Here is a 44736-nt window from a genome sequence, read left to right on the forward strand (position 1 = left end):
GGCGGGACGCGCCAAAGCGGTCTGACTTTTGCTCCAGAAGCCGGAACCCAGCGAATGCGGGATATTATTAATAAAGGGCTGACTAACGAAGAACTGCTGCGCGGCGTTAAGACGGCGTTTGAGCAGGGTTGGGATAAGGTTAAGCTCTACTTTATGATCGGCTTGCCGGGTGAAACCGACGCCGATGTGCTGGGCATTGCGGAAACTGTCCGCTGGTTGCAGCAGCAATGTAGGGGAAAAGGCAGAAAGCTGCTGAACTTTAACATTACAATTTCCAACTTTACGCCCAAACCCCACACGCCCTTCCAGTGGCATTCGGTAGCTAGCGCAGAGTTTGATCGCAAGCAGGAATTGCTGCGCCGGGAATTCCGCCGCATCAAAGGCGCGAAAGCTAATTTCACCGATGTGCGGATATCGGCGATGGAAGATTTTGTGGGACGGGGCGACCGACGGTTAGCGCCTGTGCTGCGTCGCGCTTGGGAACTGGGTGCCGGGATGGACTCTTGGTTTGAAAGTTTAGATAAAGCTTTTGCAGCTTGGACTGATGCGATCGCTGAATCTGGTTTAACCTGGAAATATCGCCTGGTAGAAAACGGCGAATGGGTCATGGAGCATGGTGCAGGGTCAAACCTATCATCAGCCCTCGACAAACAATTGCCTTGGGATCACCTGGATACGGGTATCGATAAAAACTGGTTAAAAGCCGACCTGCAACGTGCGTTGGATGCGGCTACGGTTCCAGATTGCTCGTTTGATGGTTGTTCCCACTGCGGCGTCTGCGGCACCGATTTTGGTCATAATATTGTCATCGAACCACCGCCCATGCCTCAATTTGAGGGGCACTTTGCACCGAATCAACACCGGGCAATGCGCCTGCGAGTTTGGTTTGGCAAGCGGGGCGATATGGCGCTTGTAAGCCATCTGGATATGGTTCGGTTGTTTGACCGCGTGGTGCGACGGGCGTCCATACCCGTTTCCTATACGGGTGGGTTCCATCCTTCTCCTCGCATTTCGATCGCGAATGCGCTGCCCCTGGGAGCCACTAGCGTTGGAGAAATTGTAGACTTTGAGTTGACGCAGCTGATGGATGTGGCAGCGTTCCAAGAAAGCTTAGTCGCCCAACTGCCGGAAAATATTCCCGTCTACCGGGTGGAGGAAATTGACCTCAAGGCTATGGCTGCAACTCGGTTGTTAGAGCAGGCAGAATATTTGATTACGGTGGCATCTGCTACCGCTGCTACCACCCAGGCGTGGAAAAATTGGATAGAGGCGATTAAAGCTAGAGATGCGATTTGGACTGAGCAAACTACCAAGTCCGGACAAGTTCAGCAGGTGAATCTGCGCGATCGCTTGTTTGAGTTAGATCTGGTAGAAGAAAACCTCAGCTCCGATGAGTCGGTGATGCTCCGCTATGTCGGTAACTGCCGTAACGATGGCTCTCAGCTGCGCCCGGACCACGTTATATTCATGCTCCAACAAGTTGCGGAGCAAGAGTTTCAGTTACTCCATATCCACCGCCGTCAGCTTCTGCTTGAGGCAGTATGAATGGTAAACCTGGGTTTTGTATGATAAGATCCGATTCAGAGTAAGGCAGTAATGAGTAACCCTCTGGCTTTACAGCCAGAATACTCGCGAGTGGGTAACTCGAAAAACAACTTTTGGCAATGTTAAAACACCGCGAACACAAGGAATTAAGCGCTTGAGGCGAAGTTTTTCCCGGATCGCTTTTTCCCGCATGGGGATTATCTCAGAAGATCGGTAATTGTTCGTCTGACCGGAGCGGGGAACTTCAAGGGCGCGCGTTGGGTTCGTAGAACCAACAATTCTATGCCTGAAAAGGTGTGGAGTGATAAAATACTTCTCAATGGCAGCGGTTGCGGCTGGTTGAAGTTTTCAGGGTTGTTCTACGGAAAGGACGCAGAGCCAATTGTGTTACCCAATGTTTTGAATGCGATGTCTGTGTAAACAGATTATCGGTTGCGTTGGCGCCAACTTGCGCGCAGTGCATCAACGAAGGGTCAAAACAATTTTCTGCCCTTGAAACAGGAATGCCTGGGTTCGTTGCTCGACCGCATAAGGGTTCGCAAGTGCCAGACAGAGAAGCTGGAATAAGTAGCCAAATTTATGGCTATAATTATGCAAAATTGTCCAACAAAATGAGCAATAACCAAGCTGAATCTGATGGACAAGTTTGAGTAAGTTTTGAGTAGGATGGGTTCAGTCCGAATTAACGCCTGTGGACAAGAAGACTCCGAAGTCCTTGGTAGAAGCAGGAAGTAAGCACCGAGTAGCGATGAGCAACTTGGGATAAGTCTTATAGAACAAGCGCGAAACTTGCTATTAGTCAAAACCGAAAATTCAGTGCCTAACCTCCATCAAAGGGCGCTAAACAGCTTATCCATAACATTTACCTCCTGAATCCCGTACAAGCGGGTTGTTCAGAATTGTTTGTACTATTACAGGCATGTTTGGTAAATCCGCCCTGACAACGACTGACTGCTGACTCAGTTGTTATTTGACCCAATAGAGTCAGAACTGGATTAGTAAATAGTTGATTCTCAATTGAGAAAATTAGGCCATTTCAGCCACAGTAAAAGGCACATCAAATTAAAAAGTTTCAGAGTTAAAATTGAAGAATTTGCTCGCTCAATTGGAAATCTGAAATCTTAAATTTGAAATCGTTTCACGTTGTTTGTGCCGCTTCAATCGCAGCGAAATTTAGAGGAATTTGAATGCCAAAGCAAATTATTATCGCCGAACAACATCGCATTGCTGCTGTATTTTCCGAAGATCAAATACAAGAACTCGTTGTCGCCACGGGGACTCACCAAGTGGGTGACATTTATCTGGGAATGGTGGAGAACGTACTTCCTGGTATCGATGCCGCCTTTGTCAATATTGGAGATGCGGAACGGAACGGATTTATACACGTATCCGACTTGGGGCCGCTGCGACTGAAACGCACGGCGGGGGCAATTACGGAACTGCTGACACCCCAGCAAAAAGTATTAGTGCAGGTGATGAAAGAGCCGACGGGTAGCAAGGGACCGAGGCTCACGGGCAACATTACTTTACCGGGAAGATATTTGGTGCTGATGCCGTTTGGACGGGGGGTAAATCTATCCAGACGCATCAAGAATGAAAACGAGCGCAACCGATTGCGCGCTTTAGCAATTTTAATCAAACCAGCGGGGATGGGTTTGCTGGTTCGTACTGAGGCGGAAGGTCGGGATGAAGAAGCAATTATCGAAGATTTGGAGACGCTGCAAAAACAGTGGGAGGCGATTCAGCTAGAGGCGCAGTCGGTACGGGCACCGGCACTGCTTAACCGCGACGATGATTTTATTCAGCGCGTTTTGCGGGATATGTACAGCGGTGATGTGAATCGGATTGTGGTCGATTCCCACACAGGTGTGAAGCGAGTCAAGCAACAATTACTCAGCTGGAGTGGGGGAAGGACACCCCAAGGGGTTTTGATTGACCATCACCGCGATCGCATCCCCGTTTTAGAATACTTCCGCGTCAACGCCGCAATTCGCGAAGCCCTTAAACCGCGAGTCGATCTACCTTCTGGTGGGTATATCATTATCGAGCCGACAGAAGCGCTGACCGTCGTCGATGTAAACTCCGGTTCCTTTACCCGTTCGGCGACGGCGCGAGAAACCGTCCTGTGGACAAACTGCGAAGCCGCTACTGAAATTGCCCGTCAGCTGCGCCTGCGGAATCTCGCTGGCGTGATTATTGTCGATTTTATCGATATGGATTCCCGCCGCGACCAGCTACAGGTGCTAGAACACTTTAATAAAGCCCTCAAATCAGATAAAGCCAGACCTCAAATTGCCCAACTATCCGAACTGGGACTGGTCGAACTCACGCGCAAGCGTCAAGGCCAAAATATTTACGAATTATTCGGTCGCCCTTGTCCCACTTGTGGCGGATTGGGTCATTTAGTAGAGTTGCCGGGTGAAGGCGAACAAAAGTTGAACACTTACTCTCCTTCTCTAACTAGTTTCAGAGAAACAACGAAGGAACGCGATCCAGCAGCGCCATCCAAAGGAAATGGTGAAACTTGGCGCCCTACAGAAGGGCGCAGCGGCGAAATTGCCGACCGTTCTCCATCCCCACGGGAGTATCGTCCGATCGAGCAGCGTTCAATGCCCGTAACTGCCCCTTACAGCAAAACCGAAACGTTTGGGCAAGAAACGACTTCGGATCTCGACTTCGCTCCTGGTGCCGACCTGGATGACCTGGACCTGAGCTATCATCCCAACTATCAGGAACGCGGCAATTCTCGCCGTCGCCGTCGTCGCCGGATTGGATTTGGCGAAATGGAGGAAGAATCGACCGGACGCGGCGGGATGTTTTCTAACCAACCAGCGGCTGATACGGGGGTTGATTCTGAATGGGAGAGCGATACGGAACTCCCCTCCCCCGCACCGTCGTTTTCACCCCCGCCGCTAAAGGTAGGTCGTCCCGAAATATCAGAAAGGCAGCGCCCTGTCAAGCCAGAAACAGCACCTCCGGAGGTGATTACGGTAGAAATGACTCCGGAAGAACAGGAAGTTTATGCGCTAATGGGGATTTCGCCGCTGGTGCGCTTGAATCGTCAGGTGAAAAATCCCAAATCTGCTATTGTTAACGTCAGGTTGCCGGGACAAGGTAACGATGCTCAAAATGATGTAGCCCCAAGGTTGAGGAATGAAGAAGACACTTCAGAAATTTCCAGGGCTTCTTCCTATGGCTTTGAACCTTCCGATTTTGATGGGGAGCCAGATTTTCAGAGCGAACCCTTGACAAATGCACCATTATCTGATTCAGCTCAAGAGACTGGGTCGCGGGTTGATACTGACGCCGCCCCATCCGAATCTGATAGTGGGGATAGTTTAATCCGACGCCGTCGCCGCCGTCGCTCTTCGGCAGTGGACGTTGATGGCGAGCGGTAAAATGCTCTGCGGGGGAATGAGGAAATAAAAATGAGCGATCGCACGCTTGAAACTCACCCCATCACCCTCTCATCCCCCCACCCCCTCACCTCCTCTTCGAGCTTAATTGCAGGGGTCGATGAAGTGGGGCGGGGGTGTTTATTTGGCCCGGTAGTAGCAGCAGCAGTGATTTTACCCGATAGGGCAGTTACGGAACTCGTCGTCGCCGGTCTTAAAGATAGTAAAAAACTAACTTCTGTGGGGCGGAAACGTTTTGCAGAGCAGATTCAAGCTGTGGCGATTGACTATAAAATTGGCTTTGCAAGGGTTGAAGAAATCGACCGGCTGAATATCTTTCATGGGTCATTGTTGGCGATGAAACGCGCTGTGATGAAGCTGAAGGTGCAGCCAGATTTGTGTTTGGTGGATGGGAAATGGCCTATTCCTAATTTGCCAATTGAGCAACAAACGCTGATCAAAGGAGATGAGATTTCGCCTGCGATCGCTGCTGCTAGCATTATCGCCAAAGTGTGGCGCGACGACCTAATAATGCGCTTTGCTCTTAAATATCCAGAGTATGATTTAGCTGCTAATAAAGGTTACGGTACAGCCAGACATTTACAAGCACTGCAAAAACACGGCCCTTCGCGCCTGCATCGGCGGTCTTTCAGTCCTTGCCGTGTCTGAAGATTGTCAGGATAATTCTAATGCGAGAGGTTTTCTCATGCTGACGCTTTATCACGCACCGATATCTCCTAACTCTTGCCGCGTCTGGATTACACTGCTGGAAAAAGGGCTTGAGTTTGAACTGGTAGAGATCAAGTTGGATGGGGAACAGCTTAAACCAGATTTTTTGGCGATTAGCCCTTTTCACCACATACCAGTTTTGGTAGATGATGGCTTTAATATTGTCGAATCTTTGGCAATTTTAGACTATTTAGAGGCCAAGTACCCCACGCCTAGTATGTTGCCGAAAGAGGCAAAGGATCTAGCGGTGGTGCGGATGGTGCAACTGGTATCTGTGAATGAGTTGTTGCCTGCTATGACTCCTCTTTTGCCCCTGTTTTTAGGCTTACCAGCAGGAGATTCAGAAAAAATAGAGCCAGCAAAACAGAAAATTGCTACTGTGCTGAAGTTGTTTGAGAATTTATTAGACGATCGCCCTTACTTTGGTAGTGAAAACATAACTCTAGCCGAGGCTGTTGCTGGCAGTATCATACCCTGGTTGCCTCAAGCGGGCGTGTCCTTGGGTGAATATCCAAAACTGAGTGCTTGGTGCGATCGCTTAATATCGCGTCCGGCGTGGCAAGCTACCTTACCTACACCAGAGGCAATCGAAGCGTTCAAGCCTATCTTCGCTGCTCGAATGGGGCAGCAAAAGGCTGTTTGAAGGATGCAGTTAAATTCCGCAGCGAGCGCCAAATTTACCATGATAGACATTAGAGAACTGACTGCTTTGGATGTAAAACAATAGTTAATTAGTTACAAGCGATCGCACGATGAGTGCGATCGCTTTTTTTATAGAGACTCTGGCAAATCAGCTACCAAATCCTCAAGAGCCTTGCGAACCAAAATCGCCTTGTCTTTCCCCAAAGCTTTGAGCTTTTTATTAAGGCTTGGGGGAACTCTAATAGAGAAAAGCTCGGTAGCTGGCTCAGCATAAAGAGATTTGAATTGAAATTTCTTCAATCCGGGATTACCGCCAGGACGTGGCATACTCAGTGTTTTGTACTCTTCCCCCCTAGTATAGCGCGTCATCGCACTATAAAATTGTAAAAATATATCAATAAAATGCCTATCAGCGCGTTGACGCGCTAAAATAAAAGAGCAGTGGCGAAAGCCACCGCCCACAACAAAAAACCTATTTCTATTATGGCACTCGCATCACTCACTAAAAAATTAGCCGCACTGACCAAAAAATTTGCGGTATTCATCAAGCTCAATTGCCGCAACCTGATCCGCAAGATTGCGCTCGAAATTACTCGCCTTGAAGGAAAGATTGAGCAAGCGATCGCAGCCACCAAGACAGAGCAAGCCGGACCCACCAAAGAGAAGTACAAGTGGGAAGAAAAAGCAGGATACGCAATTTGCTTCAACCTCGAAAACGGCAATAAATACACAGTGTCTTGGGATGCTTGCTCATGCCCCGATTGGCAAATGCGGCGACGCCATACAGGCAAAAACTGCAAGCACCAAGCAATGTATGCCGACCTGTGCGCCAACATTCAAAAGAAAGAAGTTCTCATTGATGAAAACGACTGCCCAACGGGAACATGGTTACGACGAACTGATGATTGGATGAGCCTAGAATACGAAGTTTGGTGCTATACAGAAAAGTATAACCACCGCACCGGATTTGAAATCAATCAAAAGTTCCTGGGACGAATTGTCCAAGGCAAAAACGAAATCTTCAGCGCAACCCTGCAATCAATGAAAGGCGGATTTACTTCATCAGAAAACGCCATCAACTATTTGATTCGATACAACGGATTGGACAGCAAAAAGATTGCTGAAACCTACTACAAACAACACCCGCAACAGGCTTATAGCGAGCCTGAACCTGAAGCCGATCAACCAACAAAAAAGAAACTTACTACGTAGCTGGCGAATATATCGCCATCCCAAAAAAGCAATTGCCCTTCATTATTTTTTTTGCAAAGTATGTAGTTATGCGTACGGTATTTTTGAAGTCCAAAGAGGATTATAGCGCATCAACTTGCAATATGATTGACGTAACAAAATTTAAAACAAAGACAACTGCACAGGGGGCGGGGCAGACACCCACCATAAGTTTAAAAAACATTCCTTCTCCGCGTCAGAGCGTCCCCGTGTCTCCCTTTCGCTCCCCTGCTCCCCTGCTCCCCTGCCCGTGGACTACGATGATGTTATTTCGCTTTGGGAAAGTACCGAAGGCGTGCGGTTGGGCGATGCTGACAAAAAGGAAAATATGGAGCAGTATCTGCTTCGCAATCCAGGTCTAAGTTTCGCTGCCAGAAAGAATGGACACATCGTAGGTGCAGTTTTGTGCGGGCATGACGGGCGTCGCGGTTATCTGCATCACTTGGCTGTTGCAAAAGCGTATCGCAGACAGGGCATTGCAACTGCACTTGTATCGCGATGTCTCGCGCAGTTAAGGTTAATTGGAATTGAAAAGTGCCACCTTTTTGTACTGGAAAAGAATTCAGAAGCACAGAAGTTTTGGCAAAAATTGGGTTGGTCTGAACGGACAGACATTAAGATGATGTCTCTAAATATGTCCAACTCTTTTAATATTTAAAATTGCCAAAGATGCTGCAAATTGGCAGCCTATCCGAAAACGATAGAGCAGATTTTTCGGATAGGTTCGTACCTTCGTCAAATAATAGGATGATCGGCAGATAACCCCGGCGGCTGGATAGAAGGTGCGTTCTCCCGATCAACGGTCGCCCACCGCCGATAATCCGACAGCAACTGATACATCAATCGTTGTTTAATTGTCAGCAGCACGCTCTTGAGCAGTCCGTTACCCGTGGCTTCCAAAATGGGGGCGGGTGTCAGCCAAAGAGGGGGCGGCAACTCGACTTGCACTTCTAAATCCGCTCTTCCTTTAAGATGGGTGATATTGTCGATTTGTATCGGATATAGCTGACCTACCAGGTGCAGCGCAAAGCGTTGGTTGATGTACTCAATACCCCGGATCTCGCAGCCGGTTGACTTTAAACGCACCGTTCCGCCTGGTTCAGACCAGACTCTCATATCTACCGTCGGTTGAATCGTCAATGTTAAGAAGCTTAACGGACGCATTTTCAAGCGAAACATCTCCTCGCCGAGTTGCTCGATCCGACTCGAGTCTACCAGAGCGCCTACGAGTCGTTGCGGCTGGCGCAAATAGTGCTGAATCGGTATGGGTTGCTCCGGTACGGCAAGTTGAACGGATTGGCTGGCAATAAATCGAGTATGCATTGGTTAATAAATTTTCAGGATAATTACGTAGCTTTGTTATATTAATTTTACTTTACAATTTATTAAAAATTTAAACGTAGTTTTTTATAACCTATAGAAATGTAAAGATTTTGGGCTAAATTTTGCCAACATTGGCTTGTTTGAGCCAAATTTTCAGCGCTTGCACGCCTGTCCCATCATAAAAATTCATATACCAGGGGGGCCTCTGTCTCAGGCAATCAGAAAAAGGCAATATAGTTAGGCTTAACATAACTCGACAAGCCTATGCCCTGGGGCAGAGCAAGAGTTAAGGAAACCTAAGATACAACTGAAGGCTGGACTTTATGGGCACGATCGTTGCACACTTGGGGCCGAAAGGCACTAATGCAGAAGCAGCTGCACTAGCTTATACCAAATGGCTGCACCAGAAAACCGGACAAGAATGTTGTTTGCGTCCGTATCCCAGTATTGCCCAATCAATCCGCGCAGCAGCAGAGGGACAAGCGCACCTGGCAGTTGTGCCGGTGGAAAATTCCCTTGAAGGCAGCGTCACGATGACGCTGGATACGCTGTGGCAGTTGGACGGACTGCAAATTCGACACGCCTTGGTGTTGCCAATAGTACACGCGCTGCTGTCATGCGCCGAAAAATTGACAGATATTCGCACGGTATATTCTCATCCACAAGCATTGGCGCAGTGTCAGGGGTGGCTTTCTCAGTTTCTTCCTTGGGTGCAAGTGGTTCCTACCAATTCGACGACAGACGCAATAGAGAATCTCGAACAAGAAAAAACAGCAGGTGCGATTTCATCTCAACGCGCTGCCCAACTTTACAACGTGCCGATTCTGGCTAGTGCAATTAACGATAATCCGGACAATTGTACGCGGTTTTGGGTACTGAGCTTAAAATCTGTTTCAGAAGCTTTCAATTTTGGCGAAAATCAGGCAAGTCATAGTCATACTTCCCTAGCTTTTAGCGTGCCTGCTAATATGCCAGGAGCGCTTGCCAAACCGCTTTTAGTATTTGCCAATCGAAATATTAACTTAAGCCGCATTGAATCTCGCCCGACCAAGCGATCGCTCGGCGAGTATCTTTTCTTTATCGATATCGAAGCGGATGCTAACGAGCCATTTATTCAAGCTGCGATCGCCGAACTGGCAGCTTACACCGAAACGCTGAAAATCTTTGGCAGTTACAGCATTTTGCCAATTTAGGTTTCTTCTTAATAATTCTTCACCAAAACTTTCAAACTAACCAAAGTTGGGTTATTTTGAAAGTTAACCTAAAAATAAAGAGGCAGCCTATATGGGCGCAGAAGAAGTGCTGGAGCAATATGCTGCTGGAAGACGCGATTTTCACGAACAAACCCTGAGAGAAGCAAAACTAGAAGGGCTGGACTTAAGTGATATAAACCTCTTTTGTGCAGACTTAAAAGAAGCAAACCTAAAAAACGCAACCTTGATCCGATCTAAACTGGGATACGCATCGCTGAAAGAGGTAAACCTAGCTCTTGCAAACCTGAGAGAGTCAAATCTAATTGGCGCAAATTTGCGGCTTGCATGTCTAGTTTTGGCAGACCTATCGTTGGTAAACCTGAGCAAGGCCAACCTAAGTGAGGCCAAGTTAACTGGAGTAAACTTAAATAGAGCCAACTTACAACAAGCAAATTTGGCGAATACAACATCGATTGGTGCAAACTTTTACGCAGCAGACCTCAGTCAGGCTAACTTATGGGAAGCCAATCTGACTGACGCTAACTTGGAAAAGGCTGACTTAAGAGGAGCCAATCTAACTGAAGCAAAACTCTTTGGGGTAAATCTTAAAGCGGCTAACTTAAGCGGGGCAATTTTACGCAGGGCTAACCTAGAGAGAGCTAATCTAACCGAGGTGAACCTGGATAAAGCTGACCTGACTGAGGCCATATTGTGTGAAGCTAAATTGGCAGGAGCAAATCTAGAGACAGCCATTCTAAATCGGGCGGTACAGTCGTGGGTCAGGTATCCCTGACTAACATCAATTTGAAGAATTTAAAAATTTGCAAACTGCTAATAGCTAATCGCTAATGGCTGCTCTGGAGGCAATTGAAAATTAGCAATTAGCAATTAGCCATCCATACACCACCTATACTACCGGACACGATCTGACACCAAAACGCTCAAAATATTCACCAGCGATCGCAGTTTTTAATTAATACGGAGGCAAAAATCTGCGAAATCCATGAACTATAACTACAATCAAAAATAACAGATTTCGTAACAAAATTACCGGCATCGGCAGCGATAAAGCACGCTGAGCAGCACCCTGTTTACAAACATTAGCCAATCTTTTCCCAAGCAATTCTATCCACACTTTAGTTCTAGGCCATTCCCACAAACCCTGAAGCCACGCAGTTGGAATACCTTCTTTACCCACAGATGCCCCAATAATACCGCCCAAAATTGCTGCTGTAGTATCTGTATCGCCCCCACAACGAATGATTTCTCGAATGGCTGTAGGGTAATCTTGTTGATGCCTTAACCAAGTTTGAATAACAACAGGAACCGTATGATAAACATAGCCGCTGACGCGATTATTCATCCCCAACTGACTGGCAAAATATGCGGTGCTTTCCCCTGCATCTGCGCTATAGCAAGCTTTTTCGATTAGTTCTAAAAATTCAGCAGCTTCTGCGCCCAGTATATTTGCGAGTTGGCAATAGTAATTTTGAGGATAAACCTGTGATTTGCGACTCGATAAGTAAGACGCAAACGCTACAGCAAAAGCCCCATATTCTGCTTTTGGATCGGTGTGGGTTAGTCGCGTAGATGCTCTGACTAATTGGCGTAACTTTCGCAGGTCATCACCATAACAAACACCGATGATAGCACTTCGCATCGCTGCACCATTTCCAGCAGAGAAGACACCAGAGCGATATCCCAACCACAACTTCAAAATCGATTTTAACGTCCCATATCCAATTCCAGCCGGTAAACCGAGTAACCAAAAGCGCAATCGAATCGCCAAATCTTGCTTAAATATATCGACATTTCCTGCCGAAACAATCAGCGATTGCTCAACCATACAAGTGTGTTCCGTATCATCATAAATCATCCCTCTAACAAACAAAAATTCATATTGATTCAAATGCGGATAAAGACGAACTTGCCGACGCTTACTTAACCCTTCATAAGGCAATCCAAAAGCATCACCCACAGCCGTTCCAAGCAAACAGCCAATAATTGACTCACAAGTTGGAGATATCATTTAAACCTCAAAAATTTTCTCTCTATTCTTCCTCTGCGTCCCAGAACTTCATGAACTAATCTCCCATGCAATGACTTACGATGCGCGCGTCACTTTCTTTCCAAATTAGCCTTGGCGCTTCTGGTTGATATCATGTCCGGTTAAACACCGATAGTTAGGAATGACTCTGAGGGGGTGACACGGTGACGGGTCGAGATTAATTAAAAATTTTAAAACAATTGTTCGAGTTGAAAGAGAACGACAGCTCTAAAATAAAACCACGCATGAAGTAGTTTTTTATATTAACTCAAGTTGCTTTAGATGGGTTGAACCTGGAGAATTACCAGCAATTTTTTGGGTTATTATCAATGGCGTTTGCGAAACTGGAAATCTCCCAAGATTTCGTTCGCGTTGGCGGGAATAGCTCTGGGGTCAAATCGACGATGCGCGGTTTGGGCAAGAATGGGAAAGAGAGAGTTGCCGAAGGTATTAGTGTATTTGAATTGAACGAAGCGGGCAAAATTGAAAAAGTTTCATCGTCAGGACTTACGCAAAAAAACAAAGGGCGCTCCGAAAAATCGTCGGTGTAGAGTCGCGAGATTGACGCATCACCTTTGTTTTTGGCCCCGCGTGCTAGAGTCTTGATCGTATTGGGAGATAAAGCGATGATGGCTCAAATTCGAGACTAAATGTCTTTCTATATGATGGTGACACAACGATCGCAAGCCTCGTAAGATGGGTTGTTTCACTTAACGCATCCTCCGAGGCTGATTACTGATTACTTATTACTTCTAAATTACCCGCTCGTTTCCACCATCAACTGGAACTTGTGCTGCGGTCGTATTGGCAAATAAATCGCCGCACATTTCTGCCGCCAATTCCGCTACAGAATGACTCGTCACTTCCACTTTCAAGACATTATTGGTTTTGTATTCTTCCACGGTTAACCCGTAATGTTTGGCGCGGGCTTGTAAGACTTCTTCCGTCCACAGTCCGGTATCGAATACCGCGTTGGGATGGAGGCTATTAATCCGGATGCGATCGCTGCCCCATTCCAACGCCGCGACTCGCGCCAATTGGTTCAACGCCGCTTTAGATGCAGAATAGGCCGCTGCGCCGGGGCCGGGTGCGGGGACATTTTTGGAACCGATAATGACGACGCGACCGCCTTTGGGGGCAAGTTTGAGGAAGGGGTGGCATTCCCGCATCAACACGAGGTTGGCATCGAGGTTGATCGACATGACTTTGCGCCATTCGTCGCTACCGAGTTGGGCAATGGAACGACCTGGGGGAAAGATTCCCGCGTTGAGGATGAGCAAATCCAAACCGCCAAATTTCTCAATCCCCCGTTCTAGGGCGGCTAAAATGGCGGATTCGTCGGTGACGTTGCAGGTGATGCCACAAAAATCGGCACGGGAATACAAGTCTTCGATTTGGGGATTGATATCTAAACCGATGACGGCTGCGCCGCGTTTGAGGAGGGAATCGACGCAGGCTTTGCCGATACCCGATGCCGCCCCGGTAACGAGGGCAATTTCGCCAGTAAAGGCTGGGGGTTTGCCGCCTTGGCGCAGTTTGGCTTGTTCCAAATCCCAGTATTCGACGGCGAAGATGTCTTTGGGGGATAAAGCTTGGTAGCCGCCGAGTAGGGTGGCAGATTCGATCGCATCGATGGTTCGATCGTAAATATCCGCCACAATCTGCGCCTGTTTTGCTGTTTGACCGACGGTACACATGCCAAAATCCGGGTCGAGAATCACCCGAGGTACGGGGTCTAGCATGGTTAAATTAGCGGCGGCATGGGCTTGGAAATAGTCTTTGTAAGCGGCGGTATACGCCTCCACATCTCGCCCCAACATGGGAATGCGTTTGGTGCGGATGACATGATCCGGTGTCAGGGGACCTTGTTGGGAAATCGTGCCGATGTCGTCGCGGCGGGCGTAGGCGAGGGTTTTGGGGCTGCGGTAAGTTGCCAGAATCACGGGAAACCGGGCGGCTTGGGAAAGCTGGTGGCGCAGTGAGGCGAGGCTGTGGCGCCTGGGTTTATCCTCGGGTGGAGTCGTGACTTGGGCGGAGGGGGGACTGCTAGCGCCATGTTTGCGGAGGTAGTCTTCGGCAAGGGAGACGAGTTCGATCGTTAGTTCGTAGGATTCGCGGGCAGTTGCGCCAAAGGAGAACAACCCGTGATTCATCAACACCATGCCGACGGTTTTGTCTGTGGCATCGGCGGCAAACTTTTGGGCGCACAACCGGGCGAGGTCAAATCCCGGCATGACATAGGGGATAATGACTAATCGATCGCCGTAAATCTCCCGAATCCGATCGAATCCATTCGGCGTATTGGTGATGGTAATAACCGCATCGGCGTGGGTGTGGTCTACATATTTGTAAGGCAGCGTGGCGTGGAGGATAGTTTCCACCGACGGCGATGGGGCGCTGGCGCGGGTCATCTGGGTTTTCAGTTCGTTGACCATCTGGGGGTCGGAGAGGGATTCTAGTTGTGCCAGTTTCAGCAAGTGAGGCATACGAACCGGGGCAAATCCAGCCGCTTCGATCGTCGCCAAATCCCAACCACTTCCTTTAACGTAGAGGATATCTTCCTCTTCGCCGACAATATTTTTCTCGCGGATTTTGACCGAGGTGTTGCCGCCGCCATGCAACACTAGAGCGGGTTCTCGTCCCAACAGGCGGGAGGTGTACACCCGCAAGGCTAGGTCGGAGGAGTATTGCTGTGCTTCTCGATCGTTCCACAAGCTTTTCATAGGTTTTTCTGTCCGTTTTCCGATAGTTGCGAGCGTCTTTCAAATGTTACCAAGTTCGAGGCGCGACGGGAAATATTGTTTAGGGAATGTTACTATTTTCGTTCTAAATGGGTTGGGCCGAATGCTATATAACGTAAGTTGCTAGTTACATCCAACGACGCTGGTAATGGGTAATGGGTAATTGGTAATTGTCACGATTCCACCACCAATGAATCCCATTACCAATTACCGAGCGTCATCAACCCGGTTTCCGAGTTAATTTCTCGCTGTCAAACCCACGATTTTTCCGATAAACCGGGTTGATTTGCCGCCAAAGCTTATAACTAGCAACTTGAGTTATATATTGATTTTATGCTCAGTTTCAAATCATCTATTTTAGGAAAAATCGTCAATTCAAAATAGCTCAATATCGACAAGTCGAAAGATTAGGGAAGAAAACGGTAATAAGGCATTCGCTCTGTCCACAGTCCAATCACTTTCGGAAGATAAACCTCGAAAAAAAGCTCTTTGAGCTATCTCAAAAATGCAATCAGCATCTCATCACCCTGAGTTGAATACATAAATCCCGTTCCAGCCTCAAGCATGAGAGCGAAAATCATTTAAAATCTTGAAACGAAGTTCTTTTGAAGGCTGGCTTGAAGTTTCTCTTCGTTTCCCTGAGCTTCTTATTTGACAATCGAGAATGCTTGTTTCATATTTTGGGTGAATTTTTTTCACAAATACTATCTTGTTTTATGGCTGTTTGCCTGGTTGGTATTATACTTGATGTTTGTCTTAATTTATGGGATATTTGCTATTATTTTATATCCGGTTAAAATCCCATATTTAAGAATCGATATCGAAGGCGGTAATTCTTCGTATATCCACAATTTTCTAGGGATGGAATATGTTAATTCACGGGAAATTCCAGACTGGTTTGTTATTAAGCAGGCTCGAATTGTCCGCAAGGCATCTGGATATTTCGTGATGCTGACCTTGGAATGCGATGTTTATTTCCCCGATGTCATGCCTCACGGTCATCCGATTGGCATTGACTTGGGACTAGATAAGTTTGTCGCAACATCTGATGGCGACGTGGTAGATAGACCGAGATTCTTCAAGGTGCTGCATAGGAAGCTGCAATTGCTCCAACGCAGATTGAAGCACAAAAAGAAAGGGTCTTTCAATCGCCACAAACTCAATCAGAAAATTGCACGATTGCATCAGCACATCAGCGACACCCGGAAAGACTGGCACTTTAAATTAGCTCACAAACTGTGTGACGGTGCTGGAATGATGTTTGTTGAGGACATCGACTTCCGGGCGTGGGCAAAAGGGACGCTGGGAAAACATACCTTAGATGCTGGTTTTGGGCAGTTCCTCAACATCTTGCAATGGGTGTGTTGGAAGCGTGGCGTGTATTTTGCCAAAGTCAACAAGGATTACACGTTGCAAGGCAAGCTCACAATGTGATGCCCATACGGGTAAGAAAAACCTTAAAGACAGGGTTCATTCTTGCCCTGAGTGTGGTTACACAGTTCATCGTGATGTACCTGCGGTACAAATTGTCCGCAATCGTGGACCCTCTGGGGTGGGACGCATCCTGGAAAACAAAGAAAATGCCTGTGGAGATGGTCTGGCAGGAACCCGAAACCGTCTAGTTAAGAATCCGAGAAACAGGAAGAAAGGTGACTCGGCGTGTCTATTGACCGCCTCGTAACATCCTTTTAAGAATCCCCCTGATTCATCTGGGGGAGAACGTCAAGGTAATTCTCTGGTACGTCGCCGCGTCTTTTCGGCTCTTGTGTCAGTAACTCCAGACCACAGAGCTTCTAAGAGACGGTACGGCTGTGTTAATATGAGAGACTGCTGTATCGTATAGATTGAAAATTTCCATCCATGCCTTTGTCGCATCAGCGCAAACAAGAACTGATCTCGGAATACCAAGTCCACGAAACCGACACCGGATCGACTGACGTGCAAGTCGCGATGCTAACCGATCGCATCAACCGACTCAGCGAGCATCTCAAACTTAACGATAAAGACCATTCCTCGCGCCGAGGCTTGTTGAAGCTCATCGGTCAGCGCAAACGTCTTCTGTCCTACTTGCAACAAGAAAGCAAAGAGCGCTATCAAGCTTTAATTGGTCGTCTTGGCATTCGTGGTTAGGGAGGCATCCGGTTCATGTCTACGGAACAAGAACCAGCGAGGGAGGCTTCCCAAAGGGATCGCCTCCCCTTTGAACCTGCTAAGAAACGTCAAAAACCCCCTAAAAAAACTCCAGCACCAGTAGAAACGGCTGACAAGAACCGCCAAAAAACTCCAGTTTCAAAAGCAGAAATGGCAATTCCAGCCGCCGTCAGCCAGCGCATGGCACGGCGGATGGCTTTCTTCTGCGGTATTCCTACGGCTTTGGGCATGTTAACGTTTGTGGTGAGCTATTTTGTCCTGACCAATGCTTGGTTTAATCTGCCCAATAGTGCCGTTGTCCTAGTGAGTATGGGCTTTTTTGGTTTAGGCGTCTTGGGGTTGACCTATGGCGTTCTTTCCGCTTCTTGGGATGAAGAAGTACCGGGGAGCCTGTGGGGTTTCCCAGAGTTTACTACCAATTTCGGACGCATGACCGCAGCATGGCGCGCTTCCAGGCAAAAAAACTAGACGGGTCAATTGTCAGTTGTTGTTGCCACTGACGACTGACGACTGACGACTGACCAATGACAAAAGTTGCCATTATGGCTGAATTCAACCGGGCGTTGCTATTACGCTATGAATGGCTGATAAATTCCTAACAAATTAGCTTAAGGCGTTTTGTACACAAGCAACTTAGCAGGTTCTTAAACATGATTGTAGTAATGAAAGTCGGCTCGCCAGAAGCCGAAATTAACCGAGTCAGCGACGAACTTACAACTTGGGGTTTGTCGCCAGAAAAAATTGTTGGGAAACACAAAGTAGTAATTGGTTTAGTCGGCGATACCGTTGATTTAGACCCTTTGCAAATTCAGGAAGTTAGCCCCTGGATCGAGCAAGTGCTGCGGGTAGAGCAGCCGTTTAAGCGCGCCAGCATCGAGTACCGTCACGGCGAACCCAGCGAAGTAGCGGTTCCCACGCCGAACGGAACTGTTTATATTGGGCAGAATCACCCCTTGGTCGTCGTGGCTGGGCCTTGCTCGGTAGAAAACGAAGAGATGATAATCGAAACTGCGCGCCGTGTCAAGGCAGCAGGGGCACAATTTTTGCGCGGTGGTGCTTATAAACCGAGAACTTCGCCTTATGCTTTCCAAGGACATGGGGAAAGCGCCTTGGAATTATTGGCAGCAGCGCGGGAAGCGACTGGACTCGGTATCATTACAGAATTGATGGATGCCGCTGAATTGCAAATAGTGGCAGAAGTGGCGGATGTGATCCAAATTGGTGCCCGCAACATGCACAATTTCTCGCTGTTGAAGAAAGTCGGGGCGCAAGATAAGCCGATTTTGCTCAAGCGAGGAATGGCGGCGACGATTGAAGATTGGCTGATGGCAGCTGAGTATATCTTGGCTGCGGGCAACCCGAACGTGATTTTATGCGAACGGGGTATCCGCACGTTTGACCGGCAGTATGCGCGCAATACATTAGATTTAGCAGTATTGCCCGTATTGCGAAGTCTGACTCACCTACCGATTATGATCGACCCCAGTCACGGTACCGGACGCGCCGAGTACGTGCCTGCAATGGCACTGGCGGCGATCGCAGGTGGTGCAGACTCGCTGATGATCGAAGTCCACCCCAACCCCGCCAAAGCGCTTTCTGATGGCCCTCAATCCTTGACTCCAGAACGGTTTGACCGTTTAATGCAAGAAATGGCAGTCATTGGCAAAGCAGTCAACCGCTGGCCTCAACCTGTGGCGGCGGCGATCGCTTAATCCTACAAGCCAAAAATCCCCCATTTTCTCCAAATTTCTAGGGGCAGTTCTCTAACTTGCCCCTAAATTATTATCTGTATACTTAACACGCGCGCAAACTGACAGGAAAGGTTGCTAAGACAGGACTTACGCAAACTTTCTATATGTAGGGTGCGTTAGCGATAGCGTAAAGCACCATAATAGGCTACCAATCTAAGACGGGACAAAATGCCCTCTCTCGAAGGGGAAAGGGGAAAAGGGGAAAGCTTGTTCATCCTTCCCCCTTTTACCTTTTCCCTTTTCCCCTTTCTAACTGTGTTGTCCCGCTTTAGCCTGGTAGCCCATGATACAGCGAGAATCGCTGTTATGAGGTAAACCATCACTGATATTGAGAAAGATGAGGAAGATCGGGAAGATAGGGAAGTAATTACTTCTACTTCGTTACCTCCCTCATCTCCATCACCTCCATCATGTACCTCATATGAGCGCAACCCGCTGTATTATATTTAGTGCGATCGCGTAAGTCCTGTAAGAGAAGACTGACAACCTCTCAAACTCTCCATAACCAATTACCCATTACCTATTCTACTACTTGAATCAAGGCTGAAAGTGCCGCTAATTGAGTCGTATCTACGGCTTGCACTCCTTTAGAAATAATATCAATACCGGCGCGAGTCATTGCATCCAAATCTCCGAGTAAATTATCCACCACCGCCACAGGTTCATCATCAGATAATCCCAAAGGCGAACCTCTACCAAGATTTCGACTTCTGGCAATATTTTGCAACCCTTTTAAGGCATTGCGAAGGGGTTTAACGCTTGCCAGTACCAGCACTTCTAAAGTACCAGATGGCCCCCGCAAGCGGAATTGAAAACTATCGCCTGGTTGCGGAATCGCAATCAAATTTCCTGCAGCAACTAAAGCCGCATCTTCAGGCGCATCCCAATCGCGAGGAAATAAAACAATCAAGTTGCCGCTGGAATCAATTAGTACAGCACTAATATAAAGATTGCGCGCTTCGTTATTTTGAATTTGAATTTGAATATCCGTTCCCGGTTTAAATTGAATACCTTGGGTAAGATTAACTGGCGATGCGGTTTGAGATTCTCGATCGCCGCGACTAGGAACGATGCTGGATGCACCTCTGCCATCGATAGATTTGATTGTAGTGGTAACTTTTAAAGCCGAAGATTCTCCGGTTATCAGAGTTCTTAAAATCCGCCCTGCCAGCAACGATTTTAGTTGAGGTCGCAACCGCTGTTGAATTGCTTCTGCGATTGATTCTCCCACACGACCAAAGGAACCGATTACGGGTTCTCGTCCTGCGGTAAATAACCCAACTGCACCTACAGGTGGAGGATTGGGAATCGATTGCTGTTGAAATTGGCGCAAATCTTCCTCGGTAACGCGGCCTAAAATATAATGCAATTCTCCTCTTTGTGCAACGGGAACAACTTCCATCCGATTGACTGTTTTAATGGTTGTTTGTGCTTTTTCCTTTTCTCCACCTAACGAATCATCTAAACCCAGTTTTAGCGTTAAATTAGCGGGGATTCCTCGCACTCGTTCGCGCAACAAAACTCCTTCGGCGATCGCACCATTTGATACACTTTGAATAACTTTCCCATATCCCACTAATCCAACGCGAGATTGTTGTTCAATTTGTCCGATTTCCTGTCCTTTATTGTCAATTAAGCTAAAAATCGCACCCGCTTGAAATGCTTCTAAACTTTGGGATGCCACCCCACCTAACCAAAATTCTATTTGATTGCCCGATTTGCGGATAACTCCTTCAGCGCCAGGGGTGATTTTTTCGCTAAAATAGAGTAGTTTTTGCTGATTGTTGCTTCCCGGTTTTACTTCTAATTCTGGTTCTTGGATAATCGATGATGACTCTGCCAGATCGCGGGTACGCATTGCCAGATTCACAAAGATATTACCGACGGCATCGTTGCGAGTTTGCTGCCAAAGATAGCGAGTTAGTAAATAACTAAAAGCACCGGCGCTAAATCCTGCAAACGGTGCATCTGTAGCATATTGATTGTCTTTGGCGGCGGTAAGTGCAACCCCTTTGGCAATTCCTTGTTCTCGTCGTTGTTGAAACTCTTGGGGAGAAAGATTGAGCTGTTTTAGCCACTTTTGCTGATACTCAAATTCTTCGCGACTTGCTTGTTTATCTTCACCCCGGTCTAAACGAGCAGAACGGATAACTAAATTACCCCGATCTCCTCCTCCAGAATAACAGCTATCCAAAACAATTGTTAGATTTTCAGTTGGGACGGCAGACATTAATAGAAATAGCGTCTGTCCCATTATGTCTCGAACTATATTAGGAGATTCTGTAACCGTATCAATCGGGACTAACGTGCTGTTGAGTTTCTTGTTACCAATTGGGTTAGGATCGATGACTCGCGAACCGTGTCCGGAGAAGTGAAAGACGACGATATCATCGGGTTTAGCTTGTTTAATTAAATGTTCTTCAAAAGCGGCGATAATGCCGCTGCGGGTTGCTTGTGTATCTTTGATTTCTAGAATATCTTTGGGATTAAAACCAAAGCGGTGGATGAGCAATTCTCGCTGCATTTCTACATCGGTGAGGCATCCTCGCAAGCTTCGCACGCCATCGGTATAGTTATTAATCCCAACTAATAATGCCAGTTGGCGCGGGGTGCTTTGCGCCAGTACCTTTCCGTAGCGATTTGCCCCGTGGAGAAAGTCGAGTTGACTGATGCCTAAAGAGGCGAGGACAGAACTGCTAAATTGCAGGAAGTGACGGCGCTTCATATTAGGGATGATCGGGTAGATTGCCGAAGCGAATTTGATACTGTTCTAACAAGTTTCTTAATTCGGTTGCTTGTTCTTCTGGAGACTGATACCGATTACCAGCTTCATCATACCAGTACAACCATTCCCGTTCCAACCCGCAGTAAATACCCATCCCCCGTCCAATTCCTAAACCAATTTCTGGCATCCAGACGGGTTCGCCAGCTTGGAGCTGATAAACTCCATCCACTAAACGATAAACTTCAAAAGGAGCGTGTTTATCTCTTTGCCAAAATTCTGGATTGTAGATGACATAATATAACACTCCCAAGCGGGCATATTTATCCATTTTGTCATCGTATTCATCCCCATAGGTTTGTGAAACAACTTCTAAAGTCAAGATGGGAACGATATCGTTTTCTTCCCAAACTACATAATTTTTGCGGAGTTTTCCTCCTTTTAACCTTGGCACTCCCAAACTTAAGAAACCATCGGGAACTATAGGTATTCTTGGATTCGTGCCTGTATTATGGTATACGCCCATATCTGCGGCGAAAAACCAATCATTGCGGGTTGCCCACAGGAAACCCAGAATGAGTAACAGGTTGTTGGGGACAAAATTTTGCAGTTCGTTATCCACAGGGGTATCGTCGGAACCAGGTAATTCTTCGCCCGTCGGTAGGCGCAACCAAGGATCGGATTGTAGCATTGATGGATCTCCTGTTTGCTTCTGTTTGAATCCTTCCAATATATCTAGCTTTGGTAGCTTTGGTAGGGTGCGTTAGACGAGAGTACGGCACCAGTCTCAGTCATTTGGATCTCCTGTTTGCTTCTGTTTGAATCCTTCCAATATATCTAGCTTTGGTAGCTTTGGTAGGGTGCGTAAGCGTTGCGTAACGCACCAGTCTCAGTCATTTGGTGCGTTACGGCATTGCCTAACGCACCCTACTGGATTGTCTCAGCTAAAATGGTGCGTTACGGCGGATTGTTAAATTTAAGCTATATCAAAGATTGTCGCCGCCTAACGCACCCTACGATTTTGATTATTCCACCTCCCCAATTAATGTAAATGCTGCCCAATCTTTGGGATGGGGATATTGCTGCATCATCGTCAGCATTGCCTGTCGTAGTGCTTGCGCTTTATCAGGATTCTTTTGCCAATTTTGATAAAAAGCCTTCATTAACTCGGCTGTCGGGGCGTCTGGCACTGCCCAAAGCGATACCATGACGCTGGGTACACCGGCATTAATAAAAGAGCGCGATAACCCAATAATGCCATCCCCGGTAATTCTGCCTCTGCCGGTATCGCAAGCACTCAATACTACTAATTCGGCATTCAGTTTTAAATCGAGGATTTCTTCAGCAGTTAGTAAACCATTATCGTTACCAGAAGGTGCTAAAGCAATGGCACTTCCCAATCCGCGAATATCATCGAAGATGCCGTGAGTGGCTAAATGAATAATCCGCGCTGAGGGCATTTTTTGGACAATTGCTGCTTTGGTTCCCAGACTGCCGGTGAGGGGTTGAGCGTTCAACAAAGAAGCAATGGCATTGGCCTCCCTTTCTGCACCAGGAAGGGGGCGCAACTGTTGCGGCGGTTCTCCCGGTGCAGGTGGTACGCTGGGCATGATCGGATTTCCTAAGATTAATGCTTGTTTGTTGTTAACTCCTTTGCCGATACGTTCCCGTTGCTGGCGGGTGAGTTCTAGGACTTGCAGCGAGGGAGCGGTTAAGATGGTATGTTTTTCAATTAAATATTTACCTGATTTGTCTTTTAATGCCGGGAAGGGAACCAGAAATAGAGAGGATTGGGGAATAAAAATAACGCGGGCATTCGGAGCGGTTGGCAACAGATCGGCAATCGGTTCAATTATAATTTGATGGAGTTGCTGTAAGCGTTCAGTTTGGTCAGCACCCGGTTTTAATACTATTTCTAGAGTGGCGCGAGTTTCGACATTGGCAGCATTGGCTACTGTGGTACGAGTGCCGACGCCGATTGATTGGCGACTGAGGGAAACTAACCGGGCTAAAGAAATATCTTTGTCCTGCCACAGGGGTTTGAGATTGGCTTGGCGAAATGCAACTTCACCTGTGGGTTTGATGACCCAGATGTAGAGTTCTGATTCTTGACTTTGTTGTTTACCTTGAATTTTGAAGCTGTCAGAAATAATCGAATATTGAACCAGAGTAGCATTTTGAATTTTGGCAATTTGTTTAATCTGCTCAAGGGTGGGTTTGAGAAGATTTGCCGGTAATGTTTCTGCGGGGTTAGCAGATAGCCGCCTTGCTAGTAACTCGACAAAAGCTCTGGCTCTACCTCGTTCGGCAACTTCTAGTGCTTTGTCGGTTTTATTTTGGGCAATTAGGACTTCTTGTAAAATGCGGTAGGTGCGAGCTTGTTCCTCAAAAATAGAGACTTTGTTGGTATCGTTGCTGCCTAATTTTTCCCGCAGAGATTCCCAAACTTCGATTCCCTCAAATAGGGTTTTCTCTGCTGCTGTAAGATTGCCTTGTTTGTGGAGAGCAAGTCCTAGATTATTCAGCGCTAGTCCCTCGCTTTGGGGATCGCCGATTTCTCGTGCAATCGCTAAACGCTGCTGGTGGTACTCAATCGCCTTCTGGTAGTCTCCCAGGGAATGGTATGCAAGACCCAGATTTCCCAGAGATTGTCCTTCTCCAAGGCGATCGCTAATTTCTCGTGCAATAGCTAAACTCCGCTGCTGGTACTCAATCGCCTTCTGGTAGTCTCCCAGTAAATTGTATGCATTACTCAGACTTCCCAGAGCCGCGCCTTCCCCAAAGCGATCGCCAATTTCCCGTGTAATGGCTAAACTCTGCTGTTGGTACTCAATCGCCTTCTGGTAATCTCCCAGAGAACGGTATGCACTACCCAGATTTACCAGAGATTGTCCTTCCCCTCGGCGATCGCCGATTTCCCGTGCAATAGCTAAACTCTGCTGCTGGTAATCAATCGCCTTCTGGTAGTCTCCCAGAGAAAAGTATGCAACACCCAGACTCCCCAGAGTCGCTCCTTCCCCAAGGCGATCGCCAATTTCCTGTGTAATGGCTAAACTCTGCTGCTGGTACTCAATCGCCTTCTGGTAGTCTCCCAGAGAACGGTATGCATTACCCAGATTTCCCAGAGCATTTCCTTCCCAAAGGCGATCGCCAATTTCCCGTGTAATGGCTAAACTTTGCTGGTAGTACTCAATCGCCTTCTGGTAGTCTCCCAGGGAATCGTATGCATTACCCAGATTTCCCAAAGATCGTCCTTCTGCTTGGCGATGGCCAATTTCCCGTGTAATGGCTAAACTCTGCTGGTGGTACTCAATCGCCTTCTGGTAGTCTCCCAGGGAATTGTATGCAAGACCCAGATTTCCCAAAGATAGTCCTTCTGCTTGGCGATCGCTAATTTGCCGCGCGATGGCTAAACTTTGCTGTTGGTACTCAATCGCCTTCTGGTAGTCTCCCAGGGAATCGTATGCAAGACCCAGGATTCTCAGAGCATTTCCTTCTCCTTGGCGATCTTTGATTTCTAGGTAGATAGCAAGCGCTTGTTGCAAAGATTGCAATGCTGCCCGAAATTGGCTGGTTTCATACTGTTGAATCCCTTGCTCTAAAAGTCGATCTGCTTGGGCTTTTCGTTGTGCAGTCGTCTGCGCCAACACCTTTGGCACTCCCCAGTTCGCCTTCAAATTGAGACTTGGAGGCATTTCCACAACGGTAGCGACTAGGACGATCAGTACAGCGAATCCAATTTTTGGTAGGCGCATAGCTGTCAATTAAATTAACTCCTCAATAGTCTATATCTCTGACAATTGAGTACTTATGCAATTGCAGCCATTTTCTTAACCAAAGCTAATTTCAACAGTTGACAGGTAAGGCTAGCTCAGTATGTTGCAAAACAAAACCAGCGACCGAGATGGGTGCGATCGCTGGTTTATTCAGGCTCTATCTCAGATTCAGATTGAGCTTTAAATTGTTCTTCCTCTATCTCTCGGAGACGGCGGAGATTTTCAAGCCGTTCAAGCGTTTCCTGTTTTTCGTCTTCATACCAATCTATAAAAGCTTGAACTTTTTCCAGTCGATTTTCCGCATCTTTAATCAACTGGTCAAGGATTCCCCCAGCGAACGAGCTGGTGAAATCGTAATTTGACCGCGACCTAACTGTTCTAGCAGTTCGCTTACAGATAAGCCCATCGATCTTGTTAGTTCTTCCACCTTCTCCCTTCCCTCTGGGGTTAATCGAAGTTGAATCCTCTCTGACTTGAGTTGACCGTGTTGATGATGTTTGGACTTGGGCATCTGTATTCGTATCAGACATAAAACTGCTATACAGAACTTGGCTAAACTTACCTAAAGTTCACCATTCAACTAGAAGTAATTTCTAGAGGGTCTGCTTCCTGCTTCAACCAAGGGAGTCGGCTCCTTCTTGTCCACAGGCGTCAATTCGGGTGTAGCCCACCCTATGAAGCTTTTGAGCGTTTTACTTTTGAAGCTAAGAGCCATTGTTCATCCATTATTTTTAGCCAATTTAACGAATCGTGGTTTCCCGTTCGACCTTTTGATAGGCTGGCTAGTTCTGAATCGACTGTGGTTTACAAACCAGACAATTTTTAGCCTTGGTTTTCGGCATTATTAAGTAATATAGCACAAAAGTGAATCGCCATCCATTAAGTTTCTTTATAACTTACTCAATTTGCGTAACTATAAGTAAATTTAGTAAAGAATTTGGCGATTTAATCTAGATCCTTAAATTGTACTGACAATATTTGGGCAATGCCAGCCTAATGTTGACACATTAGACGCCTTATATTATATTTTAAGTATATCAGGCGTCTAATGTCTGAGTCGCTCCCCCTATATCCAACCTGGTGAGAAGCCCCTCACCCAGCGGAGGTCAATCAGGAGCAACCCCTTACTTAATTCAAAGGAGAACAATCATCTGGGTTGTGTTGCGCGATCGCTGGTGGATGTTGCAAAACAAAACCAGCGACCGAGATGGGTGCGATCGCTGGTTTACTCAGGTAGAAGTTTCTTCCTCTTCTTTAAATTGCTCTATTAGCTTGGTTAACTCATCTTCTAAACGATCCATCTCTCCTAGAATTTTTTGATGATGCTCTCGGTTTTCCTTCAATCGGGTTTCTAGTCGTTGCCCGTGAGCTTCCACATAAGCCAGGTGAGTTTGCCGAATCTGTCTCAACTGGCGAAGCATTTTCCCAATATCTGCGGCTCCACGTTTTCGTCCAGACCTCTGGCCCAACGCTCGATCAATTCGCTGCGACTGGTGTTCATCAGTTCCGCTAAGCGATCCAGCTTCTGAATACTCGATGGAGTGAGCATCAAACTCACTCTCTGCTTGTATTCCCCGTGTCGAGTCATCCAAGCCTGTTTTTTCTTGTCCGTCATTGCCTACGTCACCTGCATACATGGGTTCCATACCTAATTTAGCAAAACGCTTGTTACCTATATATATATATGATATACATAGTTAAGTGCTACCTACATACATAAGTTGTGTGTGTAACTCCCCACAACCGAATAACTGATTTGGAATGCGTCGATTACCTATGGAGAAACTACCCATGCGCGGAACAGGCCGCTAAAAGAGCGACATTCTATTTATTAAAGGAGGTAGCCTATTGCCAATTAACTGAGTTCCATAACTGTTCAGTGGATACTCCAGCGCCGCTTTTCAGATGGCGCGGCGCTTTCTTGGTTCAACAACAAATTTAAACCAATGGAAAGGTTAGATAAAAACAACAATGATTAGCACAATCGTCAGGGAATTTGAAGCTGCTGGATGGTACGTTAAACGGGGGAAAATAATCAATACCTGGATTGTTAAACCATATCCCGCTCATTACAAGGAATACCTTTTAGTTCCTTTAAAGGAGGATTGGGTACTATCAACTAATTTTCAAACCCACGATCCAGAACATCAAGAAGCGCTTACGGTGCTGAATCGGGCGCGGATCAAATCAGCTCGCGATCGCGTTTCGGTATTGACAGAGATCGCTGCTGAAAATGCCACAAATCCTTCGAGGAATTATAGAGGTGAAAAAATGGCTAGTTTGGTGAAAATTTCTGCCGATGAATTCATCAACTTTGACGATATTCGCAAACTGACGGCTGACATCAAGAATGGCGAATTAAACGTGACAGTTTGGTGGCGCGATGGGAAAAACAGCGATATTTTCCACAACGAACGAGCCAAGAAACTGATGACACTTGTAGAACTTTACGCGCTAGCAAGTTTGAGACAATTGCAACCCGACGGCGGTGAAGATTGATCGCCCATTCCGCTGTTGACTTTCTAGCCAGAATCAGCGCGATCCTAACCAACAGAAAAGGGTGCTTACCGCTTTCAACTCGGTTAACGCACCCGATGCTTTAAATTGCCAAAATTCATTTGGGCGCTCGCAACGATTGCGATATATGTTTTGACAGGGTTGTCACCCGTCAGGTATTTTATTTCATGGCGAGCTTTCAACCCATTTTTCCTCATTTTCCAGACTTTTATCGCGATTAATAAATTCTTCAAACAAGCTGAAAAATCTATCAACTGCGCTGCGTTCATCAGGTGAATTAAAAAGTAGAATGCTTGCCCACAATTGTCCTGTCTCTACCTGAAATTTCTTCCTTATCCATTGTAAGAACTCTTGAAACTCAGATTCTTGTTCAGTCAGCGGCAAGCCGATTTCGCACCGCGCCAAATAATATCCATCCAAAAAAGCCTGAAGATTGAAGATAGAATTTCTCCCTAGATCCACTGCTGGCCTTTTTTTTATTTTTGGCAAAAAAGCGTAAAAATTATCCATACTTTAAACTCCAAAATTTGACAATTAAAAGGGTATTTATGCGTTCATAAAATCTTCCCCAATTTCCAAAATCGGCGAGTAAAGATTTTCTATCCAAATCAACTCAGCATTATCCCTGACCTCTAGGAGTCAGACAAGTATACGATCTCAGCGATCGCTTATAGCTCAACCCATCGCATATCTGGATGAGATCGCTACTCTAACTCAAGCTGCTATTTACTTTATTTCTGGGTATGTTGTTGCGCTGTCTTCGCTGGGTATGTTGTTGCTGGGTATGTTGTTGCGCTAGAGCCCCCCCCTTATCCTAGTTGTAATAAGATCGCTCTAGCGCAACAACGTACCTAATCTCAGACTCAATTCTATAACTAGCAACTTGCGTTACTCTATTGACAAATTTATGAATTTATGCAGCGATGAAGCGCTCGCCAGCATCAAATGACAAACCATCGGAACGGCGATATGGCCTTTGATACGATCGAAATTGTGAAATCATGTTGATCATACCAGCATTGGGTAACGTGCCAACCAATTTCCGAGGCGATCGCCACCATAATAAAAGCTAGACCAAGCTGGGATGCAAAGATGCTTTTTCGTAAAAAATTTTCATCGCCAGAGGGATGAGGGCAAAAGTTAGAACGTGGGTGATAATCAATGGGAGTTTCCAGCCGCCAGTAATACAGGTTCGAGACGGAGCTGTTGCAGGATCTGCAATTCCCGGCAATGTAGCCAGAATATAACCAAATCCAGCTAAACCGATTAAGAAGCAGAGTGGGATAAACGCTAAGTTAGCGCTGAATATTTTGCCAGTATCGCTTTCTTAAATGTTTTTCATAGATGATTGAGTGAGTTGTTTTGAGAACATTTGAGGGATGCTGAAGCTTGTTAATTAGGCGGAAGTTCCCCTGACGGGGAACTTCCGTTTAATCCAAGCAAGTAGATCGCACTGAGAATGCAATCATCCAGCCATTAGACATAATCAGCCTTGATGGAGATCGACGGGTTGTTATCGAACACCTTGACAAAACTGATGTTGATGTTCTCGTTGTAGTACCAGGCATTGCTGGTGGAACCGCTTAGCTGGTGCGACTGTTGCTCAAGGCTGCCGCCTGTAATTAAGGTAATATCCTGCCCGTTGATGTTGATGGTCTTCAAGGGACCCGAACTGCCTTTGGTTTCAGATGGATCGTGCAGGATTGCCACGAAGAAAAATGGTTCCTTGGGCGTATAATTGTCGTGTTTGCGCTCCAGAGTAATCTGGCGTGTTGAACCAGTTTTGCTGTGCTTAATATCTAGCTGGCGATATTCGCTGTTAGCCAGTTCATCGCAGTCGTATACAGCCGACTCCTTGGGCGCAGAAGCGCGGCTGATGCCGTCATCCAAATACATGGTGTATTGCCCGCTGGCACCGGGATAGATGTTGATCGTTATAGGATTGAGCAGACCTTTGCTGTTCCGCTCTCCCACATATTGTTCAACCTCAATCATGGGTACGATCGCGCCCGCTCGCACGAAGATGGGAACAATAAAGGGAATGTGATTGATGTCGCCAGAAAGATGTGCATCAAACTGGCGTATCGTAGTGCCACCTTCGACAGCACCATCAAGCGGCTGTTTGTTGTCCTTGAAACAATACCAGTTGCTGGCTGCTGGGAGATAGACATCCCGCTTGCCGTAGCCATTCGATGGTGACTGCGGATCTAGAACTGGAGCGATCAGCAGATCGTGCCGCAGGAAGAACTGGTTGTTGAGGAAGGCGATTTTGTCATTGTAGAGCGCCTTATCTTGTGGGTCATTGAGAAACATCGGTCGGCAGATCGGCAAGCCATCAAATGTGTTCTCAAACATCGCGTCATAGAATACCTGTAGCAGCCGGTACCGCAATTCAATGTAATACTTGCAGGCAGGCAAAACCGCACGGTACAAATCTTGCGGTTCCGGTAGCGGCTTTTGCTGTTCGCGAAACCATTCTTCGTACATGAAGATTTCTTGGAACTCTTTCCGCCCTTTGCGCATGTAGTGGTTGCGATACCAGGGCAGGAAAGCTCCCGCAGCCACCCAGCGGATCATGAGTTCAGGACCGACCCAGTGTTGCTGGTCGTTCTCTTGTTCAAAGCCCCCAATATCTTGACCGTTCATAATCACGCCGGTCATACCGAGTGACATAACTTGGGATACATTCATCTTGAGGAAATCCCAGGTGGAAGAATTGTCGCCCGTCCACAATGCGGCAAAGCGGTGCGCGCCGGTGAAACTGCCGCGCCCGACGATGAAGTTACGGTCTGTGCGCCGCTTTCCTGCTTTCTCTGGACCTGCCTGCTCTGAGTATACAAGCTTGTTGAGGCCATTGTATGTGGCTTTGTGGAGATTGTAGGAATACAAATTCCACACCTTAATAGCTGGGGTCAGTTTGGGTTCCTCTCCCGAGATAGAATCGTCAGTAACCAGCAATCGGAAGGGGAAGCCGCGCATATCCCCACGGCGGGAACGGATAGCAGGTGTCGTCATGTCCTGCCAAACCATTTCCAGACCCATATCAAAGAGATATTGATATTGCTTACCCCACCAGTCGCGCACTTCCTGCCGACCAAAATCGGGGTAATGACCGGGGGTACCCATTTCCAATCCCGTAAATCGGTTATTTCCGTAGTAGACTTCCCCGATATAAGCATTGCCGGTATTGGCGTTGTTCTCCGGGTCGTATGCGAAGTAAACGCTTTCCTTGCCTGGAGGATCGAAATTCTGGTAGCTGTAACCCTGATTAAGGTCTTCAGGGTTGTTCAGATCGAGATCGCCGAAGTAGCGCCGGTCTAGTACAAAATAGCCCTTATCCCGCCCTTCGGTATAGGTTGTGTAGTACGGCTCGTTCTTGCTAATAATTGGAGTAATGTTCGTGCTGCACTTCACCCCCAGCGATTTTAAGTAATCAAACATCCCTTTCGGATCGCGGAACTTGTTTGTATCAATCGTGAAGGTGTGGTATTTATTCTGTACGTCTACATCGACGTGCAGACCGTCTAGGGGAATTTGGTAGTCGCGATGCTTGCGAACGCACCATTCCAGAGACCCCCGGTCTTCATACCCATAGCAACCTTGGTGATAGCCTAAGGCCCACCGGGGTTTTAGCCGCGAGCGTCCGACAATCTCAGTGAAGCTGTCTACAAGCTCCGCAGGAGTGTCTGCCATGAAGAAATAATAGTCAAGGTCGCCGAAGCGCGTACCGACCATATAGCGGCAGGAATTGTAGTATCCCATATCCATCAGGATTTGACCGCGATTGTCAACGTACATGCCGGTGACGCAATTTTTTTGCGGAACCCCGTTAAATTCAATGAAAAACGGTTCCGAGTGGTAAAGCGGTTCCCGTACATCCAAAGGTCCGTAGTTATAGACCTGCCGGTACCGCATGTTATCGAAGTTGAAATAGTTGAGTTGCTCGCTATTGCGGCACAGTGCATAGCCACCTATTTCGCCAAAGCCAATATACTTTGCCGTTCCGGGTTTGTTTACCGCCTGGATAATGGCATAATCTTCATTCCCGTTGGGAGTGAATAATATGCCCTCTTGTGCCGTTTCCCAGATTTTAAAGTTGCTCCCGTCTGGCTCGCAATTTATCACCTCGATCTTGAACGGATCTTTGGTGAGTACCACCTGCATGACAGATTCGTTATTCTGCTGCTTTTTGGTAGTTAGTACGCAGCCCTGACCGCCTTTGTCTTGGTACTCTATGTAGAACTGTTCATCTCCCTGTTGCGCTATGCGCTTTAAGTCATCAAAGGTATCCCGCACCACCGACCGAGTATTTTTACGGGTATAATCATACGCGAGTTTTTTGGGGTTGAAACGCACCCGGAAGGTATCATTCTGCACGAACTGGAGCAGCATGGCACAGAAACTGCCATCGCTCTTTTCAAACTCTAGCGCCAGCGTTTGTTCTTCAGCCTTGAATTGATAAGAAGAGACTTTTTTAAGCGTCTGCCAGTTGTTGAGATCCTTGAAATATTCTTCGACTTTAACGAACTTGTAAACATCTGATAAAGTTGGTCCTGACATAACAAACCTCTTGTGATGTTGATATTGAACTAACTTCTTGCGCGTGCAAGATGGGCTGAGGTATAGCTACCTTGACTTTCTACCCCAGATTCCTCAGGATTGCATTGTGCTATCCCTTACAGCCAAGGACAGAGGAAGTTACGGGTATCAGCGAGCGCGTTCTCAAACGTTAGTTTGCGCTCTCCCTCAGATAGAGTTGCTTAGTTTAAGCTTTATCCTGCGGATGATACTCTATTGCCAGCCAGATGCAATCAGTATCTGAGTAATATTGGTGCCACGGATAAATATATTTGTTGTTTTCCTCAACTTGACAAAATGGAACAAAAGTTGTGTATCCCTCATTCATCAACTGATCTTCATAAAGAGTGGCGAAATCTTCAGTTTTGAACTTCTGCATTCTTCCCGCACCAAATATCTGTGTGTGGATTTCGATAAAGTCATGCTGGTTGTGGATAGCACAATCGGTGTGAGAAGGAGCAAACCATAAGTTAACTTTGACGGTAAACTTTTCTTTTTGATTGGGCGTACTCGATTGTCTTGTCATCAAATACGGATCGAGCTTGACGATTCCGGCATCATCCTGGGGAGAACGCCAGAGAGGTACATCTTTAGGAAAGTTATCAATCAGATTCCCTAATAAATCCCAGTTTTGCTCAAAGATGATCTTGCCAATGTTGTTAGTTTCAACCACCTCAAGCAAGAGTAATGATTTTGCTTTTTGGATGATTGTGTCTTTGAGTATGGTTGATGCAAAAGCGGGAATAATACTGGCAGGAGCTTCACTCAGGTGAGCATCTGAAGCTTGGGGATTGATGACGATAGTACGGTTTTTAATCCGATAGTTTTCCACGTTTTCCACGTACTTCGCATCTATGTAAGCACCAGAAAAGTTAAGCCGTTTGGTTTTGTTGACTTCCATCTGTTTTTGAGGTTGAGTTAAATGATTGATTGACTGATCTGTAGCTGTAGCGATCCCGCAATCGCTACCTTAAATGCGCTGGTGCAAAGCAAAGTCGTTATAGTAAACGACGATGGATGGATTGTCGGCACAAAAATATCCGTCCACTGAATAACCGATAGTGGCAAAATCCAAGCGCCCATCGCCATCAAAATCAGCAACAGCTATACGATCTGCAGAATCCTGAGAGACACGCCATTTTACGAACACGCCATTTTTAACATCTATAGCCTTGTAGTAAAAGACCCCCATCCAAGGCATCGGAGCTCTTGGAGCAACGATAAACTCATCGTCTCCATCGTTATCAAAATCCGCACAAACCACAAAATGTGCGGGTCCTTCTCCCAGCGCATTGGGATCGCCGTAGACATCCAGTACGGTTCTTTGCCACTGACAACCTGTTAGAGAATTTTTGCTCTCGTTAGTTTCTTGAGTTTTATAGTATACGGCGACTGTGTTGCCATGAAATGGTTCGACCGCTGGAATGTAAGCAAAAGCATCGTCTCCTACCTTGCCTGCATCAACGTCGCCACTGCCTTTATAGCCTGTTTTATTCACTAGGCTCATCTCGCCCAAACCGATCGATTCGCCATACCATACGCCATCCTCGCGGCTGAAATAAATCCAGGTAATCCCTTCTGAAGAAGCAATCAGTGCGGAATCAAGATTTACTCCAGACTCAAACTTCTTCACTGATACGCCGTGAATGACATGGAAATAAATTAACCGGGCATTTGGATCTTCAGGATTTGGCTTTTTATTGTTTTACTCGTAGGATTTTTTGTCATATATTTTGAGAGTTTCCTCATGCCACTTTTCTGCTTCATAAATGTTGTCAGGCTGAGTGAATAGCACAATCGGTGTGAGCGAGTGAACATTATTTGGCATTCCTACAATAGGTAAGCCAAGAACCTGTAGTTTTTCTTACTGTGTAAAATGGCCCACCTTAAGGCGGTGCATCGAAGTAGTGCGACCAATGTAATAGCTTTTCCAATACGGCTCAGAATTACCTGGATTTTCCAGCCAGACGATTTTGCCTCCTTCAGGAGCGCAATTTACCATCGTCTGACCGTATTGGTAGCAAATGACAATATCATTACGTCCATCCCCATTGATATCTACATTGTGCATCCCAACAGGGCCGATAAATTTAGCAATCAGTGTCTTTTTCCAATCATTGTTTCTATACCAAGTTACATCACCTTGACCAAGACCATATCCTGCAATATCTGGTTTAGAGTCACCATCTATACTGAATGCTTCAATCCAGTAGCCGTCTTGGCGACGATCTTCAACAAGCTGCCGTCTAAATTTAGGTATGTACATCTGCTTCTGAGCTTTCGCTGGTTAATTTGTGGATCGTCTATTTAGATGGATATGGTCAAAATTAGTTGGTGATGTGGAAAAATTTTCTTTGCGTTTCCCCGTTAGTCTCAACCAACTACTTTTGACCCCCTTCATTTACATAGACGTTTCCCAAAGCAAAATTGTGAATTATTCTGACCTGAGATATTAGACGGATCGCATCCTCTCTCCCCATCTGCACCCAGGCATCGCCAAAAGTTACCCTTGGGTTAAGACTCCCCGCGCCTGTTGCGTCAGCCGATTCTTAACACCTCACAGCCTTAATATCCTGATTTCTAAGGTTCCTGTTGCTCTCACCACGGAAAGCCGAGATAGCGGTTATGGTGAGATATCCTGACATTTTTTTGGGCGTTTATAGCGGTTTGCAGGCGCATGAGGTACACCTTGGTTTGTCAAACGGCAGCATTAATGCTGCCGCTTGACAAACGAAGCCTATTGGCTGTACCTCACTCACTTGCAATCTGCTGTATAACCAGTAGGTTGGGGCTTTCGCCCAGTCTCCACGTACCTTTTATACTGCGCTGTCTCGGATTGTTCTTGCACCACGAATATCCGCGTGCTGGTGATAGCCTCATTATGTACAAATGAACTTTTCGCCATCACGATTGCTGGCGTGTAGTCTATATAACGGCAATTCCTGCGGTGCTGACTAGAATGTTTGGGAGTGATTTTAATTACAACCTTTTGGATATTCGCAGCAATATAATCGCTCCCTACAATCCATTCATTCGAGCCAGCAGAGGTAATAGGACGATTTAAAGCTTTCTAGACTGTCCATTACGTACAAACCTCCCACTTTTTTCATCTTTTTTTACAAGCGCAGCTGCGTAACATTCCAGCTAGATTCAAGTCTTCTAGCGCCATCGCTGCAACTCGCCGCGACGCAATTTTTGCAGCAGCATACCACAGAAACACGCTTGGCGCTGCTCTGGGATGCGTTTATGCAAGCTTCCAACCTTCTTGGCTGCTTTTTGCAGCTTGTTACTGCGTTTAGTCTTACGAGTAACTCGGCGCTTTCTAATCTTGGGAAGGTGCTTTGTCTTTTTGTTAGTTGTGAATTTCTGGACGAAATCATCCAGGCAAGCACTACATCCTCCCCATACATGACAGGGGTGCAAGTGCTGCTCGTCAAGTTTGAGCGGGCAGATTTGAGGAAGTTTGACTCAAAACAAACTAACCCCGATCTTCATCCCCAACAGATTCTTGACAAACGATTGAAAATAGGGAAGACAATACTATGGAGGAGAGCGGGACGGTAGCATAACTTTTGCCGCAACTTTTCCCACCTCTGACTTTTCTGGCATTTTCTGCACCGCCAGACAGGAATTCCCCCAAATACCAGTTCTTTGATCAAATTGAGCCAACGCCAAAATCGGTGCAGGTTGCCTTTCACACAGCGTTGCCTCCACACAGCGACAACCATCTTTCTTTACTTGTGACTCCTCCCGACGCTGACCGCTACGCGGTACAGCGCGGGCTTCCTCCAAACCAAAGTTCAGAGGCGGTTTTAAGCGAGGCGTAGTCCATCCCCGCTATTGAGCAAATTAGCCCAATCTTTTTAATCAACTTGGCAGAATTGTCGTCCCGATGCAGCGACGCTCCACACGGGCAGTCATGCCATCGGTCGGAAAGTTGCTTTGCCACTTGTGCAAAGCAGTTCCAGCAGTGTTGTGATGTGCCACGCGGATCAACTTCTCTGACCACCTTGCCAAGCTTCCACGCGACAAATTTCAACACTTGAACAAATTGCCCATGTGCAGCATCCAGCATCGATTTGTTGAGTCCCGACTTTGCCGCCTGACCATTGGGCAACCATTCTCCCTCATTACTGACTTTGGGCTTGGCTCGTCTGGTCAGGTTTTTCAGTTTCAAGTCCTCAACAAACAGCACATCGCATTTACTGAACAACCAGTAGGCAAGTTTGAACTGCCAATCCAGCCGTTGACGGGCAATGCGTTGATGCAACTTAGCAATCTTTGCCTTGAGAATCTTCCAGGGTTTCGAGTGCTTCACTCGTTTCGCTAGTCGCTGTTGTAGTTTTTCAAGCTTGTGGGCTGACTGCCTAAAAAATCGGGGATGCTCAACGGTTTCACCCGTCGATAGAGTGACGTAGTTCTCCACGCCCAAATCAATTCCTAAACTGTTCTCTTCGGTCGGTTGGATTTCTGCAACCGTTACAGGCACGTCTTTGTCTTCCAGGACTAGATTGATTTCCCAGCCATCGGTGACTTGCTTAACCGTACCTGTCTTAACCTCAAAGCCATCTGGAATTGGACGATGTAGAACAATCGGAACTAGCCCAATCTTCTTCAGGTTAATGCAGTCTCTACCTCGTTCATCCTTCGTCAAGTCGCAATTGTGCAACTGAGTGTAGGTGAACGACTTGTAGTAGTGCTTTCCTTTGAACTTGGGCTTACCGCTACGATTCCCATTGGCATCTGGTTTTGTGAACCGGGAGAAGGCGTACTCCACTCGGTCAATCACATTCTGAAGCACTTGGGAATCGAGTTCTTTGTATTCCGGGAACAAGGTCTTTGTTTGCTTCAGGTCAGCACGTTGAACGCTGAACCAATCCACATACCCTTGCTCCACAATATTCGAGACGACCTCTCCCTTTCGCTTTCCTTTCGTGAGGGTACGGGTTAAGGGAATGTCTTTGTAAATCTCCTCTACAGGCTGAATACTGACCACCAATGGACAAGCATCCACCCGTGAACGGGTTGCCTCATACCAATCAAACCGCTGTCCCAACCGAAAGTTGTACTGACGACGCGCCAATTCCAACCACGTTTGAAACGTTGCAATTTGTGGTTTTGTTGGTTTCAGCTTGTACTTGTAGGTCAATCTCATGGCATCATTATACCATCAATACGCGGATTGACGATAAATGAGTAAAGATGAACTGATTTCAGTTAAAGACTTTCTGAATTACGCAAAAGAACTGATAGAACTCGATTACGGCTCCCAAAAACGATTTGCAAAGCAGCATGACTTATCTCAGTCGTATGTCAGCGATGTGCTGTTAGGTAGAAGAGAACCTGGAGAAAAGTTTCTTGCCGCAATAGGAGCGGAACGAGTTGTTTGCTACAGGCTACTGCCTGATACCGACAGATAGTGTGTTCGTCTCGGCACTGTTGCCTTAAGAGTCCTACGGAATCGGTCAGGCAACGCACCTCGACTCACGCGCCTCTCATCCCGACGCTCACCCTAGCGGGTAGAGCGCGGGGCTTCCCGGCTAGGAGCTAACTTCCGATCAAAAGTCTCCGCCACAGGAACCGACTCAGAGTGTTGCACCGATAGTGCTACCTGCTGCGGTGACTCACCAACAACACTTTCTACTTCCTCCACCGCCACGGATAATGTCACCGTCTCCCCCACAATCGGTTCAACTCTCGCATTCCCGGACTTTTCCCCAATTGCCGACTCAGTTACACCCAAGGTTGGCGTCACCGATAAATTCGTATCAGTCCCATCCTCCCCGATAAAATATCCCCTCAACTCCAAAACCAGAATTGACCGCGCCTGGGATATGCGCTTGCAGACATTCTGGTAGGATATATCTTGCTTTTGGGCAATTTCTGGATAAGACAGTTCCCGATCGTAGTGCAGGATAAACGTCTCGCGCAGCCTTGTTGGTAAGTTAGCGATCGCACGATGAATCACTATCTTTCTCTCATCAGTTTCCATTGCACAAGGCTTATCGTCTAAGTAAACCAGTCCTTCCTGGTCACTAGATGGGATCGCATCTATATTCTCAACTCTATTCGCGCTGCGACTGCTTTCTCGATGAATATCCAAGCAGAGATTACGAGTCAGTTTTGTCAGCCAAGCCTTTAGGTTAGCAATTTCCCCCGCGTACTTTTGCGCCTTTTCCCAAGCTTTGAGCATCGCCCGCGACAGCGCATCTTCAGCATCAGTCGCGTTTCCACCCATCCACTTGAGACAGCAACTATACAGATGATCTCGATACTGCTGCCATTGCTCCCAAAACCCTTTTTCTTGAGAGTAACGCGATAGGCAGGAGCCAGTATATGCGGCTACTAATTGAGAATCTGACATAATTGATCAACTGGTAGCATACACTAATATCATCGCTCTTCAGAAAAGATCCCATCTCTGTTGCTTTCTCTGTGGGCATCTCATCCCTGCAACAGTTTCACCATAGATTGGCTAACAATGGGATACTGATACTTTTAATCCAGACAACTCACGACATCACCTGACATCGTTCGAGAGCCTGAATACAACATCATTCTCCGACACGCTTTGAATGAAGGTGGTATCCCACAACGCCTTAAGAAAGATTCCCAAGGCTCGATTACAATCTCGTTTAATTTCGTACCCGCAGTCAGGGCATTTAAACGTTTTGTTTCCACCTAAATTATGGTGGATGTGACCGCATTTACTGCATGTTTTGGACGTATATTCCTCAGTCACCCGCACTAATCTCGAACCGTAACGGTTACAGAGATGTTGTAGAGTTTGACTAAACTCATAAAACGCCCAATTCATCATTGCTCGTGCGGACTTGCTTTTTAGTTTACGTTTGTTCTTGGCAACCATTTGTGATGTTTCAAAATTTGGCAGATAAATCGTGTCGTAATTACGAGCTAGATGTGACGCAACTTGTTTATGCACTTCACCGCGTCGTTTTTTAATTCGTTTTCTAACGCGCTCCATTGCTTGTTTTAATTTGTCACGTAAGCGCTTAAACTTTCTTCCTTTCGATTTGCCGTGTTTTGATTAAATTATCGATATTCTGACATAGTTTAGCTATTCGGGCAAAGTCACCCTTGGCAAACTCGGTGAATTTATTGCCATCAAAACCAGTCATGAAGCACCTTAATAGAGGGTCAAGAGCTATAATTCTCGGTTTCCTGTCAACGCTTTCTGGTTCAATATCAATTGGAAAATTAGCGTACCACCTACCTTTGTTATAAGTTATATCGGTAGCACGAGCGTAATTAATCAAGCAATTATCTTGACCCCATTACTCAGCTTTCTCCAATTCCTTGCTAGCCATAAAATGACCATCTTTGTAATCATTGGGTTCAAACTGGATTGTTTGTTTTTGGTCGCGGACAGACCTAAACCTAGCAATCTTTAACCAGGCAAGCGGATTATGCTTCTTCTCCTTACCCTTCGCCAGAAACTTAGGCTGACGTTTGGTTTTATACCAGGCTGTATAGGCTTCAAATAAAGCGTTATCAAGAGCCTGAGCAATTTTCAGTTCTTTGCACCAAACTGGGATTATTTCCTCTCCTAGTGTTTTACAAAAACTTCTAAATGCTGTTTTACCTGCTGTTTTCTTGCCTTTTTTGTTAAATTATTCAAAGTATTGATGCTTATTCAAATACGTTATGGCGTTGTTGTAAACCTTACGGCAAGCATGTATTCTCAGCATCCATACTTTCAAAGTTTCTCCTTTTGGATAAACCCTGTAAGTCAGGGTCTTCTTTAATTTTTTGTTTGTACTTTCTGATTCCTTCACGCTTACAGGAGAAGACATGGATGATGGCAAGAACATCTTCAAGCATTTCTCGCTCTGGGCTAAGTACCTTGTTCTTGAGAAGCATAATTTTACACCCGCTGTGGTCTGCAAGCCATGAATAATAGTCTCCCCCAAATCTACAAAGTCAGTATGAGTTGGCAATGACAACCATTCCGATGTCGCCTGACAAAACTCGTTCCAATAAGGTAAGCAGACCTTTTTTTTTGAATTTGAGTCCACTGCCGACATCTCGGATAACTTCGCAGCTCGGGTAACGAGAGACAAGAAACTCAAGAGGTCAGGTTTTTGACTATTGTCATGTTTATAGACCCCTAGCTCTCTTGGGTAGCTATCAATCATGATGTTGCCAGTTGTCGATTCAGGATTATGCGATCTTATTCCTTCTGCTCAGCTTGGTAACAAACCCCATTAATTTAACATCCCTCTTTCCAGTAATGTCAAGTCAACGGCATTTATTTTATATAAATAATTTATAAAATTTTATAAATAAATAAATTTAAAATAGGATTGTGTAACGTGTTGCAGGCTGATCGGGCAGCCAGCCTCAGCCCTGATTCCTGAATCAAAACCAGTAACTCCCGTCCAACTGCTTAACCCAAGAACCGATTAGAAGATACCCTATCTCCTAGTTGTCTTGGCATAGTATTAGGTTTAATTTAAGTTGGAGGAACTTTGTCAATCAGCAATTATACTTATTTTTCGAGTTAAGAGAGATTAATTTTTCCAGTTGTTCGGCTAACGAGGTAACTTATGCTACTTTGTTACTTAAATAATCCCAAATGCGGTTTAAATTGTGTTTGAATTCTTAATTCCCTTGACCAATTAAAACGCCCCACTTATAAAGCAGGGCGTTTATTGACGCGCTCCATCCACACTAAAGCGGATAGAATATTTCATTTCTTAAACCTGTATCAGGAACTGGGAAGAAAAACGGGCTAACCTCCCGTTGGTTAACCCGCGAGCTTGGGAACGCGCAAAATAACTATTTTTGCAGCACCAATTTGACATTGGCATTTTGCAGACCGCGTTGCTTGACTTCTGCCAAGGTTTTGTTGACTGCGTACTTCTGATTGATAGAATTGATCAGTTCGGTTTGGTTGTGCTTCTTAGCAACACCCCACAGGTCAGCGATTAGGTCGAAAGAACCATCGCTGTTGCGAGACCAGCCGAGGTCGTATTCGCCTTCCAGAACTGCAACGATGTCAGAACGAACCCGTTGACCGTTGTAGCCGCGAACGTCTGCATTGGTCTTAACGTTGATGCCCAGGTCGCGCAGAGAAGCTTTCAGGATTTCGGCATCGGTGATCTTGGTACGCAGTGTGCTGAAGTGAGACATTGGGATTTCCTCCTAGAGAGATCGAAAACAAACGACAACGTTTTTTGAGAGATCGTACCGCCTTTAAAAGTGCGGCTTTTTATCAAACTGCTAGCGAAAGCTAGCCTTTCCTCCTGTTGGGAGCAGGAGAAAGCTTTTAGAACTCCAGTCGCTGATATTCGGCGACGGAAGATGCAGCAGGCCGCGCCCGCTGTCTGGCCCAGTCTCGTAGCGCCGTGACCTGTTCGGTCATCGTGCGAGACAGCGGTAACGTCGATTTAATCGCGGCAATAATATCTAGCTGCGTGAATTCTCTATCCTGAGCAAAGGCTTCATACATCGCTGCAATCAGTGCCTGCTCAATTTCTGCCCCAGAGAAGCCATCGGAAACCTTAGCCAGTTGCTCGAGGTCGAAGCGCTCGATTTCGCGGCGGCGCTTGGTTAGGTGAATCTTAAAGATTTCCTGGCGCTCTTCGGGTGTGGGCAAGTCTACAAAGAAAATCTCATCAAAGCGACCCTTCCGCAAAAATTCCCCTGGCAAGCGTTCTACTCGGTTCGCCGTTGCCATTACAAACACCGGGGAAGTTTTTTCTTGCATCCAGGTGAGGAAAGAGCCGAATATGCGGCTGGAAGTCCCGCCATCCGAGTCAGACGAGCCTGTGCTACCCGCAAAAGCTTTATCCAACTCGTCAATAAACAGAATTGTCGGGGAAATTGATTCTGCCGTTTTTAAGGCATTTCTCAGGTTAGCTTCCGATCGACCTACCATCGAACCGTCGTAGACGCGCCCCATGTCCAGTCGCAGAATTGGTAAACCCCAGAGGCGAGAAGTCGTTTTGGCAATCAGGGACTTACCACAACCCGGTACTCCCAGGATTAGCATCCCTTTCGGTTGGGGCAACCCGTATTCTCTGGCTCGCTCCGTAAAAGCGTTGGAGCGTTGTTTAAGCCATTTCTTCAATTCTTCTAAACCACCAACAGCATCAATCGTTTCGTCTTCTTCGATATATTCCAAGATGCCGTTGCGACGAATAAGTTGTTTTTTCTCAGATAGAACGATATCAACTTCTGCTTCCGTCAGCCGACCTGTAGTAACTTGGGCTTTTCGGTAAACTTTCTCCGCTTCATCCTGCGTTAAGCCCAAAGCCGCTCTTAAAAGTTTCTCTCGCGCTTCTGTAGTTAGACGACGCCCGCGATTTTGCTCCAGATGTTGGGTTAGTACTTGATTGAGTTCTCCCATGTCCGGCAGCGAGAAGTCTATAACCACTACTTCCTTTTCCAACTCAATTGGAACTTGCTGCACGGGTGACATCAGGATGATGGTTTTCTGGCTGCCTTTGAAGCTTGCGATCGCATCCCTTAACCACCGCGTTGTCGCTGGCGAATCAATAAATGGATGTAAATCTTTGAATATAAATATACTTGGGTCTCGCTGCCGGTTCATCACCCACTCAATCGCTGCCTCTGGCGAGACTGTATTGTGCTGGGTGATGTTGCGAGGTTGCTCGTAATCAACTAGACCGTGGGTGACTGTCCATACAAAGACTCGTCTTTGAGGTCTGCTGATTTTCGCGATTGTTGCTATTGCCTGCTCTGCCCGTTCTTCCTCGGAAGTTACCAGGTAGATCAGAGGGTATTGAGCTTGAACTAGAACGTTGAGTTCTTCTTGCATGGCCATCGACCTACTATCGACCGACTAGAAACGTTGCAGACATTTACACACTCCGCTTAAATCCAAATGCTATAACGTACTAGCGTTACTTGCACCAACCTTAAGCAGGATATTTTTTACCTGACCAAGGAACAAGGAATTAATTCTTCCTCGCCTTCTTTTGTGGTTCCAGAGCTTACAGGCACTTTGTCAACTGGGAGCGATTCCTCCGGCAGCACACCTGGTTGCTTTTTGAGCGATACCAGTTCTCCTTCCTGCATTACCACCGCACCCGTACATTCCGGACAGTGATAAACCCGATGAGTTTGACCTTTGGTTGCTTCCTCTACCTCTTCTACCACTTCTGGATGAGCTAGGTAGAATACGAGCGCTTTTTGAGCGAGCGCTGACATCGGCTCTGAGTCAATTGCTGCTCGGATTTTGAGTTGACGATGCAGCTCTGGTGAAAGATACAACGTAACTTTTTGTTTATCTTGCATATGACTCATTAGTGTTCTACCCGGGTATGCATATCAGATTATCCATTCTCAACCTTGCTGTCAAGACATTAAGCTGGTTTGATGGCAATATTGTTACACTTCTTAACATTACTCTAGTAAAAACCTGAGATATGCCGGGTAAGCAAGGTTTGGGCTGGTGCGATCGCATCAAGTTAGTGGATATTTCAAATAATCAAAAAAATCTGGTATAATAAAAACTCTGAGAAAGCGGCAGTATAGCCAAGTGGTAAGGCAGTGGTCTGCAAATATAAGAACAGCCCAGTTTCACGCTTGGAACCCCTATCAGACAAGCCTCTGTGTTCTGAGGTTTCACCCTTCTGGCTACCTGGATCGCTACAACGGGTTACCCAGAATGAAAGCCCCTAAAGGTACTGTAGGCATCGAAACCCATCACGGCTGGCTTAGGCTTAGGCTCCCCAGAACTGTCACCACTGGCAGCAGTAGGTATTTCTCACTAGGACTTCAAGACACCCCAGACAACCGCAAGAAAGCACAGGTCATTGCCTGGGATATCGAAACAGATATTCAAGGGGGGCTACTGAGGCCATTAGGCAGCTACCTAGCCAAGCCCCCAGTCTTAGCAGAAGTCCGCAGCCTAACTGACCTGTGGCAACTGTTCCTGGAGTTTGTGCGACGTGAAAGTCGCGTGTTAGGCACGAGAGTGCTAAACGACTGGGAGACCTATCTCCCCAAGGAATCCTTTCTCCTTGTCCCTACGTAAAAGGGTTAATAACCCCGCCTAGATCAAGAGTAAGTAATGAAATTGATGGAATGCAAGGCACGAAAGCTCAACACACGGGTAGCCTAAAATCGGTGCGTGAGCAAAGGGAAGATTGATCAGGCTAACGAAAGTGAACCATCATCAAAGCTTCGTAAGGAATAAGGAGTGAAATAAGGCTGAAACACTCTAACCAAAACAGGACTTACGCAACTGTCACATGGGATTGCCGGAGGCATATCCGCTTCGCCCAATCGCATCTGGAGTAAAAAGGGCTGGGGCGAGTAAAAGCCAGACCTGGTGTGGTGTATAGCTGTTTGTGACAGTAAAAAAGCGGGTGAACGGAAGTTGCCGCGCCGCGGCGTAACTTCCGA

The 44736-nt window shown here is 46.6% G+C and carries 39 protein-coding genes and 1 pseudogene (1 of these 40 cut by a window edge); 15 read left to right on the plus strand and 25 right to left on the minus strand.

Going from position 1 to position 44736, the window contains the following annotated elements; genetic code table 11:
* The 4 genes from ACE1CM_RS46245 to ACE1CM_RS46260 all read left to right on the plus strand — a co-directional run.
* Positions 1-1545, plus strand: the 3' portion of a protein-coding gene (locus ACE1CM_RS46245; RefSeq protein ID WP_374886371.1) for a TIGR03960 family B12-binding radical SAM protein. It extends 1077 nt beyond the left edge of the window; 1545 of the gene's 2622 nt are visible here — the last part of the coding sequence; its start codon lies off the left edge, out of view; the stop codon is at positions 1543-1545.
* A 1187-nt stretch (positions 1546-2732) separates the two neighbouring features.
* Complete coding sequence (locus ACE1CM_RS46250; RefSeq protein ID WP_374886372.1) at positions 2733-4943, plus strand: ribonuclease E/G; 2211 nt, start codon at positions 2733-2735, stop codon at positions 4941-4943.
* Positions 4944-4973: 30 nt separating this feature from the next.
* Complete coding sequence (locus ACE1CM_RS46255) at positions 4974-5609, plus strand: ribonuclease HII (protein WP_374886373.1); 636 nt, start codon at positions 4974-4976, stop codon at positions 5607-5609.
* Positions 5610-5646: 37 nt separating this feature from the next.
* A complete protein-coding gene (locus ACE1CM_RS46260) occupies positions 5647-6312 on the plus strand; it encodes a glutathione S-transferase family protein (protein ID WP_374886374.1) in 666 nt (221 codons plus the stop codon).
* Between the two features lie 128 nt (positions 6313-6440).
* On the opposite strand, the gene ACE1CM_RS46265 is transcribed toward ACE1CM_RS46260, so the two are convergent.
* Complete coding sequence (locus ACE1CM_RS46265; protein ID WP_374886375.1) at positions 6441-6611, minus strand: hypothetical protein; 171 nt, start codon at positions 6609-6611, stop codon at positions 6441-6443.
* Between the two features lie 141 nt (positions 6612-6752).
* On the opposite strand from ACE1CM_RS46265, the gene ACE1CM_RS46270 reads away from it, so the two are divergent.
* Positions 6753-7523, plus strand: a complete 771-nt coding sequence (locus tag ACE1CM_RS46270; RefSeq protein ID WP_374886376.1) for a hypothetical protein — start codon at positions 6753-6755, stop codon at positions 7521-7523.
* A 268-nt stretch (positions 7524-7791) separates the two neighbouring features.
* A complete protein-coding gene (locus tag ACE1CM_RS46275) occupies positions 7792-8199 on the plus strand; it encodes a GNAT family N-acetyltransferase (RefSeq protein ID WP_374886377.1) in 408 nt (135 codons plus the stop codon).
* 77 nt (positions 8200-8276) lie between these two features.
* Here the strand turns inward: ACE1CM_RS46275 and ACE1CM_RS46280 are convergent, their stop codons facing one another.
* Positions 8277-8864 (minus strand): DUF1997 domain-containing protein, encoded by a 588-nt coding sequence (locus ACE1CM_RS46280; RefSeq protein WP_374886378.1) that lies wholly within the window; start codon positions 8862-8864, stop codon positions 8277-8279.
* A gap of 323 nt (positions 8865-9187) precedes the next feature.
* Between ACE1CM_RS46280 and pheA the strand changes: the two genes are divergently transcribed.
* Entirely contained in the window at positions 9188-10057 is an 870-nt protein-coding gene (pheA, locus tag ACE1CM_RS46285) for a prephenate dehydratase (RefSeq protein WP_374886379.1), read from the plus strand.
* A gap of 91 nt (positions 10058-10148) precedes the next feature.
* Entirely contained in the window at positions 10149-10850 is a 702-nt protein-coding gene (locus ACE1CM_RS46290; protein ID WP_374886380.1) for a pentapeptide repeat-containing protein, read from the plus strand.
* A 180-nt stretch (positions 10851-11030) separates the two neighbouring features.
* Here ACE1CM_RS46290 and ACE1CM_RS46295 read toward each other — a convergent pair whose 3' ends face one another.
* Complete coding sequence (locus ACE1CM_RS46295) at positions 11031-12086, minus strand: ADP-ribosylglycohydrolase family protein (RefSeq protein WP_374886381.1); 1056 nt, start codon at positions 12084-12086, stop codon at positions 11031-11033.
* Between the two features lie 305 nt (positions 12087-12391).
* Here ACE1CM_RS46295 and ACE1CM_RS46300 point away from each other — a divergent pair, with 305 nt between their 5' ends.
* Positions 12392-12655 (plus strand): hypothetical protein, encoded by a 264-nt coding sequence (locus ACE1CM_RS46300; RefSeq protein WP_374886382.1) that lies wholly within the window; start codon positions 12392-12394, stop codon positions 12653-12655.
* 201 nt (positions 12656-12856) lie between these two features.
* Here ACE1CM_RS46300 and ACE1CM_RS46305 read toward each other — a convergent pair whose 3' ends face one another.
* A complete protein-coding gene (locus tag ACE1CM_RS46305; protein WP_374886383.1) occupies positions 12857-14827 on the minus strand; it encodes a bifunctional aldolase/short-chain dehydrogenase in 1971 nt (656 codons plus the stop codon).
* Between the two features lie 891 nt (positions 14828-15718).
* Here ACE1CM_RS46305 and ACE1CM_RS46310 point away from each other — a divergent pair.
* The 4 genes and pseudogenes from ACE1CM_RS46310 to aroF all read left to right on the plus strand — a co-directional run.
* Positions 15719-16526, plus strand: a pseudogene (locus tag ACE1CM_RS46310) (RNA-guided endonuclease InsQ/TnpB family protein); the annotation flags it as partial.
* Positions 16527-16705: 179 nt separating this feature from the next.
* The gene (gene rpsO / locus ACE1CM_RS46315) at positions 16706-16975 is read left to right on the plus strand and encodes a 30S ribosomal protein S15 (protein WP_374886384.1); all 270 of its coding nucleotides are present in this window, start codon (positions 16706-16708) and stop codon (positions 16973-16975) included.
* A gap of 15 nt (positions 16976-16990) precedes the next feature.
* A complete protein-coding gene (locus tag ACE1CM_RS46320) occupies positions 16991-17464 on the plus strand; it encodes a PAM68 family protein (RefSeq protein WP_374886385.1) in 474 nt (157 codons plus the stop codon).
* Between the two features lie 182 nt (positions 17465-17646).
* The gene (gene aroF, locus ACE1CM_RS46325; protein WP_374886386.1) at positions 17647-18708 is read left to right on the plus strand and encodes a 3-deoxy-7-phosphoheptulonate synthase; all 1062 of its coding nucleotides are present in this window, start codon (positions 17647-17649) and stop codon (positions 18706-18708) included.
* Positions 18709-19267: 559 nt separating this feature from the next.
* Here the strand turns inward: aroF and ACE1CM_RS46330 are convergent.
* The 6 genes from ACE1CM_RS46330 to ACE1CM_RS46355 all read right to left on the minus strand — a co-directional run bounded on the left by ACE1CM_RS46330 (position 19268) and on the right by ACE1CM_RS46355 (position 26860).
* Complete coding sequence (locus tag ACE1CM_RS46330) at positions 19268-21472, minus strand: caspase family protein (RefSeq protein ID WP_374886387.1); 2205 nt, start codon at positions 21470-21472, stop codon at positions 19268-19270.
* A gap of 1 nt (position 21473) precedes the next feature.
* Positions 21474-22160 (minus strand): Uma2 family endonuclease, encoded by a 687-nt coding sequence (locus ACE1CM_RS46335; RefSeq protein ID WP_374886388.1) that lies wholly within the window; start codon positions 22158-22160, stop codon positions 21474-21476.
* A gap of 334 nt (positions 22161-22494) precedes the next feature.
* Positions 22495-25224: a tetratricopeptide repeat protein gene (locus ACE1CM_RS46340; RefSeq protein WP_374886389.1), complete on the minus strand. Its 2730-nt coding sequence runs from the start codon at positions 25222-25224 to the stop codon at positions 22495-22497.
* Positions 25225-25391: 167 nt separating this feature from the next.
* The gene (locus tag ACE1CM_RS46345; protein ID WP_374886390.1) at positions 25392-25775 is read right to left on the minus strand and encodes a hypothetical protein; all 384 of its coding nucleotides are present in this window, start codon (positions 25773-25775) and stop codon (positions 25392-25394) included.
* Positions 25776-26474: 699 nt separating this feature from the next.
* The gene (locus ACE1CM_RS46350; RefSeq protein ID WP_374886391.1) at positions 26475-26666 is read right to left on the minus strand and encodes a hypothetical protein; all 192 of its coding nucleotides are present in this window, start codon (positions 26664-26666) and stop codon (positions 26475-26477) included.
* Positions 26651-26860, minus strand: a complete 210-nt coding sequence (locus tag ACE1CM_RS46355; RefSeq protein ID WP_374886392.1) for a ribbon-helix-helix domain-containing protein — start codon at positions 26858-26860, stop codon at positions 26651-26653. The genes ACE1CM_RS46350 and ACE1CM_RS46355 overlap by 16 nt, the downstream gene beginning before the upstream one ends.
* Positions 26861-27216: 356 nt before the next feature.
* Here ACE1CM_RS46355 and ACE1CM_RS46360 point away from each other — a divergent pair, with 356 nt between their 5' ends.
* The gene (locus tag ACE1CM_RS46360; protein WP_374886393.1) at positions 27217-27744 is read left to right on the plus strand and encodes a hypothetical protein; all 528 of its coding nucleotides are present in this window, start codon (positions 27217-27219) and stop codon (positions 27742-27744) included.
* A 183-nt stretch (positions 27745-27927) separates the two neighbouring features.
* Here the strand turns inward: ACE1CM_RS46360 and ACE1CM_RS46365 are convergent, their stop codons facing one another.
* The 8 genes from ACE1CM_RS46365 to ACE1CM_RS46400 form a co-directional block, all read right to left on the minus strand.
* A complete protein-coding gene (locus ACE1CM_RS46365) occupies positions 27928-28272 on the minus strand; it encodes a hypothetical protein (RefSeq protein ID WP_374886394.1) in 345 nt (114 codons plus the stop codon).
* A gap of 966 nt (positions 28273-29238) precedes the next feature.
* Positions 29239-32322: a TIM-barrel domain-containing protein gene (locus ACE1CM_RS46370; protein WP_374886395.1), complete on the minus strand. Its 3084-nt coding sequence runs from the start codon at positions 32320-32322 to the stop codon at positions 29239-29241.
* A gap of 205 nt (positions 32323-32527) precedes the next feature.
* Entirely contained in the window at positions 32528-33241 is a 714-nt protein-coding gene (locus ACE1CM_RS46375) for a hypothetical protein (protein ID WP_374886396.1), read from the minus strand.
* 69 nt (positions 33242-33310) lie between these two features.
* Complete coding sequence (locus tag ACE1CM_RS46380; RefSeq protein ID WP_374886411.1) at positions 33311-34003, minus strand: FG-GAP repeat domain-containing protein; 693 nt, start codon at positions 34001-34003, stop codon at positions 33311-33313.
* Positions 34004-34045: 42 nt separating this feature from the next.
* Positions 34046-34168, minus strand: coding sequence for a hypothetical protein (locus tag ACE1CM_RS46385; protein ID WP_374886397.1), 123 nt, complete (start codon positions 34166-34168; stop codon positions 34046-34048).
* A 36-nt stretch (positions 34169-34204) separates the two neighbouring features.
* On the minus strand, positions 34205-34606 hold the full coding sequence (locus ACE1CM_RS46390; protein WP_374886398.1) for an FG-GAP repeat domain-containing protein: 402 nt from the start codon (positions 34604-34606) through the stop codon (positions 34205-34207).
* Positions 34607-35880: 1274 nt separating this feature from the next.
* Positions 35881-36132 carry a hypothetical protein gene (locus tag ACE1CM_RS46395; protein WP_374886399.1) on the minus strand — a complete coding sequence of 84 codons (252 nt, stop codon included), beginning with the start codon at positions 36130-36132 and terminating at the stop codon, positions 35881-35883.
* Complete coding sequence (locus ACE1CM_RS46400) at positions 36104-37495, minus strand: RNA-guided endonuclease InsQ/TnpB family protein (protein ID WP_374886400.1); 1392 nt, start codon at positions 37493-37495, stop codon at positions 36104-36106. Before ACE1CM_RS46400 ends, ACE1CM_RS46395 begins: the two co-directional genes overlap by 29 nt.
* Positions 37496-37532: 37 nt before the next feature.
* Here ACE1CM_RS46400 and ACE1CM_RS46405 point away from each other — a divergent pair, with 37 nt between their 5' ends.
* Positions 37533-37760, plus strand: coding sequence for a hypothetical protein (locus tag ACE1CM_RS46405; RefSeq protein ID WP_374886401.1), 228 nt, complete (start codon positions 37533-37535; stop codon positions 37758-37760).
* A 92-nt stretch (positions 37761-37852) separates the two neighbouring features.
* On the opposite strand, the gene ACE1CM_RS46410 is transcribed toward ACE1CM_RS46405, so the two are convergent.
* The 7 genes from ACE1CM_RS46410 to ACE1CM_RS46440 form a co-directional block, all read right to left on the minus strand.
* On the minus strand, positions 37853-38704 hold the full coding sequence (locus tag ACE1CM_RS46410) for an RNA polymerase sigma factor (protein WP_374886402.1): 852 nt from the start codon (positions 38702-38704) through the stop codon (positions 37853-37855).
* A 156-nt stretch (positions 38705-38860) separates the two neighbouring features.
* Positions 38861-39325 (minus strand): zinc ribbon domain-containing protein, encoded by a 465-nt coding sequence (locus ACE1CM_RS46415; RefSeq protein WP_374886403.1) that lies wholly within the window; start codon positions 39323-39325, stop codon positions 38861-38863.
* Positions 39326-39353: 28 nt separating this feature from the next.
* Positions 39354-39479, minus strand: coding sequence for a hypothetical protein (locus ACE1CM_RS46420; RefSeq protein ID WP_374886404.1), 126 nt, complete (start codon positions 39477-39479; stop codon positions 39354-39356).
* Between the two features lie 492 nt (positions 39480-39971).
* Complete coding sequence (locus ACE1CM_RS46425; RefSeq protein ID WP_374886405.1) at positions 39972-40496, minus strand: hypothetical protein; 525 nt, start codon at positions 40494-40496, stop codon at positions 39972-39974.
* A gap of 643 nt (positions 40497-41139) precedes the next feature.
* Positions 41140-41493 carry a DUF1257 domain-containing protein gene (locus tag ACE1CM_RS46430; RefSeq protein ID WP_374886406.1) on the minus strand — a complete coding sequence of 118 codons (354 nt, stop codon included), beginning with the start codon at positions 41491-41493 and terminating at the stop codon, positions 41140-41142.
* Between the two features lie 136 nt (positions 41494-41629).
* On the minus strand, positions 41630-43144 hold the full coding sequence (locus ACE1CM_RS46435) for an AAA family ATPase (protein WP_374886407.1): 1515 nt from the start codon (positions 43142-43144) through the stop codon (positions 41630-41632).
* 116 nt (positions 43145-43260) lie between these two features.
* Complete coding sequence (locus ACE1CM_RS46440) at positions 43261-43623, minus strand: hypothetical protein (RefSeq protein WP_226591554.1); 363 nt, start codon at positions 43621-43623, stop codon at positions 43261-43263.
* Positions 43624-44736: the final 1113 nt, after the last annotated feature.

This window comes from Microseira sp. BLCC-F43, from assembly GCF_041929235.1.
Classification (GTDB): Bacteria; Cyanobacteriota; Cyanobacteriia; order Cyanobacteriales; family Aerosakkonemataceae; genus Microseira.

What these genes read in the sequence shown, in the direction of transcription:
- ACE1CM_RS46250 (WP_374886372.1), top strand. Translation starts at nt 2,733, where the DNA reads ATGCCAAAGCAAATTATTATCGCCGAACAACATCGCATTGCTGCTGTA.
- ACE1CM_RS46255 (WP_374886373.1), top strand. Translation starts at nt 4,974, where the DNA reads ATGAGCGATCGCACGCTTGAAACTCACCCCATCACCCTCTCATCCCCC.
- ACE1CM_RS46260 (WP_374886374.1), top strand. Translation starts at nt 5,647, where the DNA reads ATGCTGACGCTTTATCACGCACCGATATCTCCTAACTCTTGCCGCGTC.
- ACE1CM_RS46280 (WP_374886378.1), bottom strand. Translation starts at nt 8,864, where the DNA reads ATGCATACTCGATTTATTGCCAGCCAATCCGTTCAACTTGCCGTACCG.
- pheA (WP_374886379.1), top strand. Translation starts at nt 9,188, where the DNA reads ATGGGCACGATCGTTGCACACTTGGGGCCGAAAGGCACTAATGCAGAA.
- ACE1CM_RS46290 (WP_374886380.1), top strand. Translation starts at nt 10,149, where the DNA reads ATGGGCGCAGAAGAAGTGCTGGAGCAATATGCTGCTGGAAGACGCGAT.
- ACE1CM_RS46295 (WP_374886381.1), bottom strand. Translation starts at nt 12,086, where the DNA reads ATGATATCTCCAACTTGTGAGTCAATTATTGGCTGTTTGCTTGGAACG.
- ACE1CM_RS46305 (WP_374886383.1), bottom strand. Translation starts at nt 14,827, where the DNA reads ATGAAAAGCTTGTGGAACGATCGAGAAGCACAGCAATACTCCTCCGAC.
- rpsO (WP_374886384.1), top strand. Translation starts at nt 16,706, where the DNA reads ATGCCTTTGTCGCATCAGCGCAAACAAGAACTGATCTCGGAATACCAA.
- ACE1CM_RS46320 (WP_374886385.1), top strand. Translation starts at nt 16,991, where the DNA reads ATGTCTACGGAACAAGAACCAGCGAGGGAGGCTTCCCAAAGGGATCGC.
- aroF (WP_374886386.1), top strand. Translation starts at nt 17,647, where the DNA reads ATGATTGTAGTAATGAAAGTCGGCTCGCCAGAAGCCGAAATTAACCGA.
- ACE1CM_RS46330 (WP_374886387.1), bottom strand. Translation starts at nt 21,472, where the DNA reads ATGAAGCGCCGTCACTTCCTGCAATTTAGCAGTTCTGTCCTCGCCTCT.
- ACE1CM_RS46335 (WP_374886388.1), bottom strand. Translation starts at nt 22,160, where the DNA reads ATGCTACAATCCGATCCTTGGTTGCGCCTACCGACGGGCGAAGAATTA.
- ACE1CM_RS46340 (WP_374886389.1), bottom strand. Translation starts at nt 25,224, where the DNA reads ATGCGCCTACCAAAAATTGGATTCGCTGTACTGATCGTCCTAGTCGCT.
- ACE1CM_RS46345 (WP_374886390.1), bottom strand. Translation starts at nt 25,775, where the DNA reads ATGTCTGATACGAATACAGATGCCCAAGTCCAAACATCATCAACACGG.
- ACE1CM_RS46350 (WP_374886391.1), bottom strand. Translation starts at nt 26,666, where the DNA reads ATGCTTCGCCAGTTGAGACAGATTCGGCAAACTCACCTGGCTTATGTG.
- ACE1CM_RS46355 (WP_374886392.1), bottom strand. Translation starts at nt 26,860, where the DNA reads ATGACGGACAAGAAAAAACAGGCTTGGATGACTCGACACGGGGAATAC.
- ACE1CM_RS46360 (WP_374886393.1), top strand. Translation starts at nt 27,217, where the DNA reads ATGATTAGCACAATCGTCAGGGAATTTGAAGCTGCTGGATGGTACGTT.
- ACE1CM_RS46365 (WP_374886394.1), bottom strand. Translation starts at nt 28,272, where the DNA reads ATGGATAATTTTTACGCTTTTTTGCCAAAAATAAAAAAAAGGCCAGCA.
- ACE1CM_RS46370 (WP_374886395.1), bottom strand. Translation starts at nt 32,322, where the DNA reads ATGTCAGGACCAACTTTATCAGATGTTTACAAGTTCGTTAAAGTCGAA.
- ACE1CM_RS46375 (WP_374886396.1), bottom strand. Translation starts at nt 33,241, where the DNA reads ATGGAAGTCAACAAAACCAAACGGCTTAACTTTTCTGGTGCTTACATA.
- ACE1CM_RS46385 (WP_374886397.1), bottom strand. Translation starts at nt 34,168, where the DNA reads ATGCCAAATAATGTTCACTCGCTCACACCGATTGTGCTATTCACTCAG.
- ACE1CM_RS46390 (WP_374886398.1), bottom strand. Translation starts at nt 34,606, where the DNA reads ATGTACATACCTAAATTTAGACGGCAGCTTGTTGAAGATCGTCGCCAA.
- ACE1CM_RS46400 (WP_374886400.1), bottom strand. Translation starts at nt 37,495, where the DNA reads ATGAGATTGACCTACAAGTACAAGCTGAAACCAACAAAACCACAAATT.
- ACE1CM_RS46405 (WP_374886401.1), top strand. Translation starts at nt 37,533, where the DNA reads ATGAGTAAAGATGAACTGATTTCAGTTAAAGACTTTCTGAATTACGCA.
- ACE1CM_RS46410 (WP_374886402.1), bottom strand. Translation starts at nt 38,704, where the DNA reads ATGTCAGATTCTCAATTAGTAGCCGCATATACTGGCTCCTGCCTATCG.
- ACE1CM_RS46415 (WP_374886403.1), bottom strand. Translation starts at nt 39,325, where the DNA reads ATGGAGCGCGTTAGAAAACGAATTAAAAAACGACGCGGTGAAGTGCAT.
- ACE1CM_RS46420 (WP_374886404.1), bottom strand. Translation starts at nt 39,479, where the DNA reads ATGACTGGTTTTGATGGCAATAAATTCACCGAGTTTGCCAAGGGTGAC.
- ACE1CM_RS46425 (WP_374886405.1), bottom strand. Translation starts at nt 40,496, where the DNA reads ATGATTGATAGCTACCCAAGAGAGCTAGGGGTCTATAAACATGACAAT.
- ACE1CM_RS46430 (WP_374886406.1), bottom strand. Translation starts at nt 41,493, where the DNA reads ATGTCTCACTTCAGCACACTGCGTACCAAGATCACCGATGCCGAAATC.
- ACE1CM_RS46435 (WP_374886407.1), bottom strand. Translation starts at nt 43,144, where the DNA reads ATGCAAGAAGAACTCAACGTTCTAGTTCAAGCTCAATACCCTCTGATC.
- ACE1CM_RS46440 (WP_226591554.1), bottom strand. Translation starts at nt 43,623, where the DNA reads ATGCAAGATAAACAAAAAGTTACGTTGTATCTTTCACCAGAGCTGCAT.